The 57671-nt window shown below is 64.6% G+C and carries 51 protein-coding genes and 2 pseudogenes; 16 read left to right on the top strand and 37 right to left on the bottom strand.

Annotation, left to right across the window (positions count from 1 at the left end; genetic code table 11):
- The first annotated feature begins 148 nt into the window (after positions 1 to 148).
- Entirely contained in the window at positions 149 to 940 is a 792-nt protein-coding gene (locus GQ57_RS29260; protein ID WP_031400944.1) for a DODA-type extradiol aromatic ring-opening family dioxygenase, read from the top strand.
- Between the two features lie 119 nt (positions 941 to 1059).
- Here the strand turns inward: GQ57_RS29260 and GQ57_RS29255 are convergent, their stop codons facing one another.
- Positions 1060 to 2658 carry an APC family permease gene (locus tag GQ57_RS29255; protein WP_031400945.1) on the bottom strand — a complete coding sequence of 533 codons (1599 nt, stop codon included), beginning with the start codon at positions 2656 to 2658 and terminating at the stop codon, positions 1060 to 1062.
- 420 nt (positions 2659 to 3078) lie between these two features.
- Here GQ57_RS29255 and GQ57_RS29250 point away from each other — a divergent pair, with 420 nt between their 5' ends.
- Positions 3079 to 3282, top strand: a complete 204-nt coding sequence (locus GQ57_RS29250; RefSeq protein WP_006477070.1) for a cold-shock protein — start codon at positions 3079 to 3081, stop codon at positions 3280 to 3282.
- Between the two features lie 100 nt (positions 3283 to 3382).
- On the opposite strand, the gene GQ57_RS29245 is transcribed toward GQ57_RS29250, so the two are convergent.
- The 3 genes from GQ57_RS29245 to GQ57_RS29235 all read right to left on the bottom strand — a co-directional run bounded on the left by GQ57_RS29245 (position 3383) and on the right by GQ57_RS29235 (position 6869).
- A complete protein-coding gene (locus tag GQ57_RS29245) occupies positions 3383 to 4633 on the bottom strand; it encodes an Hsp70 family protein (RefSeq protein WP_031400946.1) in 1251 nt (416 codons plus the stop codon).
- Positions 4634 to 4821: 188 nt separating this feature from the next.
- On the bottom strand, positions 4822 to 5427 hold the full coding sequence (locus GQ57_RS29240) for a nitroreductase family protein (RefSeq protein WP_031400947.1): 606 nt from the start codon (positions 5425 to 5427) through the stop codon (positions 4822 to 4824).
- 158 nt (positions 5428 to 5585) lie between these two features.
- Positions 5586 to 6869, bottom strand: coding sequence for an MFS transporter (locus GQ57_RS29235; protein WP_034199696.1), 1284 nt, complete (start codon positions 6867 to 6869; stop codon positions 5586 to 5588).
- A 222-nt stretch (positions 6870 to 7091) separates the two neighbouring features.
- On the opposite strand from GQ57_RS29235, the gene GQ57_RS29230 reads away from it, so the two are divergent.
- Both GQ57_RS29230 and GQ57_RS29225 read left to right on the top strand, forming a co-directional pair.
- Complete coding sequence (locus GQ57_RS29230) at positions 7092 to 7712, top strand: TetR/AcrR family transcriptional regulator (protein WP_031400949.1); 621 nt, start codon at positions 7092 to 7094, stop codon at positions 7710 to 7712.
- A 75-nt stretch (positions 7713 to 7787) separates the two neighbouring features.
- A complete protein-coding gene (locus GQ57_RS29225; protein ID WP_034199695.1) occupies positions 7788 to 8360 on the top strand; it encodes a DUF1415 domain-containing protein in 573 nt (190 codons plus the stop codon).
- A gap of 52 nt (positions 8361 to 8412) precedes the next feature.
- On the opposite strand, the gene GQ57_RS29220 is transcribed toward GQ57_RS29225, so the two are convergent.
- From GQ57_RS29220 to GQ57_RS29210, 3 genes are all read right to left on the bottom strand, one after another.
- Positions 8413 to 9303, bottom strand: a complete 891-nt coding sequence (locus tag GQ57_RS29220; RefSeq protein WP_034199707.1) for a class I SAM-dependent methyltransferase — start codon at positions 9301 to 9303, stop codon at positions 8413 to 8415.
- Positions 9304 to 9392: 89 nt separating this feature from the next.
- Positions 9393 to 10526, bottom strand: coding sequence for a methyltransferase (locus GQ57_RS29215; protein WP_034199694.1), 1134 nt, complete (start codon positions 10524 to 10526; stop codon positions 9393 to 9395).
- A gap of 118 nt (positions 10527 to 10644) precedes the next feature.
- Positions 10645 to 11139: an LEA type 2 family protein gene (locus GQ57_RS29210; RefSeq protein ID WP_031400953.1), complete on the bottom strand. Its 495-nt coding sequence runs from the start codon at positions 11137 to 11139 to the stop codon at positions 10645 to 10647.
- Positions 11140 to 11784: 645 nt separating this feature from the next.
- Between GQ57_RS29210 and GQ57_RS29205 the strand changes: the two genes are divergently transcribed.
- Positions 11785 to 13953 (top strand): M1 family metallopeptidase, encoded by a 2169-nt coding sequence (locus tag GQ57_RS29205; protein ID WP_034199693.1) that lies wholly within the window; start codon positions 11785 to 11787, stop codon positions 13951 to 13953.
- Positions 13954 to 14084: 131 nt separating this feature from the next.
- Here the strand turns inward: GQ57_RS29205 and GQ57_RS29200 are convergent, their stop codons facing one another.
- Positions 14085 to 15005, bottom strand: coding sequence for a LysR family transcriptional regulator (locus tag GQ57_RS29200; RefSeq protein ID WP_034199692.1), 921 nt, complete (start codon positions 15003 to 15005; stop codon positions 14085 to 14087).
- Positions 15006 to 15165: 160 nt separating this feature from the next.
- On the opposite strand from GQ57_RS29200, the gene GQ57_RS29195 reads away from it, so the two are divergent.
- Positions 15166 to 16143, top strand: coding sequence for a quinone oxidoreductase family protein (locus tag GQ57_RS29195; protein WP_034199691.1), 978 nt, complete (start codon positions 15166 to 15168; stop codon positions 16141 to 16143).
- A 24-nt stretch (positions 16144 to 16167) separates the two neighbouring features.
- A complete protein-coding gene (locus GQ57_RS40390) occupies positions 16168 to 16320 on the top strand; it encodes a DUF1427 family protein (protein ID WP_075122995.1) in 153 nt (50 codons plus the stop codon).
- Positions 16321 to 16341: 21 nt separating this feature from the next.
- Here the strand turns inward: GQ57_RS40390 and GQ57_RS29190 are convergent, their stop codons facing one another.
- Both GQ57_RS29190 and GQ57_RS29185 read right to left on the bottom strand, forming a co-directional pair.
- Complete coding sequence (locus GQ57_RS29190; RefSeq protein ID WP_031400957.1) at positions 16342 to 17370, bottom strand: transporter; 1029 nt, start codon at positions 17368 to 17370, stop codon at positions 16342 to 16344.
- A gap of 205 nt (positions 17371 to 17575) precedes the next feature.
- The gene (locus tag GQ57_RS29185) at positions 17576 to 18505 is read right to left on the bottom strand and encodes a hypothetical protein (RefSeq protein ID WP_031400958.1); all 930 of its coding nucleotides are present in this window, start codon (positions 18503 to 18505) and stop codon (positions 17576 to 17578) included.
- A 121-nt stretch (positions 18506 to 18626) separates the two neighbouring features.
- On the opposite strand from GQ57_RS29185, the gene GQ57_RS29180 reads away from it, so the two are divergent.
- From GQ57_RS29180 to GQ57_RS29165, 4 genes are all read left to right on the top strand, one after another.
- Positions 18627 to 19472: a M15 family metallopeptidase gene (locus GQ57_RS29180; protein WP_034199690.1), complete on the top strand. Its 846-nt coding sequence runs from the start codon at positions 18627 to 18629 to the stop codon at positions 19470 to 19472.
- 301 nt (positions 19473 to 19773) lie between these two features.
- A complete protein-coding gene (tssM, locus tag GQ57_RS29175) occupies positions 19774 to 23718 on the top strand; it encodes a type VI secretion system membrane subunit TssM (protein WP_034199689.1) in 3945 nt (1314 codons plus the stop codon).
- Positions 23715 to 24704, top strand: coding sequence for a type VI secretion system-associated protein TagF (gene tagF / locus GQ57_RS29170; RefSeq protein ID WP_031400961.1), 990 nt, complete (start codon positions 23715 to 23717; stop codon positions 24702 to 24704). Before tssM ends, tagF begins: the two co-directional genes overlap by 4 nt.
- Before the next feature lie 4 nt (positions 24705 to 24708).
- Positions 24709 to 25638: an OmpA family protein gene (locus GQ57_RS29165; protein WP_031400962.1), complete on the top strand. Its 930-nt coding sequence runs from the start codon at positions 24709 to 24711 to the stop codon at positions 25636 to 25638.
- An 84-nt stretch (positions 25639 to 25722) separates the two neighbouring features.
- On the opposite strand, the gene tssA is transcribed toward GQ57_RS29165, so the two are convergent.
- The 9 genes from tssA to GQ57_RS29120 all read right to left on the bottom strand — a co-directional run bounded on the left by tssA (position 25723) and on the right by GQ57_RS29120 (position 36702).
- Entirely contained in the window at positions 25723 to 26844 is a 1122-nt protein-coding gene (gene tssA / locus GQ57_RS29160) for a type VI secretion system protein TssA (RefSeq protein ID WP_034199688.1), read from the bottom strand.
- A 42-nt stretch (positions 26845 to 26886) separates the two neighbouring features.
- On the bottom strand, positions 26887 to 29556 hold the full coding sequence (gene tssH / locus GQ57_RS29155) for a type VI secretion system ATPase TssH (RefSeq protein WP_031400964.1): 2670 nt from the start codon (positions 29554 to 29556) through the stop codon (positions 26887 to 26889).
- 44 nt (positions 29557 to 29600) lie between these two features.
- Complete coding sequence (gene tssG / locus GQ57_RS29150) at positions 29601 to 30701, bottom strand: type VI secretion system baseplate subunit TssG (RefSeq protein ID WP_031400965.1); 1101 nt, start codon at positions 30699 to 30701, stop codon at positions 29601 to 29603.
- Entirely contained in the window at positions 30665 to 32500 is a 1836-nt protein-coding gene (tssF, locus tag GQ57_RS29145) for a type VI secretion system baseplate subunit TssF (RefSeq protein WP_031400966.1), read from the bottom strand. The genes tssG and tssF overlap by 37 nt, the downstream gene beginning before the upstream one ends.
- 77 nt (positions 32501 to 32577) lie before the next feature.
- A complete protein-coding gene (gene tssE, locus GQ57_RS29140) occupies positions 32578 to 33063 on the bottom strand; it encodes a type VI secretion system baseplate subunit TssE (RefSeq protein ID WP_031400967.1) in 486 nt (161 codons plus the stop codon).
- A 372-nt stretch (positions 33064 to 33435) separates the two neighbouring features.
- A complete protein-coding gene (locus GQ57_RS29135; protein WP_006477093.1) occupies positions 33436 to 33939 on the bottom strand; it encodes an Hcp family type VI secretion system effector in 504 nt (167 codons plus the stop codon).
- A 70-nt stretch (positions 33940 to 34009) separates the two neighbouring features.
- Positions 34010 to 35500 carry a type VI secretion system contractile sheath large subunit gene (gene tssC, locus GQ57_RS29130; protein WP_006477094.1) on the bottom strand — a complete coding sequence of 497 codons (1491 nt, stop codon included), beginning with the start codon at positions 35498 to 35500 and terminating at the stop codon, positions 34010 to 34012.
- 15 nt (positions 35501 to 35515) lie between these two features.
- Positions 35516 to 36031, bottom strand: a complete 516-nt coding sequence (gene tssB / locus GQ57_RS29125; protein WP_006484395.1) for a type VI secretion system contractile sheath small subunit — start codon at positions 36029 to 36031, stop codon at positions 35516 to 35518.
- 44 nt (positions 36032 to 36075) lie between these two features.
- Positions 36076 to 36702, bottom strand: a complete 627-nt coding sequence (locus GQ57_RS29120) for a tetratricopeptide repeat protein (protein WP_031400968.1) — start codon at positions 36700 to 36702, stop codon at positions 36076 to 36078.
- A gap of 373 nt (positions 36703 to 37075) precedes the next feature.
- On the opposite strand from GQ57_RS29120, the gene tssJ reads away from it, so the two are divergent.
- From tssJ to icmH, 3 genes are all read left to right on the top strand, one after another.
- Positions 37076 to 37687, top strand: coding sequence for a type VI secretion system lipoprotein TssJ (gene tssJ, locus GQ57_RS29115; RefSeq protein WP_031400969.1), 612 nt, complete (start codon positions 37076 to 37078; stop codon positions 37685 to 37687).
- A 102-nt stretch (positions 37688 to 37789) separates the two neighbouring features.
- Positions 37790 to 39136 carry a type VI secretion system baseplate subunit TssK gene (gene tssK, locus GQ57_RS29110; RefSeq protein WP_031400970.1) on the top strand — a complete coding sequence of 449 codons (1347 nt, stop codon included), beginning with the start codon at positions 37790 to 37792 and terminating at the stop codon, positions 39134 to 39136.
- The gene (gene icmH, locus GQ57_RS29105) at positions 39133 to 39915 is read left to right on the top strand and encodes a type IVB secretion system protein IcmH/DotU (RefSeq protein ID WP_031400971.1); all 783 of its coding nucleotides are present in this window, start codon (positions 39133 to 39135) and stop codon (positions 39913 to 39915) included. The genes tssK and icmH overlap by 4 nt, the downstream gene beginning before the upstream one ends.
- 94 nt (positions 39916 to 40009) lie before the next feature.
- Here icmH and GQ57_RS40385 read toward each other — a convergent pair whose 3' ends face one another.
- From GQ57_RS40385 to GQ57_RS43445, 11 genes are all read right to left on the bottom strand, one after another.
- Complete coding sequence (locus GQ57_RS40385; RefSeq protein ID WP_052007320.1) at positions 40010 to 40672, bottom strand: DUF7716 domain-containing protein; 663 nt, start codon at positions 40670 to 40672, stop codon at positions 40010 to 40012.
- Positions 40673 to 40739: 67 nt separating this feature from the next.
- Positions 40740 to 41309, bottom strand: coding sequence for an SMI1/KNR4 family protein (locus tag GQ57_RS29095; protein ID WP_265183119.1), 570 nt, complete (start codon positions 41307 to 41309; stop codon positions 40740 to 40742).
- Positions 41310 to 41432: 123 nt separating this feature from the next.
- Complete coding sequence (locus GQ57_RS29090) at positions 41433 to 41921, bottom strand: DUF4265 domain-containing protein (RefSeq protein ID WP_031400974.1); 489 nt, start codon at positions 41919 to 41921, stop codon at positions 41433 to 41435.
- Positions 41922 to 41938: 17 nt separating this feature from the next.
- Positions 41939 to 42523 (bottom strand): hypothetical protein, encoded by a 585-nt coding sequence (locus GQ57_RS29085; protein WP_031400975.1) that lies wholly within the window; start codon positions 42521 to 42523, stop codon positions 41939 to 41941.
- Between the two features lie 120 nt (positions 42524 to 42643).
- Complete coding sequence (locus GQ57_RS29080; RefSeq protein WP_034199687.1) at positions 42644 to 43081, bottom strand: hypothetical protein; 438 nt, start codon at positions 43079 to 43081, stop codon at positions 42644 to 42646.
- A gap of 104 nt (positions 43082 to 43185) precedes the next feature.
- Positions 43186 to 43509: a DUF7716 domain-containing protein gene (locus GQ57_RS29075; protein WP_031400977.1), complete on the bottom strand. Its 324-nt coding sequence runs from the start codon at positions 43507 to 43509 to the stop codon at positions 43186 to 43188.
- A 159-nt stretch (positions 43510 to 43668) separates the two neighbouring features.
- On the bottom strand, positions 43669 to 44010 hold the full coding sequence (locus tag GQ57_RS42215; RefSeq protein ID WP_152601833.1) for a hypothetical protein: 342 nt from the start codon (positions 44008 to 44010) through the stop codon (positions 43669 to 43671).
- A 301-nt stretch (positions 44011 to 44311) separates the two neighbouring features.
- Positions 44312 to 44668, bottom strand: coding sequence for a hypothetical protein (locus GQ57_RS42210; protein WP_152603376.1), 357 nt, complete (start codon positions 44666 to 44668; stop codon positions 44312 to 44314).
- Positions 44669 to 44847: 179 nt separating this feature from the next.
- Positions 44848 to 45267 (bottom strand): hypothetical protein, encoded by a 420-nt coding sequence (locus GQ57_RS43905; RefSeq protein WP_075122996.1) that lies wholly within the window; start codon positions 45265 to 45267, stop codon positions 44848 to 44850.
- 548 nt (positions 45268 to 45815) lie between these two features.
- A complete protein-coding gene (locus GQ57_RS40375) occupies positions 45816 to 46106 on the bottom strand; it encodes an immunity 53 family protein (protein ID WP_075122998.1) in 291 nt (96 codons plus the stop codon).
- A gap of 599 nt (positions 46107 to 46705) precedes the next feature.
- The gene (locus GQ57_RS43445) at positions 46706 to 46933 is read right to left on the bottom strand and encodes a hypothetical protein (RefSeq protein ID WP_175190447.1); all 228 of its coding nucleotides are present in this window, start codon (positions 46931 to 46933) and stop codon (positions 46706 to 46708) included.
- Positions 46934 to 47195: 262 nt separating this feature from the next.
- Here GQ57_RS43445 and GQ57_RS43140 point away from each other — a divergent pair, with 262 nt between their 5' ends.
- Positions 47196 to 47357: a hypothetical protein gene (locus GQ57_RS43140; RefSeq protein ID WP_160257560.1), complete on the top strand. Its 162-nt coding sequence runs from the start codon at positions 47196 to 47198 to the stop codon at positions 47355 to 47357.
- 182 nt (positions 47358 to 47539) lie between these two features.
- On the opposite strand, the gene GQ57_RS40365 is transcribed toward GQ57_RS43140, so the two are convergent.
- Together GQ57_RS40365 and GQ57_RS44295 are read right to left on the bottom strand one after the other, a co-directional pair.
- Complete coding sequence (locus GQ57_RS40365; RefSeq protein WP_235215145.1) at positions 47540 to 47836, bottom strand: hypothetical protein; 297 nt, start codon at positions 47834 to 47836, stop codon at positions 47540 to 47542.
- A 385-nt stretch (positions 47837 to 48221) separates the two neighbouring features.
- Positions 48222 to 49057: pseudogene (locus GQ57_RS44295) on the bottom strand (RHS repeat-associated core domain-containing protein); the annotation flags it as partial.
- Between GQ57_RS44295 and GQ57_RS42190 the strand changes: the two are divergent.
- Positions 49050 to 49262, top strand: coding sequence for a hypothetical protein (locus GQ57_RS42190; protein ID WP_034199685.1), 213 nt, complete (start codon positions 49050 to 49052; stop codon positions 49260 to 49262). The pseudogene GQ57_RS44295 and the gene GQ57_RS42190 sit on opposite strands and share 8 nt — an antisense overlap.
- A gap of 142 nt (positions 49263 to 49404) precedes the next feature.
- Here GQ57_RS42190 and GQ57_RS29060 read toward each other — a convergent pair whose 3' ends face one another.
- The 5 genes and pseudogenes from GQ57_RS29060 to GQ57_RS29040 all read right to left on the bottom strand — a co-directional run.
- Entirely contained in the window at positions 49405 to 49707 is a 303-nt protein-coding gene (locus tag GQ57_RS29060; protein WP_031403271.1) for a hypothetical protein, read from the bottom strand.
- Positions 49704 to 51521, bottom strand: a pseudogene (locus GQ57_RS38550) (RHS repeat-associated core domain-containing protein); the annotation flags it as partial. The pseudogene GQ57_RS38550 and the gene GQ57_RS29060, both read right to left, overlap by 4 nt.
- Before the next feature lie 34 nt (positions 51522 to 51555).
- Positions 51556 to 52059 (bottom strand): DUF4265 domain-containing protein, encoded by a 504-nt coding sequence (locus tag GQ57_RS29050; RefSeq protein ID WP_034199705.1) that lies wholly within the window; start codon positions 52057 to 52059, stop codon positions 51556 to 51558.
- 7 nt (positions 52060 to 52066) lie between these two features.
- Positions 52067 to 56650 carry an RHS repeat-associated core domain-containing protein gene (locus tag GQ57_RS29045; protein WP_160257559.1) on the bottom strand — a complete coding sequence of 1528 codons (4584 nt, stop codon included), beginning with the start codon at positions 56648 to 56650 and terminating at the stop codon, positions 52067 to 52069.
- 37 nt (positions 56651 to 56687) lie between these two features.
- On the bottom strand, positions 56688 to 57671 hold a 984-nt coding region (locus GQ57_RS29040), incomplete at its 5' end, for a DUF2345 domain-containing protein (protein WP_034199684.1).

Raw genomic sequence — 57671 nt, 5'->3', positions numbered from 1 at the left:
TTCGATCATGCGCCCCCATTTCCAGCGGGATGCGCAGCGCCGCCTTCATTATCAATAAACAGGAGTTAATCAAATTCCATAACGCCAATTTATCAATAAACGGTGCGCGCCTATAGTCACAGGCAAATCCCTTTCGCAGGCCACGACCATGAACCGCTTGCCTTCGCTCTACCTGTCCCACGGCGCGCCGACGCTGCCGATCGACCCGTCGCTGCCGTCCGGCGCTTTCACCCATCTCGGCGCCGAACTGCCACGCCCGCGCGCGGTACTGATGCTGTCCGCCCACTGGGGCACGCAGCGGCCCGTCGCCAGCATCGCCGCGCATCCGGAAACGATCCACGATTTCTACGGCTTTCCGCAGGCGCTGTACGACATTCGCTATCCGGCGCCCGGCGCGCCCGACGTCGCCGAGCGCGCGGCCGGATTGCTGAACGCAGCCGGCATCGCGACCGCCACGACCGAGCACGGCCTCGACCACGGTGCGTGGGTGCCGATGCTGCTGATGTTCCCGGAAGCCGACGTGCCCGTCGCGCAGTTGTCGATCCAGCCGCGTGCCGACGCAGCCCATCACTTCGCGCTCGGTCGTGCGCTGCGCCCGTTGCGCGACGACGGCGTGATGGTGATCGGCTCGGGCCAGATCACGCACAACCTGCGCGCCGCCGATTTCGGCGCGGCGCCGGAGGATGCGGACCCGCGCGTCGCGGCCTTCACCGACTGGTTCGAGGCGAAGCTGGCCGCGCGCGACGTCGACGCGCTGCTCGACTACCGCCGCCAGGCGCCGCACGCGGCGCTGATGCATCCGACCGACGAGCACCTGCTGCCGGTGTTCGCGGCGCTCGGCGCGGCGGACGACGACTACCAGCTCGGCATCCAGTCGCTCGGCACCTACCAGCGCGTGCTCGCGATGACGAACTACGTGTTCGCGAGCGCGGCCGCCTGAGCGTCGCGCGACAACCGCCGGCGCCGGCGAGAAGCCAGCAAAAAGCCCGCCCGAGCGATGCTCGGGCGGGCTTTTTTCACTGCTTGCTGCCACCGCCGAATCCGGCGACAGGTCACGCGTCAGGCACCGATCCCTTCGAGGATCTCGTCGTGCGATTCACGCTCGTCGAGATACTTGGTCCGGTAGCCGGTATTCACGCCCCAGAAGTAGAACACCAGCGCGATCCCCGCGACGACCAGCATGTCCCAGCCGTACGGCAGCACGCCGTGACCGCCGAACTCCTTGCTGCCGATCAGCGACAGCACGGCCATCGTCGGGAGATACGCGACCAGCCACCAGGCGGCCTTCAGGTCGGCGCCCCAGCCCGTCCAGCCCGACTTGGCCTGGAAGTAGAAGTACACCGGCAGCGCGACGATCATCAGCAGGATGATCTCGCCCGTCAGCGGCCACTTCGCCCAGTACAGGATCAGCGACGCGCAGACGAACGCGAACGGAGCGATCAGCTTCATCAGCGGAATCGACAGCGGACGCTCGATGTCGGTCGCGGCGCGACGCAGCGCCATCAGGCTGATCGGGCCCGTCAGGTACGAGATCACCGTCGCGACCGAGATCACCGCCGCGAGCGAACTCCAGCCGCGGAAGAAGAACAGGAAGACGAACGAGACCAGCAGGTTGAACCACATCGCCTGACGCGGCACGCCGTAGAGCGGGTGCACGTTGCCGAACATCTTCGGCATCGTGTTGTTGCGCTCCATCGCGTAGATCATGCGGGTGGTCGTCGCCATGTAGGTCGTGCCGGTGCCGCTCGGGCTGACGAACGCGTCGACGTACAGCAGGATCGCGAGCCAGTTCAGGTTCAGCGCGATCGCCAGTTCGGCGAACGGCGACTTGAAGTTGAAGTGCGACCAGCCCTGTGCGACGTCGGCCGGATTCACCGAGCCGATATACGCCATCTGCAGCAGCACGTAGATCACGAGCGCGATCAGGATCGACGTGATCACCGCGAACGGAACGCTGCGCGACGGATTGCGCGCCTCACCCGCGAGGTTCACCGGGCTCTGGAAGCCGTTGAACGCGAACACGATGCCGCTCGTCGCAACCGCGGTCAGCACTGCCGACCAGCCGTACGGCGCAAAGGTTGCGTTCGACGTCGTGCCGAGGTTTTCCGGATGGTAGCTCGTCAGCATCAGGCCGAGGATCGTCAGGCCGGGAATCAGGAACTTGAAGATCGTGATCGTCGTGTTCGCCCGTGCGAATGCCTTCACGCCCCAGTAGTTCAGCAAGAAGTAGATGACGACCAGCACGGCGGACAGCAGCAGGCCGGGTGTCGTCAGCTCGCCGTTCACGAACAGCGCATGCGCCCATGGATAGGGCCACGTGCTCATGTACTGGATCGACGCTTCGGCCTCGATCGGAATCACGGATACGATCGCGATCCAGTTTGCCCAGGCGCTGATGAAGCCGACCAGCGAACCGTGCGAGTAACGCGCGTAGCGCACCATGCCGCCCGACTCCGGGAACATCGCCCCCAGTTCCGCGTAAGTCAGGGCAATCGCGAGAATCACGACGGCGCCGATGATCCATGCGCAGATCGCCGCCGGACCGGCAATCTTCGCGGCCTTCCAGGCGCCGAACAGCCAGCCCGAGCCGATAATCGAACCCAGCCCCGTCAGCATCAATGCAAACGGACCGATGTTCCGTTGAATAGAACTCTTCACATCCTCTCCTGTGTCTCAAAAAGCATGGTCGGCCTGCGATCCGGGATCGGCTCGGACTGCATCGCGCATGCAATTTTGGGGGGATGGGCCACCCGATCAGGGCAACCCGTCCGCGCGGCGCGTAGTTTAACGGTTGCACCTGAAACGTGGCGCCAAAATTGTTCGGCCCCTACAAAAAATTCGCTTCGTTTGCAAGCTTTGTAAACCTGATATACGCAATAACCCTGAGAGCACGGAAATACGGTTGACCATACGCCCGATAAGCCGTATAAAGGACTTCGCAGGATTTCAAGCGGCGAGTGAATTGGTTCTTTCGTAGTTCGCCCATCAACGGTACTCCGGTTGGTCCTATTACCCCTTCCTTGATTTTCCGCACCCCATGGGCTTCGGCCCCGTTTTATCTTTTTAGGAACAAGTAACATGGCAACCGGTACCGTCAAGTGGTTCAATGACGCAAAGGGCTTCGGCTTCATCACCCCGGAAGGCGGCGGCGACGATCTGTTCGCGCACTTCTCGGAAATCCGCGTCGAAGGCTTCAAGACGCTGCAAGAAAACCAGAAGGTTGAATTCGAAGTGAAGACGGGCCCGAAGGGTCTGCAAGCTGCGAACATCCGTCCGGTCTAAGCTTGGCGCGATAATTCGTGTAAAAAAGCCCCGCTTCGGCGGGGCTTTTTGTTTTTCGGCGCCGGACGCCCGTCATGGCAGCCGATCGGCCGCCCTTCGTTCAACCGAACAACCGCTGCGCGTGAATGCCGAGCCCCGTCGCGACACTCGCGAGGCGGTCGCCGAACACAGGTTGTGCATCCGGGAACGCACCGGCCAGCGCCCCCGACAGGAACGCGAGCCCCGTCGAGCCGCCGGTGAAATACAGTGCGCCGACGTCGCGCGGCGCGACGCCCGCGAGCCGCACCGTCTCGCGCGCGGCGTCGACGATGCGCGCGGTGTCGTCGCGACTCGCGTCGACCAGGCGATCGGCGTCGAACGCGATCTGCAGATCCTCTTCGACGTCGTTCAGGTCGATCATCGTTTCCCCGCCCGCCGCGACGCCGATCTTCGCTTCTTCCGCGCGCGCCATCAGCGCATGCCCGAGCCGCAGCTCGACCACGCTGGTGAGCCGGTCGTACTGGCGGCCGTCCTGGTACAGGTGCTTCATCAGCTTCAGCTCGCCGAGCCGCTTCGGCGTGTAGACCGTGTTGATCAGGTGCCAGGTCGCAAGATCGAAGTAGATCCGGTTCGGCAGCTCGCGCCCTTCGGGGTCGAGCGCGCGGTAGCCGAAGGCGGGCAGGATCGCCGCCAGCTCGACGCGCCGGTCGTAATCGGTGCCGGCGACGTGCACGCCGTGGTGGGCCAGCACGTCGTCCTTGCGCTCGAGCCGCGCCATCCGCTCGGGCCCGACGCGCACCAGCGAGAAGTCGGACGTACCGCCGCCGATGTCGGCGACGAGCACGAGACGCTCGGCCTGCTGGCGCGATTCGTAGTCGAACGCGGCGGCGATCGGTTCGTACTGGAATTGCACGTCCGCGAAACCGACCGACCGCGCGGCCGCTTCGAGCTGATCCTGCGCGAGGCGGTCGGCGCGCGGATCGTCGTCGACGAAGAACACCGGCCGGCCGAGCACCGCACGGCCGATCGGCGCGCCCGCGCGGGCCTCGGCCTTGCGCTTCAGGTGCGTCAGGAAGCGCGCGATGATGTCGGTGTACGCGATCGCGCTGCCGTCGCCGAGATCGGTCGTCGTTTCCGCGAGCGGCGAGCCGAGGATGCTCTTCATCGAGCGCATCAACCGGCCATCGAAACCGTCGATGTAGGAAGCCAGCGCCGCTCGGCCGTATTCGACCGTCTCTTCGTCGTTGTTGAAGAAGATCGCGGTGGGCAGCGTCAGGTGGTCGCCCTCGACGGGCGCGAGGCGCATGCCGTCGCCGTCGGGCAGCGCCACGGCGGAATTGGACGTGCCGAAATCGATCGCGCAGTAAGTCATGGGAAGTTGCCGCAGCAGGGCCGGCGCGAAAACGGAAAGGACGGGCTTTTTAACATGAAGCCCGCGGGATCACAACCGGGGCCGGCCATCGGTGCCGGGCCGCGGATCGCGGTGGCGCCGGCGCGCAGCCTGGCGCGCCGGGGGCAAGCGCGGGCGGAATGCGCGACGCAACCCGCCCGCCCGGCAGGTCAGGCTGCCGTGTCGAAACCCTTCTTCCACGCGCCGGCGTACACGACCTCGCCGATCGCATGACGCGTACGCGGCGCTTTCTCGCGATCGCGCAGCACCGGATCCAGCTTGTCGACGTTGCCATAGTGGCCGAGCGAAATGAGGGCCGGAATCGCGACGTCGGCCGGAATCTCGAACGCGTCGCGGAACGCCTTCGCATCGAAACCGCTCATCTGGTGAGCGGCAAGGCCCAGCGCGTGCGCCTGCAGCACCAGCGACATCGCAGCGGCGCCCGCGTCGTACAGCGCGGTCGGCGCCGGTTCGCCCTTCGCCGTGAGCGTGTGCGCGGTCACCGCGATCAGCACGGGCGCCGGCGCATTCCAGCCCTGGTTGAACGGCACCAGCGTTGCAAACGCGCGCTTGAATGCGTCGTCGTCCTGGGTGCGGTCGAATACGATGAAGCGCCACGGCTGCGCGTTGTAGGCCGACGGCGCCCAGCGCGCGGCCTCGAGCACCGCATGCAGATCGCCGGTGCTGACGGGCTCGTCCGAATACGCGCGCGGGCTCCAGCGGCCCGCGATCAGGTCGTGAATCGAAACAGTGGTGGGTGCAGGTTTGACGGACATGCGGTTCCTCGCTGACATCGATGAAGGGGCGCGAACGCCCGGCGAACCGCAAGCATACTCGCTTGAGCGGATGCACGCCCGATCGTCCCGCGCTATGCAAATCTCCCCGGCTGCATTAGGGCCTGCTCGCGCACGTCACGGGCTGCGGCGCGCCGCGTTCAGGCCGGCTGCGCCGCCGCGCGCGACGGGCCGCGGTTGATCCGCAGCACGATCAGCGCGCCGACGATGCACAGCCCGCCCGAGATCATCGACGCGATCGTGTAGGTGCCGAGGCTCGCGCGCAACAACCCTGCGCCGAGCGCCGCGAACGCCGCGCCGAGCTGGTGGCCGGCCACGATCCAGCCGAACACGACCGGCGCCGCGGCCTTGCCGAACACGTCGGTCGCGAGCCGCACGGTCGGCGGCACGGTCGCGATCCAGTCGAGCCCGTAGAACATCGCGAACAGCGGCAGCCCGAAGAAATCGATCCCGAACGCGTGCGGCAGGTAGATCAGCGACAGCCCGCGCAACCCGTAGTACCAGAACAGCAGCACGCGGTTGTCGTAGCGGTCGGACAGCCAGCCCGACAGCGTCGTGCCGAACAGGTCGAACACGCCCATCGCCGCGAGCAGCGACGCGCCCTGCACTTCGCTCATCCCGTAATCGCTGCACATCGCGATCAGGTGCGTGCCGACGTAGCCGTTGGTGCTCGCGCCGCAGATGAAGAAACTGAAGAACAGCAACCAGAAATCGCGCGAACGGCTCGCCGTCAGCAGCGTGCGGAACGCGACCGCGAGCGGGTTCTCCTTCGTCGCGACAGGCGCGGGCGGTGCATCGGCCGGCTCGCCGTACGGGCGCAACCGGACGTCGGCCGGACGCTCGGGCAGCAGGAACGCGACGAGCGGGATCACGATCGCGGCCGCCACCGCGACCACCAGCACGACCGGCCGCCAGCCGTGGCGCTGCGCGATCGCCGCGAGCATCGGCAGGAAGACGAGCTGGCCGGTGGCCGTGCTCGCGGTCAGGATCCCCATCACGAGGCCGCGCCGCGCATGGAACCAGCGCGTGACGAAAGTCGCGGACAGCGTCAGCGCGACGACGCCCGTCGAGCAGCCGACCATCAGGCCCCAGATCGCAACCATCTGCCAGCTCTGCGTCATCATCGACGACAGCGCGACACCCGCGCTCATCGTCACGAGCGCGACCAGGATCGTCGGGCGCAACCCGAAGCGCTGCATCGCGGCGGCCGCGAACGGGCCCGTCAGCCCGTACAGCGCGATGTTCACCGAGATCGCCAGTGAAATCGCCGCGCGGCTCCAGCCGAGCTCGCGTTCGAGCGGCACCATCAGCACGCTCGGCGTCGCGCGCGTGCCGGCTGCCGCCAGCAGGATCAGGAATACCACCGCCGCCGCGAGCCATCCGTAGTGGAAGCGCCCGCCGATTCGTGTCACCGCCCAGTTCATCTTCGCGTTCTCCAGTCGGCGGCGCCGGCGCTGTCGCACCCGCTCCGCCCTACACCCAGCCAGGCCACCTCCGCCGCACGCTGCATCGGCTGACCCGGGCCGATGCGTGGCATTCGTCTGTCGATCCGCCGGCATTGTTACCGGTCGGTCACAACTGTGTTGCGATCGTAGTGACCAGTCGGTAACATGTCAAGCCATTCCATCACGCAGCCGAGGGGCATCATGTCGGGCATCGAGATCGCCAAGCCGCAGGCGCGCCGCACGCGCCGGCCGATCGACGGCGCCACCGCGCAGGAGCACCTGCTGCGCGCCGCCGAGGAGCTGTTTTACCGGGAGGGCGTGCGCACGGTCGGCGTCGAGGCGGTCGTGGAGCGCGCGGGCGTCAACAAGATGAGCCTGTATCGGCAGTTCTCGTCGAAGGACGAGCTGATCCTCGCGTATCTGGAGCGCATGGACGCGTGCTTCTTCGAGCGCTTCGACACGAGCGTCGCCAAGCATCCGGGCCAGCCGAAGGCGCAGTTGATCCAGTATTTCGTCGACCTGGCCGAACGTGCGACGCAGAAGGACTATCGCGGCTGCCCGTTCGTCAACGTCGCCGCCGAATTCCCGGATGCGTCGCACCCGGCGCGCGAGCGCGTCGCGCAAAACAAGGAACAGTTGATGAAGCGGCTCGTCGCGCTGGGCGAAGACGCCGGCGCGCGGCAGCCGCAGGCGCTCGCCGACTCGCTCGCGCTGGTGATCGAAGGCATCTACGCGGCCAGCCAGACCTATCGGCACGGCGCCACGCCGATCGGCACCGCGCCCGCGCTCGTCACGCAGCTGATCGAAGCCGCGTGCGCTTGACGGCGCGCACGCCCTGACCCGGCGCGCCCGCTACAATGCGGCCCTCGCCGCTCTCCCGCCCGACGGGTTTCCCCGATGACCGACTCCCGCCCCGAATCGCACGACGACATTCTCGCCGCCACGCGGCACTGGCTCGCGCGCGCGGTGATCGGGCTCAATCTGTGCCCGTTCGCGAAAAGCGTGTATGTGAAGGACCAGGTGCGCTACGCGATCAGCGAAGCGACGAACCTGGAAGACGCGCTCGCCGAACTCGAAACCGAGCTGCGCGCGCTCGAGGCGGCGGACCCGCAGCAGGTCGACACGACGCTGCTGATCTTCCCGCACGCGTTCGCCGATTTCGTCGACTACAACGACGCGCTGTTCTTTGCCGACCGGCTGGTGCGGCAACTGCGGCTCGACGGCGTGCTGCAGATCGCGAGCTTCCATCCGCACTACCGGTTCGAAGGCAGCGAACCCGACGATATCGAGAACTACACGAACCGCGCGCCGTATCCGATCCTGCACCTGCTGCGCGAGGACAGCATCGCGCGCGCGGTCGACGCGTTCCCGGACGCATCCGCGATCTACGAAAGGAATCAGGAAACGCTGCGCCGCCTCGGCCACGACGGCTGGCGCGAATGGATGCGCAGGCCGGGCGACGACGTCTGACACTCCGCACGGCGGCGCAACACGGCGCGGTGCGGCGCGGCGCGCCCGCGCGTCAGCCGGCGGCCGGCTCGACGGCGTCACCGCCCTCGGTCGCGGCTTGCGGCACGAAGAAGCGCTCGTTCAGTTCGGCAAGCCCGAACATGCCGAGGATCTCGTTGAGTCGCTCGCCGGGCCGCCGGCGCGGCAGGTTCTTGTACTGCGCGACGATCAGCTCGTTCTTCATCGAATGCTCCCAGCCCACCAGCTCGGTCACGCTGACCTGGTAGCCGTGCGCCTCGAGCTGCAGGCAGCGCAGCACGTTGGTGATCTGGCTGCCGAATTCGCGCGTATGCAGCGGATGCCGCCACACTTCGGTCAACGCGCTCGCGAGCGACTTGCCCTTGTTCCTGCGCAGCACGCCCGCGACTTCCGCCTGGCAGCACGGCACCAGCACGATGTGCTGCGCCCGCTTCGCGAGCGCGAAGCGGATCGCGTCGTCGGTGGCCGTGTCGCACGCGTGCAGCGCGGTGACGACGTCGACCGTTCCAGGCAGCGCCGGCGACGTGATCGAATCGGCGACCGACAGGTTCAGGAACGACATGCCGCCGAACCCCAGCCGCGCGGCGAGCGCGGCCGAACGCGCGACGAGTTCCTCGCGCGTCTCGATGCCGTACACGTGCGACGTGAACGCCGGCGTACCGTGCCCCGGCTGCTGCTTGAAGAACAGGTCGTACAGGATGAAGCCGAGATACGACTTGCCGGCGCCGTGATCGACGAGCGTCACGCTGCCCCGGTCGGCCTGCACGCCGGCGAGCAGCGGCTCGATGAACTGGAACAGGTGATAGACCTGCTTCAGCTTGCGGCGGCTGTCCTGGTTCAGCTTGCCGTCGCGGGTAAGGATGTGCAGTTCCTTCAGGAGCTCGACGGACTGCTCGGGGCGGATTTCGTGGGTCTTGTTCGACATCGTGATGCGGCGCCGGGCCACGGTCGGTCGACCACGGCCCGGCGGCGGGAATTCGTGAGGAATGGCGACAGTTTACCGAAAATACGCGGTCAGGCTCGCGCGCCGAGCCGCCAGAGCGACGTCAGTTCGGCGCGGCGCGCCGCGTGCAGCGGATCGTCGGCGTCGGCCGACTTCGGGTGTGCAGGACGGATGTCGTCGCGGCCGAGCACGACGAGGCCCGCTTCGTCGATCCATTGCAGCAGCGTGTCGCGCGGCCGCAGGCCGAGATGCTCGGCGAAATCGGACAGGATCAGCCAGCCCTCGCCGCCCGGCTCGAGGTGCGCGGCGAGCCCCGCGAGGAAACCGCGCAGCATGCGGCTGTCGGGATCGTAGACCGCATATTCGATCGGCGCGCTCGGCCGGGCCGGCACCCAGGGCGGGTTGCAGACCACGAGCGGCGCGCGGCCGGCCGGAAACAGGTCGGCCTCGACGATCTCGACGCGAGCCGCGTGGCCGAGCCGTTCGACGTTCTCGCGCGCGCAGGCCAGTGCGCGCGCGTCCTGGTCGGTCGCGACGATGCGCTCGACGCCGCGCGACGCGAGCACGGCCGCCAGCACGCCGGTGCCGGTGCCGATATCGAACGCGAGCGACGTCGCGGGCAGCGGCGCGCGGGCGACGAGATCGACATATTCGCCGCGCACCGGCGAGAACACGCCGTAGTGCGGATGGATCGGCGCGCCACCGAGCGCCGGGATCGGCACGCCCTTCTTGCGCCACTCGTGCGCGCCGACGAGGCCGAGCAGTTCGCGCAGCGACACGACCGACGGCTCGCCGCCGGGCCCGTACGCCTCCTCGCACGCCGCGCGCACGTCGGGCGCGCGGCGCAGCGGGATCGTGTAATCGGCGTCGAGCGGGATCAGCAGCATCCCGAGCGTGCGGGCGCGCTGCGACTGCGCGAGACGGTGCAGGTTGAACGCGTCGGCGCCGGCCGCGGCTTTCGCCTTCCTCGGCTTGCGCTCGACGCGGCGCGCCATCGCCTGCACGAGCTGGCGCGCATTCTGGAAGTCGCCCTGCCAGACGAGCGCGGTGCCCTCGCACGCGAGGCGGTAGGCCGCGTCGGCGGTGAGGCGATCGTCGGCGGGCACCGCGCGCTTCGGCGGTGGCACACCGGCTTCGGAACGCCAGCGGACGGCATGATCGGCGCCGTCGGCGCCGGTCCAGTGGAAAACGGGGAAATCGGTCACGCGAACTCGGTTACGGTTGGCTTCAACGGGCGGCGCCATCGCGCCGCGCGGCTCACACCTTACCGCGCTTTGCCCGCGCGGCAAAGCGCGGGGGCCCGCCGCGCCGCGGGTGTGGCGCTCAGCCGCCCCACCCCGGCATCGCGGGCAGGCGCAGCGTACCCGCGTCGCGGAAGTGCACGGTGCCGAGCGCGCCGCCCGCGAGCCGGCCGCGTAGCGCGTACGGCAGCTCGCCGTTCGCGGCCGCGCCGGGCAGGTTCCACACCTGCCGCGCGGCGGCAAAGGCCGACACGGAAACCGGCACCTCGAGCACGGCCTCGCCGAAGCGCGGCACCGTGCCCGAGCGATCGCTGACGCCGCTCGCGAACGGCGTGCCGTTCAGGTCGAGCGCGACCGAGATGCCGTCGTATTCGATCGGCGCGTCGTTCGGGTTCTGCACACGCAGCTTCAGGCTGAAGCGCATCTCGAGGCCCTGCCCGACCAGCGGGTCGAGCCCGGCCACCGACACGCGCACGGGATCGCGTGTCAGCCCGGCACACCCGCCGAGCAGGAGCGCGGCGACACACAGCAGCAGTACCGCACGCAGCGGTGCGGAACGAAACAGGGCGCGTGGCATCGGCAGGCCTCCTCTGGCAATCGATAAACGGTGAACGGGTCCTCGCCGCATTGTACCGAGCGCACCCCGTACACCGAGTTTCGTAGTTTTCCCGGCCATTCGAGATCGTTAATAGATTAAAACTACGAAATCACAAACCAGATGGAATGGCGATTAACGCTTTGCATCATTCAATGAAGCGCAACGAATTCAATAGATGCACTTTCTTAATTTTTCGTTTCCTTTACCCAAACCCATCAAGTATATTTACGCATCCTTCGAGCAAGCCGACAAAGCTTGATGTTGCATGACGGCGATTTTACGGAACGGCGACACGCCTTCCTGCCGCCCTGCGCCTGGCCCGGCCGGCTCCATAGGTCGTCGTTTCAAAGGGATTGCGCGCCCCCGCCGGGCGTGCCGCCCCGTGTCGCGCGCGCGAAATCAATTCAGTACAACACGCGCCGGCCATTTTGAACCGGCAAGTCAACCGATATCCGGAAATTCAGAGGGGGCAGTAAACCATGATTACCTTCACGTAGTCGGCCGCCGTCTTTTCGAATAATCCGTCATTGGCATTTTCATCGCCGTCGATTAACGGCGAGGGGATTGCTTTTGCCGGCGTTTTCGCAGCACTGAACGATTCTTTCAACAATCGAGGTTTCAGTCATGTCGATCAACATTCGCAAGATGCGTTATCTGCCGCTCGTCGCCGCACTCGCGCTCGCCGGCTGCGGCGGCGACGACGGCGGCGTGGGCTCGGCGTCCGCGCTCAGCTCGGCCGGCGCGCCGCAACCGGGCTCGGCGCCCGCCGTCACCACGCCGCCGAGCGCCTCCAACGTCGACAAGAGCGTATCGCCTGTCGAGCTGCCGGACACCGTGGTACCCGTGAACTACCGGCTGTGGTTCCGCCCGAACGACGCGCTGAACGCGTTCGACGGCCGCGCCGACGTCGAGATCAAGGTACTGAAGCCGGTCAACAACATCGTGATCGCCGGCCACCGGATCAAGTTCACCAACGGCCGCATCACGCTGCAGCCGGGCAACATCCAGCTGATCGCGACGCCGCAGGACAAGGGCGACTATTACCAGCTGCGCCCCGTGAGCGGCTCGATCTCGCCGGGCAACTATTCGCTGCACATGGAGTGGTCGGGCATCATCAACTTCAAGTCGTACGACGATCCGGTCGCGAAGACGGGCGGCAGTTGCGGCAACGATCCGTATCCGGGCTGCTCGGCCGCCGAAGGCATCTTCCGCGTCGACCTGAAGGGCACCGACGGCAAGACGAGCGGCGCGATCCTCACGCAGGGCGAAACCAACTTGTCGCGCCAGTGGTTCCCCGGCTGGGACGAGCCGGCGTTCCGCCCGACCTATGAAGTGACGGCCGAAGTGCCGCAAAACTGGCGCGTGGTATCGAACGCGGCCGAGAAGCCGTCGACCGGCATCGGCGGCGGCTACAAACTCGTGCAGTTCGAGAAGACCCCGCCGATGCCGTCGTACCTGCTGTTCTTCGGCGGCGGCCTGTTCGACACCTACGAGGACGACTTCACGAGCCCGCTGGCAGGCGGCAAGGGCGGCCTGCACCTGCGCGTGTTCACGCCGCCGGGCATGAGCGACTGGGCGAAGCCGGCAATGGATCGCACCAAGCAGGCCCTCGACTTCTACTACCGCTACACGGGCATCCCGCTGCCGCTCACGAAGTTCGACACGGTGGCCGCGAACGACGCGTTCAAGGAGCAGAAGGACCTGAACTTCGGCGGGATGGAGAACTGGGGGTCGATCCTCGAGTTCGCCGACGACATCCTGCCGCAGCCGGGCCAGCCGATGTCGCACTACGGCAACGAGGTGCTGACGCACGAAGTCGCGCACCAGTGGTTCGGCGATCTCGTCACGACCGACTGGTGGGACAACGTGTGGCTCAACGAGTCGTTCGCGACGTTCTTCGAGACCAAGACGACGATCCAGTTCTTCCCGAACGAGTTCAGCTGGCTCGACCAGGTCAAGAACAAGTACCGCGTGATCAATCGCGATATCGGCCCGAACGCCTTCCCGGTCGCGCCGAACTTCAACGGCTGGGCGTCGAACGACTTCGTGCTGAGCGCCAGCGCGTTCACGTACGACAAGGGCGGCCACGTGCTGAAGACGCTCGAGAACTATCTCGGCGAACAGACGCTGCGCCGTGGCCTGCAGCAATACCTGGTCGACTACTCGTTCGGCAACGGCACGCCGAAGCGCCTGTGGGATGCGCTGTCGAAGGAAAGCGGCCAGGCGATCGGCCCGATCGGCGACAGCTACGTGCGCCAGACCGGCGTGCCGCTGATCTCGCTCGACACGCAGTGCGACCTGACGAAGAACCAGACGATCGTCACGCTGAAGCAGCAGCCGTTCCCGAACAAGAACGCGTATCCGGGCCTGCAGTGGACGGTGCCGATCACGCTCGCGTACGGGCAAGGTCTCGCGAAACGCACGACGCTCGCGCTGAAGGATACGCAGACGCAAACGCGGATCGACGGCTGCACGGGCGTGGTGGCGGACCCGAGCGGGCTCGACTACTACGTCGTGAACTACAGCGACGCGGCCTGGAGCGGCTTGCTCACGCAGGTGAACCGCTCGACCGACCCGGTGCTGCTGTCGAACCTGCAGAGCGAAGCCGCCCTGCTCGTCGCGAACAACCTTGCGCCGGCTTCGCGTTCGACGTCGATCGGTTCGGTCGCTTCGCCGGCCGCTCTGAAGCTGCGGCAGACGCCGACCTTCGACGGCATCGCGCAGACGACGAAGGAACGCCCGGCACTGCAATACCAGGGCATCTTCAAGCCGCGCAAGGTAGTGACGCAGTAACGGCGCGCCCCGGCCGGCGCCGTGCAGCCCGCGGCTGCCGGCCGGCGCACCGGCTTCTCCGACCTTTGAAGGGCCTCGCGAGCGAGGCCTTTTTTACTGGCGGCGCGCCCCGCCGCCTGCCACCGCCACCATCACGCCCACGCGGCATCCCACGCCGGCTGCTCGAACCACGTCGCCAGGAACGCGACGAGCCGCGACGCGCGTGCACTGCCGCGCGCCTGCTGGCGCAACACGTGGATCGTCGCCGGCTCGGGCGCTGCCGCGTACTGCGGCAGCACCGCGCGCAACCGTCCGTCGCGCAACGCGTCGCCCGCGAGCCAGGTCGGCAGGTGCGCGAGACCGAGCCCGCCGATCGCGGCTTCGAGCAACGCCTCCGAATGATTGCTGCGAAACCGCGGCTGCACGGGCACGTGGCGGCGCTCGCCGAAGCGCCACGCACCCGGCGGCGGCGCGCCGTGCCAGGCCAGGCAATCGTGTCCGGCGAGCGCGTCGGGCGATTCGGGCTCACCGCGCCGCGCGAGGTAGGCCGCGCTCGCGCACAGCACGCGCCGCTGCGGCGCCAGCACGGTCGCGACGAAGCGCGTGTCCTCGAGCGGACCGATCCGCACCGCGAGATCGACGTCGGCGCCGAGGCGTGCGCCCTGCAGGTCCACCATGCTGTCGGTCAGCAGCAGATCGACCTGCAGGGCCGGATGACGCTGCATGAACGCGGCGAGCGCGGCCATCAGGTGCCGCCGGCCGAACGGCGCCGGACAGTCGACGCGCAGCAACCCGCTCGGCTCGTCGTGCTGGCTGTGCAGGTCTTCCTGCAGGCCGCGCAGCTCGGCCAGCATCCGCGTTGCCCGCCCGTACAGCAACTGCCCGGCCTCGGTCGGCCGCAGCGCATGCGTGGTGCGATGCAGAAGGCGGATGCCGAGCTGCGTCTCGAGCCGGTCGATGCGTCGCGTGACCGACGACGCGGCGACCCCCAGCCGGCGCGCGGCCGCCGAAAAGCTCTGCTGGTCGACCACGTCGACGAACAGCGCCAGATGCGGGGAAAGGAAGTCGTCCATGCCGTGCTCTCGGATTTGGCTGTGCGTTATTCGCAAAACAATCATCCGCCTTTGCACGTTTCCGCGTCAACCCGGGCCGACTAGACTGCATTCATCCTTTCACCCGCTGCACGCGCCGGCCCGCCGGGCCGCACGGCAGCCAACCGCCCCGGAGATCATCATGCGCAGCATCCACTTCGACGCCCCCGCAGCCGATATCGAATCACTCGACGCGCGCGTCAGGGAAATCGCCACACCCGTGCCGGCCGACGGCCAGATGCTGATCGAGGTGCGCGCGGCCGGCGTGAACCCGAGCGACGTCAAGGCCGCGCTCGGCCGCATGCCGCATGCGGTGTGGCCGCGTACGCCCGGGCGCGACTGGGCCGGCATCGTGCGCAACGGCCCGGACGGCTGGATCGGTGCGCCGGTGTGGGGTTCGGGTGGCGATCTCGGCGTCGGGCGCAACGGCTCGCACGCGGAGTGGCTCGTACTCGCCGCGGACCAGGTCCGCCGCAAGCCCGCCGTGCTGACGCTCGACGAAGCGGCAGGCGTCGGCGTGCCGTTCGTCACCGCGTACGAGGGCTTGCGCCGCGCCGGCATGCCGACGGCCGGCGAAGTCGTGCTCGTGTTCGGCGCGAACGGCAAGGTCGGCCAGGCCGCGATCCAGCTCGCGACCGCGCACGGCGCGACCGTGATCGGCGTCGAGCGCAGCCCCGGCGGCTATCGCGGCCATGCGTCGGGCGACGTGCACATGATCGACGCATCGAGCCAGTCGGTGGCCGACGCGGTGCGCGCGGCGACCGGCGGCCGCGGCGCGGACGTCGTCTACAACACGGTCGGCAGCCCCTACTTCGAAGCCGCGAACGCGTCGATGGCGATCGGGGCGCGGCAGATCTTCATCTCGACGATCGACCGCAGCGTGCCGTTCGACATCTTCTCGTTCTATCGCGGCCAGCACACCTACGTCGGGGTCGATTCGCTGCAGCTCGACGGCGCCGCGGTCGCGCAGATCCTCGACACGCTCGCGCCCGGCTTCGGCAACGGCACGCTGCGTCCGTTCCCGATCGGCGACGATTACGTGTACCCGCTCGACCGCGCGCACGACGCGTATCGCGCGGTGCTGGCCGGGGCGCGCGAGCGCGTCATCCTCAAGCCCTGAAGTCCGACCGCCCGGGAGACCATCATGATGGACTACGTGACCTCGCTCGCCGTCGGCCTCGGCGTCGGCGTACTGTACGCACTGCTGCACGTGCGCTCGCCGGCGCCGCCGCTCATCGCGCTGGTGGGCCTGCTCGGGATGGTGATCGGCGAGCGAGCGATCGTGCTGCTGCGCTGACGGGTCGCCGCGGCGCGGGCGCTAACGGTCGCCGCGGCGGCGAAACGCCCACCACGCGGCGAGCGCGGTGAAACCCGCGACGAGCATTACCATCAGCCAGAAGCCGTGCTTGTTCTCCGAGAACGGCACGCCGCCGACGTTCATCCCGAAGAAGCCGGCGACGATGTTGATCGGCAGCGCGATCACGGTCACGAGCGTCAGCGTGAACAGCGTGCGGTTGTTCTGCTCGTCGAGGCGCGAACCGATCTCTTCCTGCAGCAGCTTGATCCGTTCGTTGAGCCCCGCCAGATCGGCCAGCACCAGCGAGAACTCCTCGGTCGATTCACGCAGCTCCTGCACGTCTTCCATATGCAGCCACGCAGGCGGCTTCGCGAGCAGCCGGAAGATCGACCCGGGCTCGGGCGCCAGCATGCGCTGCAGGCGCGTGAGCGTACGGCGCATCGCGCCGAGCTCGATACGGCTCGACGTGAGCCGCTGCGACAGGAAGCGATCCTCGATACGGTCGACGTCGACGCTCGTGCGCCGCATGATCTGGATCAGCAGGTCGGCCTGGTCGCGCAGCAGATGCACGAGCAGTTCCGCGGGCGACCTGAACGACTCGCCGTCGCGGACGCACGCGCGCAGCGTGTCGACCGAGCGCAGCGGCTTGAGCCGCGCCGTGACCATGATGCGCCGCTCGACGTGGACGAACAGCGTCGCGATTTCCGACGGCGTCAGTTCGAGGTTGAACATCACGTCGTTGACGATCGCGCGCAACGCGCCGTCTTCCTGCTCGATGCGCGTGGAACGCGACCCTTCGTGAAGGAACGCGAAGAAACTGTCGGGCAGCCCGAGATGGGTGCGCATCCAGCGCTCGCTCGCGCCGTGCGCGAGATTGAAGTGCAGCCAGACGAAATCGCCCGACGCGGCCGCATCGGGTGCGCGGCACGTCCGCAGCCACGCGGCGGCCGAGTCCGCGTCGAGCGCCGCGCCGGCGCCGCCCGGAACGAAGCTGAATCCGCACACCATGCCGGACGTATCGGCGCCGTAAGTCTGTACGATCAGATCCATCGTGTCGAAAGTCGTGCGTCGCGCGCCGCGCCGCACATGGCGGGTCGCGAGCCCGCGCGGGGAAAGGAAAGGAGACGTATGCCCGATGGGCGTGACGCGCCGGTGACAGCGTCACGCGGCATCATACCGGCTGCCGCCCCGCGCCCAAAGCAGCGCGCCGCCCGATGGGCGGCGCGGCAGGGCACGGCGGCGTGTGCGCGACGCGTTACTGGCGCGTCTCCGACTGCGCGGCGCTCGGGCACGCGGGGTCCTTGCCCCAGTGGCCGTCGCAGACGCGCCAGCGGCACAACTGATCCTGGAAGAAACCGCGCTCCGAGCACTCCTTCACGCGCGACGCCAGCGAACCGGTCGTCGCCGCCGTCTTGGTCGGCACGGCCGGCGACTTCTGCGCGGCGAGTTTCTTGTCGGCCGGCTTCGTGCGCGCAACCAGCGCCGCGAGCAGATCCGCATCCGGATCGTCCTTCCCGGCCGCCTTCCCGCTCGCCGTGCGCGTCGACGTCGCGTCGCGATGCTTCTTCGCCTGCGCGAGTTCGGCCTCCTGTTCCTTGCGATGCTTGCGCGCCTCCGCCTTCGACTCGGCCTTCGTGTCGGCCTTGCCATGCGCCGCGACCCTCGCCCCCTTCGCGGCGGCAACGCCGGCCGCGGCCGTGGCTGCGGTGTCGTCGGCGCCGTTGGCGAGCGCGCGCGACAGACGGCTGTTGTCCGCCGTGGACGCGGTCGATGCGGACGCAACGGTTCGGGAAGCCGCGTCGTCGTTGACGATCGTGGCCGGTTGCGCGGCGGACGCGGCATTCTGCGCGACCTGCGCGGCGGCTTCGCTGGACGGTGCGGCCTTGGCCGGCGCGGTTGCGGCAGATGCCGTCGCCGCGGGCGCGGCCGCTGCCATGACGGCGGCCGGCTCGTCCGAATGCTTCTGCATGCGCCATGCGCCCCAGCCGCCGACGGCCACCACCAGTGCGACGACGGCCGCGATCGGCGCCTTCAGCGAACGGCGCGGCGGTTCGGCGGACGACGTGACACGGCCTTCCAGATTCGCGAGAATGCGCGACTGCTGAGCCTCTCCGTTGCCTGCCGGTTTCGTGTCGGACAGCAGGCTCGGCGGAGTTTTCGAATTTGAATTTCCCGGCGCACTCATTCAGCGTCTCATTGAATCCTGGTTTAATTCACCGCGATAATATAGCCCGGCCTCTCGGAGCAGCCTGATTCTAAGAGCAAGCATTGCAAAACACAATCAATTCCAAATTCCGGGGATTTCGTTGATTGCCGTCGCACTCGTCGCCTATTTCGCCCTTGCCGTAGCGGTTGCGGCACTGTTGCTTTTACCGGGTATCCGCGCAACGGTTTTCGAATCCGTCGCCCGGTTTCACGGCCGTCTTACGCGCCGCGCGAACGATCGCGCCGTGCGCACGCGAAGTCAGATTGTTAAATCGGCAAGCGTTACGCGCGGCGCTTTAAACGACGTGCAAAATTTACTGATTCGGCGGCGCTTGATGATTATGGTGTCGGCAGGTATTCTTGCGACGCCGCCATTGGTTGCCATTGCGTTACGCGGCCGGCAATTGTTCCAGTACGACGACACGGCGCGCGTGCCCGACGAGAAGATCGCCGCGCTGCTGCAGGGCGAACAACTCGTGCCGCCCCCGCCGCTGCCGCCGGAAGTCTTCGCCACCAAGGAAGTCGAACAGCTGCGTCCGGCGCTGAAGGACGCGAGCCGCGACTGGAACCTGCTGGATCCGGATTTCCGTACGCGTTTGCTGCTGGTCTACAAGATCATGCACGAACAATATGGTTATGAAATGGCGTTGCTGGAAGGTTACCGGAGCCCGGAACGGCAGAACCGGCTGGCGCAGATGGGCGGCAACGTGACCAATGCGGCAGCCTTCCAGAGTTATCACCAATTCGGGCTGGCGGCCGATAACGCATTCCTGCGCGACGGCAAGCTGGTCATTTCCGAGAAAGATCCATGGGCGATGCGCGGCTACCAGTTGTACGGCCAGGTCGCCGAGCAGGTCGGCCTGACCTGGGGGGGCCGCTGGAAAATGATGGATCTCGGGCACGTGGAATACCATAAACCCGGTTTTAAACTGGGACGCGGCAGCTAGCCAGGGCTGCCGGACAGGAAATAATGAGGGCGGCATGGGGCTTTTTAATATCCCGGCAGGAAACGATATGGGCGACGCAAAAAATCGGGCATTCCGGTGCGCGATTTTTTGCGGGCGCCGCTTCCGTTTTAAATCTCACAGCGTCCTTTCGTTAATGCGCGCGCCTTCTCCGATGCCGCGGGCGCATTGATGCCAGCCCCCTTCATCCCGTTTGACAGCATGGCGACACACCGCGGCGCCACTCTTGCCGCTCGGCGCGCCTGCGTCGCCTCACCGAATCGCACCGGAACCTGAACGTCCTATGCAACGCATCCTCAACGTGCTGACTCATCCGCGTACGCTCTCGATCGTCGGGATCGTCGCGTTAGCGGCCATTCTCTTCATCGTCGCCGACATGCTGCAGCTGCCGTTCCTGTGGGCGGCGATCGCGTTCGCGGCGATCCTCGCCCTGTGGCTCGTCGTCGCGCTGTGGCGCCGCTGGCGCGTGAAGCGCGCGAACCGGCAGCTCGGCCAGGTGCTGGAGGAACAGGCGGAAACCGGCAAGATCGCCGCGCCCGCCGCCGCCGCGCTCGCCCCCGATGCGAAGACGGCCGACCTCGACGTGCTGCGCACGCGCCTGTCGGACGCGGTGAAGACGATCAAGACGTCGAAGATCGGCCAGGTCGCGGGCGGCTCCGCGCTGTACGAACTGCCGTGGTACATCGTGATCGGCAACCCGGCCGCGGGCAAGAGCAGCGCCGTGCTCAACTCCGGCCTGCAGTTCCCGTTCGCGGACAAGAACAGCGCCGTGATCCACGGCATCGGCGGGACGCGTAACTGCGACTGGTTCTTCACGACCGAAGGGATCCTGCTCGACACGGCCGGCCGCTACTCGGTGCACGAGGAAGACCGCAGCGAGTGGCTCGGCTTCCTCGGCCTGCTCAAGCGCTACCGCCCGAAGGCGCCGATCAACGGCATCATCGTCACCGCGAGCATCGCCGAACTCACCGGCAACCGCCCCGAATTCGCGATCAACCTCGCGAAAAACCTCCGCCAGCGCGTTCAGGAACTGACGGAAAAGCTCGAGGTGTTCGCGCCGGTCTACGTGATGTTCACGAAGGCCGACCTGATCACCGGCTTCACCGAATTCTTCAGCAGCAGCGACAAGCACGAGTACGACCGCGTGTGGGGCGCGACGCTGCCCTACGAGCCTGACGACAAGCGCGACGTGGTCGCCCAGTTCGACACGCACTTCGAGGAGCTCTACGAAGGGCTGAAGGAGATCAGCGTCGCACAGCTGTCGCTGTCGCGCGGCAACCAGCTGTCGCCGGGGCAGTTGAGCTTCCCGCTCGAATTCTCGACGATCAAGCCGTCGCTGCGCGCGTTCCTCGCGACGCTGTTCGAGAACAACCCGTTCCAGTACAAGCCGATCTTCCGCGGCTTCTACTTCACCAGCGCGCTGCAGGAAGGCGAAACCAACAGCACGGCCGCGCAGCGCATCGCGAGCCGCTTCGGCCTCGACGCGAACGCGCTGCCGAAGCCGCACAGCGCGTTCTCGAAGAACGGCTTCTTCCTGCGCGACCTGTTCTCGAAGGTGATCTTCGCCGACCGCCAGACGGTGCGCCAGTTCGCGAGCCCGACCAAGACGCGGCTGCGCTACGCGACCTTCTTCGGCTTCGTCGCGGCGCTCGCGCTCGCGCTGGGCGGCTGGACCTGGTCGACGATCGGCAACCAGCAGCTCGTCGCGAACGTGCAGGCCGACCTCGACAACGTCACGCGCCTGCAGCAGGGCCGCAACGACCTGCAGTCGCGCCTGCAGGCGATGGACATTCTCGAGGACCGGATCGAGCAGCTCGAACAGTTCCGCCGCGACAAGCCGCTGTCGGTGTCGCTCGGCCTGTACCAGGGCGACCGTCTCGAGCAGCACCTGCTGACCGAGTACTACAACGGCGTGCGTCAGATCCTGCTGGCCCCCGTGTCGCAGAACCTCGCGTCGTTCATGAAGGACGTGAACGCGCACCCCGAACAGCTCGTGCCGATGACGCGCCCGCCCGAATCGGGCGCCGTGCAGGGCGGCCCGATACCGGTCTCGACGAATGCGGCAGGCGCCGCGCCGCAGGCCGGCGCCGCCCAGGCCGCATCCGGCGCCGTGCCGGCTGCCGCCGCGCAGCAGCCGGCCGCACCGCAGGGCGGCCTCTACAGCGATGCGTCGCCGACCAACGTGCAGGACGCGTACAACGCGCTCAAGACCTACCTGATGCTGTCCGACAAGCGCCACGTCGAGCAGGCGCACCTGACCGACCAGCTCGCCCGTTTCTGGCGCGGCTGGCTCGAGACGAATCGCGGCAACATGCCGCGTGACGAGATGATCAAGAGCGCGGAGCGCATGATCTCGTTCTACCTGTCCCGCGTGAACGACGACGACTGGCCGATGATCGACGCGAACCTCGCGCTCGTCGACCAGACCCGCGAGAACCTGCGCCGCGTCGTGCGCGGCATGCCGGCCCGCCAGCGCGTCTACGAGGAAATCAAGGCCCGCGCATCGACCCGCTTCGCGCCGATGACCATCGCGCGCATCGTCGGCGACGGCAACCAGTCGCTCGTGGCCGGCAGCTACGCGATTCCGGGCACGTTCACCCGCGAAGCGTGGTTCGACTACGTGCAACCGGCGATCCGCGACGCGGCGACCAAGGAGCTGCAGGCGAAGGACTGGGTGCTGAACACGTCGACGCAGGACGACCTGACGCTCGAGGGCAGCCCCGAGCAGATCCAGAAGACGCTCGTCGGCATGTACAAGACCGAGTACGCGCAGCACTGGCAGAAGTTCATGCAGGGCATCGCGGTACAGGGCTTCAGCAGCTTCGGCCAGGCCGTCGACGGGATGAACCGCCTCGGCGACCCGCAGGATTCGCCGATCCGCAAGATCCTCGAGACCGCCTACGACCAGACGTCGTGGGACAACCCGTCGCTCGCGAACGTGACGATCAAGAAGGCGCAGACGGGCGTCGTGAACTGGGTCAAGCAGCTGTTCTCGCGCTCGCAGGCCGGCCAGATGGCGGCCGCGAACATCGACATCAACGGCAATCCCGCCGAGGTGCCGATGGGTCCGATCGGCCAGGAGTTCGTCGGGCTCGCGCGGATCGTCGCGACGCATGACGGCACGTCGATGCTCAAGAGCTACATGGATTCGCTGTCGAAGGTCCGCACGCGCTTCAACGTGATCAAGAACCAGGGCGACCCGGGCCCCGGCGCGCGCCAGCTGATGCAGCAGACGCTCGACGGCAACGGCTCGGAACTCGCCGATTCGCTGAAGCTCGTCGACGAGCAGATGCTGACGGGCCTCACCGATTCGCAACGCAAGTCGCTGCGTCCGCTGCTCGTGCGGCCGCTGATGCAGGCGTTCGCGGTCGTGATCCAGCCGGCCAGTGCCGAAGTCAACAAGGTGTGGAACGCGCAGGTCTACCAGCCGTTCCAGAACTCGCTCGCGACGAAGTACCCGTTCGCGGCGAACGCGAAGGTCGAGGCCGGCGCCGGCGAGATCGCGCAGGTGTTCGGCCCGGACGGCTCCATCGCGAAGTTCGTCGGCACGACGCTCGGGCCGCTCGCGGTGCGCCGCGGCGACACGCTCGCCGCCCGCACGTGGGGCGACATGGGCATCGGGCTCACGCCGGACTTCACGAACGGCTTCGCACGCTGGGTCGCGCCGCTCGCGGGCGGCGCCGCAGGCAGCGCGGCGGCGGCGTCCGAGCCGCAGACCGTGTTCCAGATCCTGCCGCAGCCGAGCACGGGCACGACGGAGTACACGATCGCGATCGACGGCCAGCAACTGCGCTACCGCAACACGCCGCCGCAGTGGACCAACTTCGTGTGGCCGAACCCGCAAGGCTCGCCGGGCGCGACGCTGGCCGCGACGACCTTCGACGGCCGCACGGTGCAGCTCGTCAACGAGCCGGGCCGCTACGGTCTCGAGAAACTGATCAACTCGGCGCAACGCAAGCGCCGTCCGGACGGCACCTTCGACCTGACGTGGACGCAGGGCAGCGTGAACGTGTCGGTGACGATGCGCATCATCAGCACATCGCAGCCGACCGGCGGCGGCGGCGACCAGCCGCAGCAGCAGAGCCTGCGCGGCCTCACGCTGCCGTCGTCGGTCGCCGACGCGAGCGCGGGCGCCGCACTGAACGCGACCCAGTCCGGCACGGGCACGCCGGGCGCAGCGCCGGCCGTCGCGGCGGCCAACGCAACGAACGCACAGGGGGCGCAATGACGCAAACGGTACAGGCGCAGATCGCCTACTTCGGCAAGATTCCGTCGCGCGGCGACTTCGTGAAGAGCGCGCACAATCCGCAATTGCTGCAGACACTCGACCGCTGGATCGCGCAGGCGCTCGAGCTGCTCGCGGAAGATCCGCGCTGGAAGATCGTCTACGAGGAAGCGAAGCCGATGCATTTCGCGTTCCTCGGCTCGCGCAGCAAGCTCGCGATCGCGGGCCACATGGTCGCGAGCCACGACGTGTCGATGCGCCGCTTCCCGTTCCTCGGCGCGACGGCGCTCGAGGTCGACCGGCCGCTCGCGTTCCTCGCGCGCAGCCCGCTCGCGTTCGCGCGACTGTGGTCGCGCGTCGCCTCGCAGATCCCGCCGCTGCTCGGCAAGGACGAACCGCCCGGCGCGCTGCAGGCGCTCGGCGACACGCAGGTGCCGATCGACGTCAGCGGCCCCGGCACGTCGCATGACGGCACCTTCAACGACTTCGTCGAACACCAGTCGCTGTACGGCCTGCAGGAGATGCTGCTCGAAAGCGGCCATCCGGTGCGGCTGCGCGGCGCGATGCTCGCGCTCGGTTCGCTGCTGCGGCCGGTGATGCAGAGCGGCTCGTCGCACATCGAGCGCGGCCTCACGCTGCCGCTGCCGGTCGATCCGTTCTACCGCAGCCTCGTCGCCGCGTTCTGGCTCGAACTGATCGCGCCGTTCGTCGCGCAGGCCGATTTCGAGCTCGCGATCTTCATCGGCTCGATCGCCGAGCGCGAACGGCTCATCATCGGCTTCAACGGCGCGTCGGCAAAGACGCTGCTGAGCGTGGTCGACCCGCAAACCTACGCCGCCCACAACATCGACATCGACGATCCCGAGTGGATCGACGCCCATGCGCAAAACGATCACCGGATCAGCAAGCTCGTCAGCTACCTCGATCAACCTCAACTCTCGCTGCGGGTCGCCATCGACGCGTTCCGCGAAGCGTTCATCGGAGGCTGACGGGATGCATCGCATGAATCACCTCCTCGCCGCCCTCCTCGTCTCGGGCCTGTTCATCGGCAGCGGCGCGGCCCTCGCTCAGAACACCGGCGCGACCGTCACGCCGGTCGGCAACGGCACGGTTGCGACGACCGCGCTGCCCGCGAACCCCGGCGTCGCACCGGGGACGGCCTCCGGCGCCGTCGTGCACGGCACGGCCGGCACCGCGAGCACCCTCACGCCGCCGCCCGCGACGACGACGCCCGGCCAGGTGGTCGTCGGCGGCAAGGTGCCCGACGAGGCGACCAAGGCCGCCGTGCTGCAGAAGCTGCGCGATACCTACGGTGCGACGAACGTCGTCGACCAGATCGAGGTCGGCGATGTTGCAACGCCGCCGAACTGGAGCGCGAACGTGCAGAAGCTCCTCGGCACCCAGCTCAAGCAGATCAGCAAGGGGCAACTGAAGATCACCGGCACGCAGATCGAGATGAAGGGCGAAGTGCACAACGAGGCGCAGCGCCAGCAGCTCGCGAGCGACATGGCGAATACGCTGAACCCGACGTATACGATCAGGAACGGGTTGCGCGTGTCGGCATCCGAACAGGGCGTGCTCGACCAGACGCTCGCGAACCGCACGATCGAGTTCGAGACCGGCAGCGCGACGCTCACGCCGCAGGGCAAGCTGATCCTCGACCAGATGGCGGCCGCGCTCGCGAAGATGCAGAACCGCACGGTCGACATCATCGGCCACACCGACAACTCGGGGAACCGCACTTCCAACATCGCACTGAGCCAGGCGCGTGCGGATGCGGTGAAGGGTTATCTGATCACGAAGAGCATTCCGCCGCAGCAGATGACGACGACGGGCGTCGGGCCGGATCAGCCGATCGCGCCGAACGACAGCGCGGATGGGCGGGCGCGGAATCGCCGGATCGAGTTCCGGGTGGGGCAGTAACGGACGACCCGGCTGCTCCACGCGGAGCAGCCACGACGGCCACGGGCAACGGGCGGCGGCAGCAATGCGCCGCCCGTCTTGCGTTTACGACTGCTCGTCGGGCCGCACGCCCAGCAGCTCGCGAATATGCGACAACGAGCCGTCGTCCTTCACGACGCTCTCGAGCCACTTGTGCAGCGGCATGTCGGCCCATTCGGCGGCCTTGTCGGCGAGGTAAGCGACCGGGCTGTGCGGCTCGGTCTGGCGGAAGTAGCGCGCGACCGCGCGCAACTGGTCGACGGCCTGCGCGCGGTTCTGGATGCCGGCGATCATCTGCGTCACCGGGGCGCGCGGAACGGATTGTGGCTGCACGTGGGTCTCCTCGGTCTGGATCGGATTGCCGAACACCGGCTCGATGCGCTCGGGTTGCGCCTGCGGTGCCGACTGCGTGTGCGGCGCGCTGCCCGTATAACCCTGCTCGCGCGCAAAGCGCTCGGCGAGCCGGTACACGGTCTCGAACGCATCACGCGCCTGCCGGAAGCTCGGCGCCGAATCGCCCGCGCGCTCGACGAGCCGCTCCTCGAACGCATCGAGCGCGAATTCGAACGCCTTCAGGTTCGCAAGCAACGCCGTATAGAACGCGATCGACGTCACGCGCCGCGACGAATCGATCTGCTCGATCGACGGCTTGCCGCGCGCGATCTCGTCCGCATGTTCGGGGTCGCGCTTGATGGCCTGCGCGACGTGCTGCGCCACCTCCCAGTCGAGCGTGCTGAATGCATTCGACGCGCCGTCCGTCATCGGCACCGCGCGCAGCAGCTCGGCCGTGCGGCCGGACAGCCACGCGACGTTGCCGAGCCGGTGCTCGATGTCGTCGTCTTCCGGCAGCGGGTGCACGGTCTCCCAGAATTCGCGGCACAGGCCCTCGAGCAGCACATAGCCGTCGGTGAGACCCGTGATGCCGTCCTCGAGCGCGAGCGCCTCGGTCAGCCACACGGCGAGCCGCAGGTCCTTCGTGCGCGTGCGCAGCAGTTCGCCCGCATGGTCGACGACAAAGCCCCAGTCGGCCTCCTTGATCTCGGTCACCCATTCGCCCTGGTCGAGCGTCGGATCGTCGTAGCGCCGCGCGTCCTGGATCGCGTCGAATTCGTTCGAAAACAGCAGGTCGTCGCCGCTGGGCGACGCATCGCTGATCGGCGTCAGCAGCTCGGGGAGATTGATCGGCATGGTTCGGTCAGTTCATCAATGCGGGGTGATACGCGGCCGCGCTCATTCGACGGTGTACGTGAATTCGCCGGCCTCGTCCGCGCGCACCGCGATGCGCGCGATGGCCGCGCCGTCGGCGATCCGGCCGAGCACGTGGCCCGCGATCTCCGGCAGCAGCGTGCCGTTCAGGATATGGTCGACGTTGCGGGCGCCCGAGTCGACCTCGGTGCAGCGCGCCAGCACCGCATCGACGAGCGACTCGTCCCATTCGAACGCGGCCTTGTGGTTCGCCTCGATCCGGCGGCGGATCCGCTCGAGCTTCAGCTCGATGATCTCGGCCAGCACGTCGTCGGAAATCGGATAGTACGGCACGACCTTCATCCGCCCGAGGAACGCGGGCTTGAAGGTCTTGTACAGCTGCGGCCGCAGCGTCTCGGCAAGCGCGTCCGGGTCGGGCAGTTCCTCGGCCGGCTTGTTCAGGCACGCCTGCATCACCGCGGCGGAACCGACGTTCGACGTCAGGATGATCAGCGTGTTGCGGAAGTCGATCTCGCGGCCTTCGGCATCGTCCATCGCGCCCTTGTCGAACACCTGGAAGAACATCTCCAGCACGTCGGGGTGCGCCTTCTCGACCTCGTCGAGCAGCACGACCGAATACGGGTTGCGACGCACGGCCTCGGTCAGCACGCCGCCTTCGCCATAACCGACGTAGCCCGGCGGCGAACCCTTCAGGCCCGACACGCTGTGCGCTTCCTGGTACTCGCTCATGTTGATCGTGACCATCTTGCGCTCGCCGCCGTACAGGATGTCGGCCAGCGCCAGCGCCGTCTCGGTCTTGCCGACGCCCGACGGCCCGACGAACATGAACACGCCGCGCGGCTTGTTCGGATCCTCGAGGTTCGCGGTCGCGGTGCGCACGCGCTGCGCGATCGCGTCGAGCGCGTGGTCCTGGCCGATCACGCGCGCGGCGAGCAGCGGCTGCAGGTTCAGCACGGTGTCGATCTCGTCCTTCACCATCCGGCCGAGCGGAATGCCCGTCCATGCGGCGACGATCTCGGCGACGACGTGGCCGTCCACCTGCAGCGGCACCATCGGCTCGCCGCCCTGCAGCGCGTGCAACGCGCCCACGCGTTCGGCAAGCTTGTCGCGGGTTGCCTGCACGTCGACCGGCTGGCCGTCTTCCGACGGGCCGCGCGCCTTGTCGAGCGCTTCGCGCAGCTCGGTGATCTCGGCGACGATCGCACGCTCCGCTTCGTAGCGCGCGTCATCCTTCGCAAGCTGTTCGAGCGCCGCGTCGCGCGTGCCGCGCAGTTCGCCGAGCCGCTCGTCGTGCGCCGCGCCGCCGGCCGCCTCGCGCTCCAGCGACGCGATTTCCGCGTCGATCCGCTCGATGCGCTTCTTCGTATCGTCGATCGCCGCCGGCGTCGCGCTGTGCGCGAGCGCGACCTTCGCGCACGCGGTATCGAGCACGCTGATCGCCTTGTCGGGCAGCTGGCGGCCGCTGATGTAGCGGTGCGACAAACGCACGGCCTCGGTGATCGCGTCGTCGAGGATCCGCACGTTGAAGTGCTTCTCCATCAGGCCGGACATGCCGCGCAGCATCGCGGCCGCGAGCGGCTCGCCCGGCTCCTCGACCTTCACGACCTGGAAGCGCCGCGCGAGCGCCGCATCCTTCTCGAAGTACTTCTTGTATTCGCTCCACGTCGTCGCGGCGATCGTGCGCAGTTCGCCGCGCGCGAGCGCCGGCTTCAGCAGGTTCGCCGCATCGTTCTGGCCGGCCTGGCCGCCCGCGCCGATGATCGTGTGCGCCTCGTCGATGAACAGGATGATCGGGTGCGCGCTCTTCTTCACCTCGTCGATCACGCTCTTCAGGCGATTCTCGAATTCGCCCTTCACGCTCGCGCCGGCCTGCAGCAGCCCCATGTCGAGCACGTGCAGCGCGACGCCGCGCAACGGCGGCGGCACGTCGTCGGCCGCGATGCGCAGCGCGAGCCCCTCGACGACCGCCGTTTTGCCGACCCCGGCCTCGCCGGTCATGATCGGGTTGTTCTGGCGGCGGCGCATCAGGATGTCGATCGCCTGGCGGATCTCGGCTTCGCGGCCGATCACCGGGTCGATCTTGCCGTCGCGCGCACGCTGCGTGAGGTTGGTCGTGTACGTGTCGAGCGCGGGCGTCTTCGACGGGCCAGCCGCGGGGACCGCGCCGTCGGCCGCCGACGCCGCGTCGCCGTCATCCGCGTCGCCCCGGCGCGGCTCGGCCTCGCTCGAGCCGGCCATGATCTCGTCGAACTTGTGCTTCAGGTCCGTCACGTTCACTTCCGCGAATTGCGACGACATCCGTTGCGCGAACTGCGCCAGATCCGGCGCCGTCAGCAGCGCCAGCAACAGGTGCCCGGAACGGATGCGGCCGAGCTGCGAATCGAGCGACGCGATCAGCCAGGCCTGCTCGAACAGCGCGATCAGGTGCACGGAAAACACCGGCGTGCGCGTGTTGCCGGTCTTCAGGCGCGTCAGCTCGCGCTCCAGATCGGCGCGCAGCGCATGCGGATCGACGCGGCTCGCGCGCAGCGCGAGCGGCAGGTCGCCCGCCGGCTCCTCGAGCAACGCGAGGAACAGGTGCTCCAGATCGACCTCGTAGTGGCCGCGCGCCAGGCACGCGCTCGCCGCACGCTCGGTCGCGTGCCGGCTCAGCGGGTTCAGTTTCGTGATCAGGGTCTTCAGAGGCGTGCTCATGGCGTCGATCTCAGGTTCGATTGCGTGTTTGTTGTCGTTGGGAATCAGTGAATCACGTGCAGTTCGTAGCGGGCGTCGGCGCGATCCTCGACCGCGTCGCGCGTGCACAGGAACGCGTCCCAGCCGAGCCGCGACCCCGCGCCGAGCACGCTCGCGCCGACCTCGGTGCGCTTCAGCACCAATTTCACCTCGTATTCCAGCGTGAGGCCCGCGAGCAGCGTCAGCATCCGCTCCAGCGCGACGGCCTTGGTGCCGCCGGGCAGGAACGCCTCGTAGTCGCGCTTGGACAGCGGGCCGACGACGATTCGCGCGCGCATGTCGCGCTGCCAGACGCGCTCGCCGACGAGCGCCGTCGCGCCAAGCACCGCGTTGACCTCGCCGAGCACGCTCAGCTGGTCGGGCGGCACGTCGTACCACTTGCCGACGAACTGGTCGATCTTCACCGGCACGCGGAAATAGTCCGACAGCGTGCGCTGCAGGTACGCGGCCGACATCGGCCGGTGCCGCGCGGCCAGCGCATAGCCGGCCACGGCTTCGTCGAGCACGCCGCCCACCCCGGCCGCGAGGCTGTCGCGCACCTCGTCGCTCGGCACGCCCGCGATCGCGAGCAGCAGCGGCAGATAACGTTCGTCGCGGTCGAGTTCGTAATGGAACGGCAGCCGGTATTTCTTCCACGCAGCGTAGAACAGCGCGGTCGCGCGGTTCGAGAACACGTCGAAGAACGCGCGGGCCGCGTGGTCGCGCTTCAGGTGCTCGCGTGCGACGATCTGCTCGGTGTAATGCAGCGGCAGCGCCCCCTGCCCGCCGAGCAGCCCGAAGAACGCGGGCGTCAGCTCGACGTGGCCGAGCTCGCCGGCCGCGAGCGCGGCGCCGCGCTGCTCGGCCGTCTTGAGCGGCGCGCCGTCGTCGTCGAACGAGCGCGCCCCCTCGATCTCGCTCGGTGGAAAACCGAGCGACAGCGTGTTGCGGAATTCGATGCGCTGCGCGACCACGTCGCCCTGCCGCCATGCGCCGGGCGCGTCCGACGCCTGCCGCGCGAACAGCCCTTCGAGCACGCGCACGGCCTGGAAGAACTCGAAGCGGTGCGGTTCGTCGAGCAGCGCGTCGACTACGCCAGGATCGATTCGCCGGTCCGGGGCTTGCATCGGATGATCTCCTCGCCGGTGCGCTTCGACACGACGACTAGTTGAATGAAACTGTTGAGGTGGACGTAGAGCCCGAAGAAGCTGTCGAGCACGCGCACGAACGACGCAAGGCTCGCGCCGACGAAATGCTCCTCGTCGATCGTCAGCCGGATCTCGATGCCGCGCACGAAGGTCGCGAACGGCTTGCCGGGCAGCCACTGCACGGCGCCGCGCTGCTCGACGCCGACGAGGCCGTCGATCTGGCGCATCGACACGGCGGTGCGCCGCAGGTCGTACAGCGTCAGCATTTCCTTGAGCGGCGCGAGGCCGTGCGCAACCAGCGACACGTGATTGAGCGCGAGGTGCGACACGAGCCGCCAGTGCGCGGCGCGGCCGCGCTCGAACCGCACGCTCTGCGTCGGACGACGCAGCAGCGAGATGCCGCTCGTCTGCGCGCCGCCTTCCTGGAACAGGTCGCCGCCCTCGAGGCCGAATGCGAGCATCGCCGGCAGGTCGCGGTTCGTGCAGGTGAGGTCGAGGCTCAGCGTGTCGGTCTGCGGCGACGTCGGCTCGAAGTCGATGTCGACGATCGAGATCTCGGTTTCGTAGCCGGGGCTCTTCTGCGCGACCCAGTCGTTGCGGCGCGCGAACCAGTAATGGCCGATCCGCGCCGATTCGCCGTGATGCAGCGAATAGAACGGCCGGAATTCGATCACCGACTCCTCGTGCGCCTGCTGCCTGACGAGCTTCACCGAGTCGATCGCGTACACCTCGTACGCGAACGCCCGCCGTGCCTCGGCGATCACCGGATACGACACCGCGCGGTGCGTGATGCGGATCGGTTCGCCGTGCTGGCGGAACAGGTTGACGATCGGCGTGCAGAACAGCCGGAAATGGCTCGCCGCAAGCAGTTCGAGCAGCCGTGCGACATGCGAGTCGCTGCGCACGTCCTGCAGCACGAGATGCAGCGTCACGCGCTGGCAGCGGCCCGACGCACGCGCGATCGCCGCGAGGTCGAAATCGACGAAATCGAACTTGTCGGGGAACGCGAAGTACTCGGTGAGCAGGCGATACGCGGGATGCGATTTCGCCGGGTAGTCGATCAGCGCATCGTCCTCGTCGAACCCGGCGTGCGCGATCGGCAGCTTGCGCAGCGCGGTCCAGCGGCCGTTGCGCTCGGGCTCGACGTACGCGCCGAGCACGTTGACGAACAGGCAGTCGGTCAGCGCGGCGACGAACGACTGCTCGCCGTGCAGGTGCGCGCGCAGCGTCGACAGCTTCAGCGCGCCGAGATCGAGCTGCGCGGCGAGCGATTCGAACGTGATCGAGATCACGCCCGTCGCGTTGGACGGCAGCACCGTCGCGCTCGGCGCGAGCGCGACCGGCGTGTAGCGCGCTTCCGAGATGCGGATCGGCGCGAGCGTGACGTCATAGGCGGTGCGGAACCGGCACTGCACGCCGCGGATCGGGCGACTCTTCAGCTCGGTGCCGCGCTGGATCACGACGGGCTCGGTCTGCTGGCCGGGCGACGCCGGCGTGAACTGCGCGATCGAGCACGACGGAAACGGCCGCAGGTAGTGCGGATACAGCACTTCCAGCAGCGCTTCGGTGAATTCGGGGTAGTCGTCGTCGAGCTTCTTGTTGATGCGCGCGCCGAGCAGCGCGAACGACTCGATCATCCGCTCGACGTGCGGATCCTCGCAATGCTCGCCGGACAGCGCGAGCCGTGCGGCGATCTTCGGATAGCGTTCGGCGAAATCCCGCGAATAGCGCCGCAAAAACGATAATTCGCGCTCGTAATACGGCAGCAATTCTTCCATCGACGACCCCGAACCTCAATGTTTCCTGCCGGACCCTGATCCACCACCGGGCGGTCCGGCCCGCTCGGCAGCTTGATTCATTGCATTCTTGCGGCGCGTGCGCGCGTGACCGAATACTGCAGCGTGGACGGCTGGAGCATCGCGTCGAAACTCACCGGCTCCTCGGCCGGGTGCACGACGAGCAGCGCCTGGATCGCGAAGTAAAGCGCGTTGGTGGCCTGCTCGTTCAGCTCGAACGTCACCTGCACCTGCTGCAGGCGCGGCTCGTGGCGCGCGATGGCCTGCTGGATCGACTTGCAGATGAACGCGCGGTCGTAGTGACTCGCGAGGCTCAGCCCCGCAAAATCGTTCAGCCCGTAGGTCAGCACCGACTTCTGGCATTCCGGCAGCGCTTCCAGCTCGGTCTCGGTGTGTGCGATACGGGTGTTGAGGATCGCCTCGACGTCGCGGGCGACCGTGTTCTTGAGCTCGTCCAGCGACAACTGCCGCATCGCGGCCGAGGCCGGCAGGTGCGGTTCGTCGTCGAACAGCTTGTCGAGAAAACTCGGTTCGAATCGTTTCATAAGGGCCTGCTTCCGCTAATAACGGGCTTGCGAACGTGTGTTGCCGGTCGTGGTGCAAGGAGTGACGAGCGCCGTTTGGCCTTGCCAAACGCCCCGAAGGAAGTCCCCTTGGGGGACAAGCGACGAACGACGCCGCAATACGGCCGGCACCGCACGTTCCCCTGTTCGGAAAAAGTCATTCGTGGGGCCGGCCCCCAGAAGGGCCGATCGCCGCGTCACACTCCTCGCGAATACGTCGGGCATTCGCTTCGTCGCAATCCTTGCGCTCGGCCCTTCCGGGGGCCAGCGCAAGCCCGTTATTAGCGGAAACAGGCCCTGATTCACAGCGAAAACGGCAACGGGACGCTGCGCGTCCCGTTGCCGCAACCGACCTTAGACCGCGTAGGTCTTGTCGTTCTTCGTCAGGCTCCAGGCGCCTTGCGTGTTGCCGCCCTGGTTGCCGCCGATCTTCTGCTGGGTTTGCTTCCACTGCACGGCTGCGTACTTCAGCGAGAACGTCTCGAGCGGCAGACCTTCTTCGCGAACGCTCGGAGCGATGCTCGAGATGATCACGTACTTGAGCTTGACTTCCAGATACTGCACGCGCTTGCCTTCACCGTCCGCGCGCGAGAAATGAACCGTCACCTCGTCGAACGTGGTGCCGCCCGAAGCGTGCTGGTACAGCAGCGGGCTCGACGAATCGATTTCCTTCGTGAAAATCATGTCGCCGTGCTCGCAACGCGTCATCGTGTGACCGCCAGCGGTCGATGCGGTTGCCGAACGCGGCTGAACGATCGAGTGATCCCACGATTTCAGTTCGATCCAGCCCTGGTGGTCCTTGTCCGCGGACTCGCCCTTCACCGCGGGACTACCAAACTGCAAGTGCATATGTAACATGGCCCTTCGACTCCCCAAAGAGGTGGTTTTAACGTCCTACCCAGGCGGCCCGCCCGGGCGATTTACTCGCTTATGAATTTGCCGGTTTGGGCAGATCAGCGACAAGTCGCAGAGAAATCGAGAGCTCGTCGAGCTGAAAGTGCGGGCGCAGAAATGCGACCGAACGATACGAGCCCGGCTTGCCCGGAATCTCCGACACTTGTATGGATGCCTCGCGCAGCGGAAATTGCGCTTTCTGTTCCTGCGAGGCGTTATCGTCGAGCAGGACGTACTGCGAAATCCACCGGTTGAGGAAAGTCTCCACGTTCTGCGCCGATGCGAAGCTGCCGATCTTGTCCCGCATCATCGCCTTCAGGTAGTGCGCGACGCGCGATACCGAGAAGATGTACTGAAGCTGGGCGGACAGGACAGCGTTCGCATTCGCGCTGTCGGTGCTGTATTTCTTGGGTTTCTGCACCGACTGCGCAGCGAAGAACGCGGCGTAATCTGAGTTCTTGCAATGGACGAGCGGAATGAAGCCGAGATCGCTCAGCTCCTTCTCCCGGCGATCGGTGATCGCGATTTCGGTCGGGCACTTCAGCGCGACTTCGCCGTCGTCCGTCTTGAACGTATGGGTCGGCAGGTCCTCGACGAGGCCGCCGCCTTCGACGCCGCGAATCGCCGCGCACCAGCCGAAATCGTCGAACGCGGCCGTCAGGCGCGCCGCGAACGCCCACGCGGCGTTGCACCACAGGTACTTGTCGTGGTCGGTGCCGTCGACGTCCTCGACGAAGTTGAAGTTCTCGGCGGTCTGGCCGTCCTTCGGATTGAACGGCAGGCGGCCGAGGAAGCGCGGCAGCGTCAGGCCGACGTAGCGCGAATCTTCGGCGTCGCGGAACGACTTCCACTTCGCATATTCGACCGTATCGAACACCTTGCCGAGATCGCGCGGCTTGCCGAGGTCGGAGAACGACTCGAGGCCGAGCAGCTCGGGCGACGCCGACGCGATGAACGGCGCGTGCGCGGCCGCCGCGACGTGCGACATCTGCTCGATGAAGTACATGTCTTCGGGCTGGCGCGAGATCTCGTAATCGCCGATCAGCGCACCGAACGGCGAGCCGCCGAACGTGCCGAATTCCTCTTCGTAGACCTTCTTGAACAACGCGCTCTGGTCGAACTCGCTCGCGCCCTTGAAATCGCGCACGAGGTCGCGCTTCGGGGCGTGCAGTGCCTTGATCTTGATCGTCTGGCCCGTGTTGCTTTCCTTGACCAGATAGTCCATCCCGCGCCACGTGCTTTCGAGGCGCTGGAATTCCGGCGCATGCATCACCGCGGAAAGCTGCGTGGAAATCAGGCGATCGAGTTCCGCGACGCGCGCGTCGATCGTGGCCGACAGGTTGTCCGACACGATCACCGTGCCGTCGAGCACCTGGTGCACGAGTTCGCCGATCAGATCCTTCGCACGCGCATGTTCGGAATCGGATTTCGCGACCTTGCTCTTCTCGACGATGTCGTCGAGCAGCGAAGTCCCGGCGGCGTATTCCGCACCGCTTGCCTGGGCCGCAGCCGTTTGCTGGTTCATCTCAACACTCCGTCGTCATTCGCCGTCTTTGTCGCCGCCCGTGCCCTTCGCGAGCTCCTGCAGCTGCTGCGTATTCTTCAGCACCTCGGACAGCAGATCCTCGAGCTTGTCGTTGCCGGCGAGCTTGTTGCGCAGGTCGGCAAGCTTCGAGCGCGCCTCGAGCAGGCGGCGCAGCGGCTCGACCTGTTCGACGACTTCGTCCGGGCTGAAGTCCGACAGCGAACGGAACTTCAGGTCGACCGCGAACTTGCCGCCTTCCGGGCTCAGGCGGTTTTCCACCTGGAACGCGGCACGCGGCTCGATCGCCTTCATCACGTCGTCGAAATTGTCGCGATCGATGTTGACGAACTTGCGGTCGCGCAGCTTCGGCTGCTCGATCTCGGACTGGCCCGCCAGATCGCCGACGACCCCGACGACGAACGGCAGTTCCTTCACCTCGATCGCGTCGCCCTTCTCGACCTCGTAGGTCAGCTGGACGCGCGGCGGCCGTATTTTCTGCAAGCTTTTCTGAATGCTTTCTTTCTTGGCCATCTCGACGGCTCCCAGGTTAGTTGTGGTTATCGCGTCAGTTGCGGTCAGTTGCGCAGTGCGCCGAACGGATCCGCGCTGCCCTTTTGCGCCGCGGCGGGCGGCGTCGGCGCGGTGGCGGCCGCCTCGGCGGTCGCTGCCGGCGCGGCCTTCGGACGGTGAACGACCCGGCGCGGCGGACGCGGCTTCACGGGCTTCGGCTCCTGCGGGAACAACGCCGACTCGCCCAGCGTGTCGCGCAGCTGCTTCGCGAGCGCCTGCGCGTCGGACTTCGCGTCACCCGCGAGCGACGAATCCTGGCGCAGCTCGCCGAGCGACTGCGTCGCGATACGCAGGCCGGCCACGGCCAGCACGCTCTTCGCCTGACGGTCGGTCGCATCGCGCTGCAGCGCTTCCTGCGCGGCGACGATGGCCTGGCCGTAGTGGTTCTGCGCGAACTGGATCTGCGCAATGCGCGACCACGGCTCCTCACGCGTCGGATCCGACTTCGCGAGTTGCTGATACAGGCCGAGGGCCTTGTCCTGGTCACCGGCCTTCGCAACTGCGTCCGCATCGGCCAGCGACTTGTTGAACACATCGGCAGTCGGCGGCGCGGGGGGCTGGCTCGCACAGCCGGCGATCACGCCGCAAGCCACTACTACCCCGGACAGTTTTGCGAAGAGACGGTCTTTCATCGTTATTTCCACCAGCGCGTGAGTTTTAAATCGTAGAGAATCTGGTTCTTTTGCTTTGCAAGAAGCGCGCGGGTATAGTACCGATCAATTTTTCATAATTCAATCGTCGCGTGAAGAGTAATTCCTTTTAAAACCGGGCGCTACCCCCTTGAATGGCCGCTCGCAGCGGGCTCGCAGCGATTTTTCTTTCGGCCGGAATGGGCAAGTTTTACTGACTTCGCGACACGCCGCCCGGGCGGCGGAAAAAATTTCCGGACGCTCGCGATGACGCGGGCAAGCTTAATAGTTGAACGGTGCAATGCCGGGGATACACCGCAAACGCGCAAATACCCGGCAGTTTTGACAGGGATAAAGGCGGCACGCCGGAAACACGATGAGATCGTTCATGATTCGCTACGCGCTGCCGCTACTTGCCTGCGCCCTTCTGGCCGGGTGTGCGGCCGCGCCGCTGCTCGGTTCCGCCGCGAGCGCCGTGATGTCCGCGGCCGGTGTCGGCAAGCCCGAGGTGCCCGATGCGCAAAAGCCGCCGCGCAACATCGGCATCACGCTCGCCGCGGCGCCGAACCTGAATGCCGCAACCGACAACAAACCGCTCGCACTTGTCGTCCGGCTCTATACGCTGAAGGACGCGACCTCGTTCCAGCAGGCACCGTTCGACGCCTTTACCGATCCGACCAAGGAAAAGGCCGCACTGGGTACCGACTTGCTGAACGTGCGTGAAATCACGCTGATTCCTGGCCAGCGCTATACGGCCACCGAAAAGGTTTCGCGCGAAGCGCAGGCGTTCGGCATCGTCGCGCTGTTCCGCGATCCCGCACTACAACGATGGAAACTGACGTTCGATCCGGTGAAATCGGAGAAATCCGGCATAATCATCGGCCTGCACAATTGCGCGATGACGGTCACCGACGGCACCGTCATCGCCCCGCAACAGGGTGCGCCGTCACAACCGCTGAATATGCTGTCTTCGGTCTCCTGCGGTTAAACATGGCGCACGAATGTCAATTAACAAGAGTTAACAATTGGCGATCTAATTCGGGCACGAACGAATCGATTCCATCGCAACCCGACATTAACCGGATTTGACATGAGTTATTCGGCCAAGGTGCTGTGGGGGGAAGGGCTGTTCCTCCGGCCCCAACACTTTCAGCGACAGGACGCGTACCACGAGGCGCGCCTGTTCGAATCGATCCAGGCGATCCAGCCGTACAACTGGGGCGTGCGCTCGGTGCGCATCGACCGCGACGCGCTCGGCAGCAACGTGCTGCGGATCGCCGAACTCGCGCTCGTGTTCCCGGACGGTGCGCTGTATGCCGCGCCGCAGGCCGACGACCTGCCGCCGCCGATCGCGCTGGACACGCTGCCCGAGGGCATCAACGATTTCGTGTTCTATCTCGCGCTGCACCCGCTGCGCGAGAACGGCACCAACTACAGCGACGACCCCGCCGCCGGCTTCATGACGCGTTTCGTCAGCGACCAGACGAGCGTCGCCGACAATTTCACCGACGCGGCCGAGGCCGACATCACGTTCCTCAAGACGCAGGTCAAGCTGATCGCGCACAGCGAACCGCGCGACCAGCTCCTGTCGGTGCCGCTCGTGCGGGTGCGCCGCACCGCGACGTCCGGTTTCGAGATCGACGACAGCTTCGTGCCGCCGTGCCTCGCGATCGACGCCTCGCCGATCCTGCACCAGCGGCTGCGCCAGCTGGTCGACGCACTGCAGGCGAAGGTGAACGCGCTGTACGGCTTCCATCGCGAGCCGTCGAAGAACATCATCGAGTTCCGCTCGGGCGACATCGCGTCGTTCTGGCTGCTGCATACCGCGAACGCGGCGTTCGCGACACTCGCGCACCTGCACCAGCACGCGGCGCTGCATCCCGAGCGGCTGTTCCAGGAACTGCTGCGGCTCGCGGGCCAGCTGATGACGTTCTCGAAGGGCTATACGCTCGCCGACCTGCCCGTCTATCGCCACGACGATCCGGGCCCGAGCTTCGCGCGTCTCGACCTGATGCTGCGCGAACTGCTCGACACCGTGATCTCGACGCGCTACTTCGCGATCACGCTCGACGAGGTGCGTCCGTCGTTCCATCTTGGCCGTCTCGATTCGGGCAAGATCGACGACAAGACCGAGTTCTACCTGGCGGTATCCGCCGACATGCCGAGCGTCGAGCTCGTCGACGCGGTGCCGGCCCGCTTCAAGGTCGGCGCGCCCGACGACGTCGACAAGCTCGTGCTGTCGGCGATGCCGGGCGTACGGCTGTCGTACACGCCGCAGGTGCCGCCCGCGATCCCGGTGCGGCCCGGCGCCTGCTACTTCGCGCTCGATTCGCGCAGCGCGCTGTACGAGCGCATGCTGCAGGCCCAGTCCGCGATGATCTACGCGCCGACTGGCATCAATGACCTGAAGTTCGAACTGATCGCGGTCACATCATGAGCTACGCGCCCTCCCTGTTCGGCGACAATGCGCCGCCTACCCTGCATAGCCCGGCGTCGACGGACTCCGCGTTCCAGGCCCGTTCGCTGCTCGACCTGCTGTACGACGGGTTCTTCATGCTGTTCCTGCTCAAGAACGGGCGGGAGCCGGAAAGCGCGAGCGAGTTCGGCACGCGAATCCAGGAGTTCCTGTCCGACTTCGAGCGCGGCGCGAAGAAGCTGAATATCGCGGCCGAAGACGTGTACGGCGCGAAGTTCGCATTCTGCGCGGCCATCGACGAGATGGTGCTGTCGTCGCAGTTCAAGATCCGCGCCGACTGGGAGCGCCGGCCGCTGCAGCTCGTGCTGTTCGGCGAGCAACTCGCGGGCGAGAAATTCTTCCAGTATCTCGAGGATTGCCGTGCGCAGGGTGCGGTGCGGCTGCAGTCGCTCGAGGTGTTTCATATGTGCCTGCTGCTCGGGTTCCAGGGGAAGTACCTGCTCGAGGGGCCGGAGAAGCTCGCGTATCTGACGGCGCGACTGGGCGACGAGATCGCGCACATGAAGGGCAAGCGCGCACCGTTTGCGCCGCATTGGCCGCTGCCGGATCAGATCGCGCACCGGTTGAAGCGCGAGGTGCCGGTGTGGGCGATCGGGGCGGTGTTCGCGCTGGTGGCGCTGCTCGGGTACATCGGGCTCAACACGTATCTGAAGGACAAGACGCTGCAGGCGCTCGCGCCTTATTCGCAGGTGATCAAGGTCGGGCCGGAGTCGGCGAATCTGACGATTTCGCTGCCTTGACGGGCGGCGGTTTCTCGAACCTCGCTTCACGATGAAAAGGACCGCCCCGGCGGTCCTTTTTGGTTGCGGCGTACGGTTTTCGTCGTGCGCGCGGCTACTCGCCGTTCGAATCCAGATCGAGGAAGTCGTCGTGGCGATCGTAGTGATCGAGACAGCGGACGAGGTCGTCGATCGACGCGCCCGGTTTCTGACGAAAGGCCAGATCGACGACGTCCTGGAAGTGCTCGCACGAGCAGCGGAATACGTAACCAAGCTCCGCGACCCGCTCGGGGTAGCTCTCGCGATCCTCGTCGTCGACCTGTACCTTGTCGCCGATATGGATCGTCTGCTGCGGATACCAGCCGGCGTCGCCGTCATCTCCATACACGTCGTATCGCCACGCCGGATCGTAGCCCTCCGGCCGTTCGGCCTTCGCTCGCACAACCGCGATGAAGTCGGCAAGCGTGAACGTCCTGTTCTTGAAATCTGCCGGGCCGCGAATCTGCAATCCGATGCGCTCGCATTCGATACGCGCCAGCAATCGCTCGACCCTGTCACGCTCGCACGCCAGCACGCCGGCATCGGTGTCGCGTGCCGCCGCAAGCGCCCGCTCCAGGAACAGACGCGCCGATCCGCCGCGTGACGTCTCACACATCAGATCGCCCAGTGCGACGAGCGACTGGGCGAGCGCAACGCGATCGCCCTCCTGCCCGGCCTCGGTCAGCGCAAGATGGAGAGCGGCTTCGCCGCGATCCGTCATGCCACGATCGAGCAACATCAGCGCCTTGCGAAAGGTCTGCCGCGCACTCACCGCGACGCCCCGTTGCCGGACAGATCCGTCAGGCTCATTTCCCGCGCCCCTCCGTGCAGCCCCGCATCGACAGAAAAGCCGAGAAACCGTCGGCTACCGGCGTCGTCTCGCCCGTCTCGTGCGACCAAAGGACGACGACCGGCTCGCACATTGCCCCGGTTCGGTCGTAGTCGAAGCAGTAGTAGTCCCCAGTCCCGAACTCGGCAAACGGCAACAAGTGCGAGAAATCGGCATCCGTATGGTCGAAATTGTCTCGCCACGCGCGCCAGCCTTCGTCGTAGCGCCGCACGATCGAATTCCACGTCCTGCGCGGATTGCGTGCATCGAAGACGGGGAACACGGGCAGTCCGCCGAGCGACCGGCCATTGTTGAGCCGCAGCCATTCCTTGAACGAGCGCGGCAACGCGCGGCCGAGTGCGGCTTCGGCCGCCTCGATTTCTGCCAAAGTCGTACCGATGGTTGGCGTCCCGGTCATCGAGCGGTTTTCCTCCAGGTTCGCGGCGGATGTATCGGCGTATCGGCCGGGGCGGCCGGGGCGGCCGGGGCGGCGACATCGCGTGGAATCGACGACGCCGCGGCACTGGCTTGCGTGATGTTGTCGCATTGCGCTTGCGTCATGCGGGCTATCCTCGGTTCGGCCTGGCCGCCCCGGGAATCGACAATCGACAACCTTCTCATCCCGGGCTCCGCAGACTGCTCCGATATACCCGCGTTCGGCTTCGCACCGTCACGGCTCGATCCACCAGTCGAGCAGCGTATCGTCGTCCGGATCCTCGAAATTCCGGTAGATGTTCGCGTAATACCATGCGAGGCCGGTTCTCGCCGTGAAGCTGTCGAACACCTCGCGGATGCGCTCCCCGCCGATCCGGTACGGTACCGAAAGCGCGAGCGAGCCGCCGTAACGGCCGTCGAGTGTGCCGTTCAGTCCGGACTCGACGTCGCTCGCGAGCCGATCGATCTCGTGATCGGGGATCGCATCACCGTATATCTGGATACAGTAGTTGCCGCCCCGCTTCAATACCGTGGCCGGACGCACGGGGTCGTCTATGCGAACAAGATCGCCTTTCGCCAGATTCAGCGCGAGGCCGGGCGATGCCAACAGTTCGTAGATGCCCGGCTCGACCTGACGCGCGGGAAGTTCTTCGTGAACGGGCGCGCTTCCGGAGCTGCCGGCATAGACGTAGATCAGTTCGACATCCTGGTCGCGGCCGTTCATTTCATGCTCGCCTTTATTCACCCGTCGATCATCTCCATGAAAACCGGTACATCCGCATCCGGTAGTGCCTCACCCATCCGCGACCGGATCTCGGCAAGGAATGCCGGCCGGATTTCATACGTGTCGTCGAAGATATCGCGTGAGTACTTCCCGACGAACAGCTCACACCAGATACATAGCGCGTGAGCGAAATGCACAAGGGATGGCGCGACGCGCAACGGCGCCCAGCTGCCCGCGCCGTGGCGATCGAACAGCACTTCGCCTTCCGGCACGACGATAACCGGATCGCCGCCCATCTGACCCAGCGCGATCCAGTCGTCGCACCATCCGGACAGACGCCGCCCCGATGCGTCGACGCGATAGCCGGTCTGGCCAATCGTGAGATTCGCCTCGTTGCCGTACAACACGAGATCGTCGGCAAGCCACGGAATCGACAGATCGACGCCGTCGAGCGCGGCGAACCATGCGGTCATTGCCGGGCCGACAGCGTGGCGCCCGGTGAGTGTCGCGTGATCGGGCTCACGCGCGCCGATGCCTGCGTGCGCGTCCACCATGTCGCGAATTTCGACGACGCATTGCTTCAGGTCCCGAATCGGCATCATGTCTCCTGTTGACGTAACGTGTCGTCGAATCGACTGCGAACGATAGCGGCCCCGCATCGATCATGCAGGCGCGCCGTGAAATTCCGCCAGACGTTGGCGGCGAATAATAATGTTGCCGGCTTAACCTTCGACTGCCTCGTCGAAATACCACGCCAGGAACGCCGAGAACGTAGCCCAACGCGCATCGATTTCGCCGGCCATGAAGCTCGCATGTGTGCCCAAATCGTAGTCATGCACGGCACCGGACAGCGTGTCGTACAGGTACATGCCCTCGCTTTCATCCGACGTCAGCGGCAGCAGATGATCGGCAAACGCATAGCGATCCCGCACGTAATCGAGCGATTCGACGATACCCGAGTAATCGAGCAGATCCCACAACTCGGCGACTGGACGCGGGCTGGTGAAAGGCCCTTGGTACGCGAGATAAAACACGGCGAAATCGGTGTCGCGCGCGATGCCGAGACGATCGAGCGCGCCGAGGACGGCCTGCGGGTCGTCGCGTTCAACGTTGCCGGTCTGTTTCGCCAAATGGGCGTACACGTTGTCGGTGATGGTCATTGCGGCTCCGCCCGATGTCCGGTCGTCGCGGGTTCTATCGGACGTCAGCGTGGCTGGTGAAGTACGGGAGCACAATGCCCTGCCGTCGGCCTGCTCACGCGTCGTCAGAACAGGATGAATTCGTCGTTCTCGACGTAGAAGACGAACGCGTCGAGCAACTGCGCAACGCTCGGTTCGTCGACCTGATCGTGAGCGTTGATCACAATTTCCTCGATCATCGTGTTGCTCAGCGTGACGCGCCAGCCGGGTTGGAGTGTCACGGTCGATGCCGCGATTTCATCCGCGTCTGCGGCTTTCAGGTCTTCGGTGAATTTGCCCTCGGTGTCGGGCGTCCACGGCATCGGCGGCAGGCAAAGCCATCCGGCGAAGTCGCCCGGGTGTTCGAGAATGTGCTTCAGCGACGCTTCGGTCGTGATCGTTGTCGACATGGGAATTGCAGTGATAACTGGGGTAGTCGGTCGGAACAGCCAAGCGGCGGTTGCAAAAATACGTCACTCGCAACGCTCAAGTGATCGACGTCGCGATTATGCCCGTTCCTGCAGTGTGAACAACACGTCAGACTGCATGCTCGACCGATGGCAAGCAGATCATGCCGGATACCCGAAATATACGATGTCGAATGCGTCGATCCAGTGCGCGAACTCGTCCGGCAGCACGTCACGCAAACATTCGACAGCTTCGATCCGCTTGTCGGATGCGAACGTCACCACGTCTTGTGTCGAGGCACCGTGAATGGTCAAGACGATCAGGCTGCCGCATTTCCCGGCAAACGCAGCACGCCGACAGGCGCCTGGATCCTCAACGTCATCGAAAAACACGACTCCCGACGTCGTCAGATCTTCCTCCCGACAACGAACATAGCCCCAGTCCGCGATCCTGACCGGGTGTGCGTGAAACGCGGCTTCAAGCGAGGAATAATGGACCGTCATCTTTGTCGCGGCCGCGTCCAGATGCCTGCGTTGAGCAGCCGGTCAGCGTTGATAGCGAATCGTTTATTCATACTCAATCTTTGAACCACGCGATCGAATCCGAAATAATCACCTCTTTCAAACCGAGCAAGGCATCTCACTCAACCACCCGAATAAACTGGAATTTCCCCTTCTGGAAACCCTCCTTTCCACCCGCAAGGAATACCATCCCTTCTATAAATATCATACACTTTATCACTCACCGGAAGCCGATCATCAAAAAATGTCACATTCACGAGCAATACGTAAAAATCCCCACAAATCACATCGATAATTTATTCCAAAATACCAATCCCCTCCCCCTTGAAATAATATCCGGCATTACCTCACCATCAAACACATCAGATCCAATTTGATAAAATTTGCCACCCAGACCCAAATCATCTTCCAAATTCACTCCCTCAACCGTTCGAGCGTTACCCTCCAAGATATGAATCCAATACCGATACCCACCACCCTTAATTACATCCACATCTTGATCGCAAGCGAATATCTCGGCATTCTCTGCATTATTTACAACAATTTCACTTTCTCGAGATACGAATCCGCCCCACAAAAAATCGGCCCATTTATCAGAGAAAGAAGCATTCTCACAGACGCCCAAAGCTTCGACACGCACAAATCTTGATTACCCACAAATCGCCTTGAATTTCAAATTTACCCAAAATATCGCCGCACGTCGGTTGCCCCTCGCCAGTTAACTATCGAATTATTGCTTCTCGCAAGCGTCGCCCCGCACTTCTTGCAATCCCTCATCAACATTACCACCTTAAATCTACCGACGGCATTCATCAATCGTCACGCACTCACAGCCAAATCCGGAAGAGAGATACTGCTTCCTTCCAATATACACATCGCTTCATCCAAAAATCTCAAAGGAAGATCCGTCCTTTCTCCATAGAGATCGACAATTCCGACCTCCACCACATTATCTACCAAAATTAAAAAATCGCACAAATCCTCGCCGTGCAGCATGTCTTTAAGACTATCTGGCATTGGGTCCCCTCGCCCGTTTAGATCAAGCAATGTCCCTCGTGAATCCCATTCCGCCATGCTTCGACTCGAAGCCATCGAATCCAGATGACTCAGCAAGGCGTCAATAGCCGGGTGAGAAATATCCTTATATTCACAGTATCGCCTCAAGCACAAAGATGCATAGAGTTGCCTTCCCTCAGAAGAACAACTCGACAATCTTTTAAGCAACTCAATTCTATTCATGATGACCACATCGTCGAATCAAGTTCATATTAAACTTCTTGAGCAACGAATTACACCAAGCATTGCCCCTTGTCCATATCACGAACTCTACTCATACTATTTTTACTACGTACGCTGGCAACAGATGCCGTTGTGCCATCTAAACCTTGGAAACAATCATCGCAATGCTATTCGGTCGCAGCGATACCGGAAAACTTTGCGCTTTATCTGCAAGCCTGCCTGCGAGTTTGCCGCTCAAGCCCAGAGGACGGTCGTCTCTCGTTCAACGGAATTGCCCATACTAATTGAGCCGCAATGGTACCGTCGCCAGTGACGCACACTCATCCATTCGCATGCTGTCTATTCCCGCGTGCTGCAGGCATGCATCCTCATAGGCAACGTGCTCACCATCGCATTGCGAAGCCAAGAAAGCATCGATTCTCTGAAATTCGACATCCGAAGCAATATCAACTGCATAGAGCGATAACCCGTTGGTTCCTCTGGCTCAAGATCTCAGGCCGCTGGCTGACACACGACGTAGGTTTCCACGCAGGGCAGAAGCTCCGCGTTCACGTCGAACACGGCAAGCTCAACCAATCGACAACGAGCGCCAGTAGTTCATTCAGATTACCAGGACCACCGTACCCGACGAATTCCGTTTCGGTTGCCTTCACCGTGATCCAATTTTCTTCATCGCGCTCTGCATTCATATCGACAGGCTTCCTCCCTGACGCACCGCTTACCTTGACCCTCCAGCCCGGGTTGTCAATATTGGTAATCTCGACGCCATAAGAGTGCTCCCAAACATCGTCGCATTGGGAGGTATACCAGTTTTGCAAAGCATCAATCAGATCACTCATTTGCACAGCCCCTTTCGTCTCGCCAGTTCCCTTGCAACACGAACGTCTTGTTTAGTCGCAGCCCTTGTAACCTCTGTCTTTTTCGACGTCGTCACTTGGCCGTTTGGCCCAACGTTAATTGTACGAGTCTGAACATGAGGTGTCGGAATATCTGTTCCCGTGGCCTTATCGAAATGCGATGCCCCTTGCAGATCAATGTGGCCTTGTGCTGTGGGCGTAGAGAACGTTACCGAATTTTGGTTGATCTGCTTTGAAAGTTCTTGGGCCATCTCAGTTGAATCTTTCGGCCCCTGAGACGCGTAATCGTTGCAGCTAGGCAAGCATTTAGGACATTGCTTCGAAAGCCCCAGTGGATCGACCCATTGCACCGGGTTTGGCGCGTATTGATAGACTTTTTACACCGACACGCTCGCCCCTCGTATACGCCGCAATCCCTTATCCAGCAAGGCTTCCAGCCCTTCACCTACGCCACGTCAGTAATTTTTTCCTAGACACGATTTTCCCGATGCGCGCACCCGGGCGCAAGCGCGGCCCACGCATCTTGCAATGCATGACACTTGCCCCGCCAAGCCTATTCGCGGCGGGCTGACGTGCCCGCCTTACTCGTCCTCGTCCTCGTCCTCGTCCGCTTCCGTTTCCGCTTCCGTTTCCGTTTCCGTTTCCGTTTCCGTTTCCGTTTCCGTTTCCGTTTCCAGTGCCGCCAGCAGCGTCCCTGCGGCCGCGACGTCGACGTCATCTTGGTACTCTGGCTCCCGCATCGCGCCGGGTGCGTCCGCGACGAAGTGCAGCCCGATGACGCTCGCGCCATCGCGCAACACGTTGCCCATTTCGGCCGCATTGTGCGCGAGCACGACGGCGAGCCAGCACGCGAGACGCACCCAGCATCGCGTCCTCGCTGAACACCACGTGGTGCAAACTGCACCATGCCGCCAAACATTGTCTGCTCTGGCTTTGTGCGATTCGCAGCCGCAGCGGCGACGCCTCGCCGCTCAAGAATGTGGTACGTCTCAAACGCTTGGCTGAGCGACCGGTTTGCACGCGTTTTGGCGCGTGCGTCATGTCTGTGCTATTTCAAGGGGGTGGCGCATTTTGGACCAACACGATATTTCCACTACAAACGACGCCGACCACAGCGCAACGGCCAGCGCCGGAATTCGGCAATTGTCGGGGGCGGCGCTGGCCGACACGAACGACGAACATCGTGCAATTGCCGATACCTGGCTGCGGCTGGCGATCGCCGGAATTCAGTAAATGCACCTCAGCGACGATGCGCGCCGGGTGGTTGCGGAACGACTGTTCTAGTCGCCTACAGACTGGCGACTGGCGGCCGCCGCTGCGTTTCTCCCCGATCGGGGGAGAAACGAGTAACCGCGCGTGGATCAATTTCAGGCTTCAGCGCCCAGAAACAGCAAGGGCCGCTCGCGGCCCTTCGTTCACCCGGAAAATCTTTTTCCGTAATCATCCATGTTCTCAACCGCAACACGCAACTGGCAACACCATTTATATGGTTTTGTCTCGTATGGATTTTTTATTACCGTCCCCTCTGAAAAAACATATTCGGGCAAAGCTTCATCTATCGGCATGAAAAGGTAAATGTAATCCCCTTCGCGCAAGACAACAACATTCCCGTCAAAATCCCTTGCATCATCCGTTTTCGAAAGACCAACTATATTCTCATCAAACGGCCGCTCATTATCAAAATCAGCATATATTCTGGAATTTATTTTCACATATTTAACATTTCCCACGAGCACCTCGCTGTCCCCTCGGAATTGGATTCTGCTTTGTAGGCTGAAATAACCGCTGAGCATCCTGCGCAGTTAGCCCATCAACCGTTGCATGATTCATCACCATGCTTCCGGTGGTTGAATTTAATTTCCCGTCCAGGGTAATTGTTCCTCCAGCCCTCTCAATATCGCCAACCGTGGCTACTCCGACTTGATTATGCTGAAACGGTTGAGACAGTGTTTCTAGCGTTGCGCCGGGAGCAGCTTGCGTAGAAATACCACTCAATTTCCCGTTTGCATCCGACATAACACCGCTTCCCGTTTGAAAACTTTCGGCAGTACATGCCCCACCGCGACAGACAAGATCGGTATCGGCCAGAATGCAGTGCAATCCCAATGGATCGATCCACGATATCGGATTGGGCGCGTACTGGAACGGATTCACGCCACCGACCAGCCCAATGGGATCCTTACTAATAAACCGGCCACTGTTCGGATCGTAGTATCTGTACCGGTTATAGTGCAGCCCCGTCTCCTCATCAACCTGCTGCCCCTGGAACCGCAACGGATTCCTCGGCACGACCCCCGCTGCCTTCGACGCCCGCGCGATCACCTCCCGCGCTTCTCCCCATGCCCGATACGACGCCTCCCACACCACCTCGCCATCATCGTCAGTCAGCAATTGCGGTGTGCCGATCTGGTCGCAGTGGTAATAAAACGCGTGCGCGTCACCAACCCGTTCCGGCATCCTTTGCAGCGGATCGTCTTCCGGCGCATAGCGATCGACATCCCCGCGTGACGGCGTCTCGACACCTCCTACCGCCGCACCGACATACTGCGCCAGCGGCACGAACGACCCCGCCTCGTACAGGTAATGCGCGCTGCCTTGCTCCCCGCTCTCATACGCCAGCGTTTCGCCATCCCAACCGAACACCGTGCGCTCGCCGTTCACCTCTTTCGCAATGCGACGACCCAACGCATCGTAGAAGTACCGCGACTCGCTCCGGCGGCCAACCTCCTCCACCGTCGCTGCCGTCGCTGCCGTCAGCCGATTGAACGCATTCCACTCACCGGGTCGACGATATTGCTCGCCGGATCGAACCCGAACCGTTCCTTGCCAGCCGCTCCGATCGACTCGAGCAACCGACCGACCGGATCGTAGCGATAGTCCGTCAGCCCCCTGCGATTGCCCTCAATCTGCACGAGCTGGCCAGTTTTGGACCAACACGATATTTCCACCGCAAACTACGTCGACGGCAGCGCGACGGCCAGCGCCGGAATTCGGCAATTGTCGTCGGCGGCGCTGGCCAACACGAACGACGAACATCGTGCAATTTCCGATACCTGGCTGCGTCGTGCGATCGCCGGAATTCAGCAAATGCACCTCAACGACGGCGCGCGCCGGGTGGTCGCGGAACGGCTTTTCTAGCCGCCGACAGACTGGCAGCCGCCGCTGCGTTTCTCCCCGATCAGGGGAGAAACGGGTAACCGCGCATTGGTCGATTTCCGGACCACGTTCGAACATCTTGCCCAGAAACGACAAGGGCCGCATAAGCGGCCCTTGTCGTTCATTACCTCAGTCGAAAGCTCACGTCATTTCCCATGATCTGCAAATCCTCGATTTCAAGTCGATCATCTTGAGGAAATGGGCCAACCAGATAAAAGCCTAGTGCGGCGATCTCGTGTTCCAACCGATCTATCTCTACAAAAAGCTGATCGTTCGCTGCTTGCTCGAACTCCCGGAATAGTTGTTCATACAGGCAGAAGCGCGGTACGGGCGTAAAGCCTCCTAGCATGAGCGCCTCCTTCGAGGAACTCACCGTGACCTCTCCCGCTAAATCTCCGCCGTGATCCATCAAGTAGAACTCCATCATCGTGGACACCGTGTAGTTGATCCAAGTGCTTCGAAAAGTCCCTTAAGCTTTTCATCATTAAAGCCGTCCGCACCATCAGGATGAACGATTCGAGCGTGATTTGGAAATTTGTTCGTCGGATCTTCAATTACATCAAACCCAGCACTTCGGACGGCATCTGCCGTGCCTGATGCTACGGTTTCAGTTGACTTCAGCAAGCCTGTTGCCTTCGGAAAGGCACTCCTCATCTGATGGGCTGCATCGTACGGACAACAGCTATGCAGGCCCGAAATCCCCGGAGGATTGAGCTTCTTTTCTGGCTCTTTCAAACGAAGATTATCGATTGCATTACCACCGATCCGATTGACACTTGATGACCCGGGAAGCGAGTTGCCTGATAGCCCCAGTGGATCAACCCAGCTTACCGGATTGGGCGCGTATTGATACCCGTTCAGCCCACCTGCCAGCCCGATCGGGTCCTTCGACACGAACCGCCCACTGCTCGGATCATAGTACCGATGCCGGTTGTAGTGCAGGCCCGTATCCTCATCAACCTGCTGCCCCTGGAACCGCAGCGAACTCCGCGGCACGATCCCCGCAACCTTCGACACCCGCGCAATCACCTCCCGCGCTTCGCCCCACGCCCGGTACGTCGCCTCCCACACCACATCGCCTTCATCATCCGTCAGCAACTGCGGCGTACCGATCTGGTCGCAGTGGTAATAGAACGCATGCGCATCACCAACCCGTTCCGGCAACCGCTGCAACGGATCGTCTTCCGGTACATAACGATCGGCCGCACTGCGTGACGGCGTTTCGAACCCTTCTACCTGCGCACTCACGTACTGCACCATCGGCACGAACGAGCCAGCTTCGTAGAGGTAGTGCGTGCTGCCTTGCCCCGCGCTCTCATACGCCAGCGTATCGCCATCCCACCCGAACACCGTGCGCTCGCCGTTCACCTCTTTCGCAATGCGACACCCCAGCGCATCGTAGTAGTACCGCGACTCGCTCCGGCGAGCGACCTCATCAACCGTCGCTGCAGTCAGCCGATTGAACGCGTTCCACTCGTAACGTTGCTCTCCAACCGGCGATCTGCGGTGGACGAGATTGCCCCGCGCGTCGTACGTGAAATGCTCTCCGGCATATTGCTTCAACAAATTGCCCAACATCTTGGGCACTTCCGCAGGCAACGTACTCTCCGCACGTACCGGACTCGGCCGGCTCTCCGTGCGAGGCGGTTCAACACGTGCCGGATCGATGATATTGCTCGCCGGATCGAATGCGAACCGCTCCTTGCCCGCCGGACCGATCGATTCGAGCAACCGACCGACCGGATCGTAGCGATAGTCGGTCAAGCCTCTGCGATTGTCTTCAATCTGCACGAGTTGGCCGGCTGCGTCGTAACGGTACCGGCGCTCCGCCAGCGGCGCAGGTGCATTCGCACGCTGTACCGTGCGTTGCGCCAACCTCCCGGCACGATCGTATGCAGTGCGTTGATCGATCTTGCTCGGCAGGGTACGCAATGTCTCCCGATGCAGATCGTCACGCTCGATCTGAACGAGTTCCTTGCCGTCCAGCATCATCCCGTGGACGTGCCCGGAGCCGTACGTGAGCCAGTCGACGGCATGGCCGTCAGGCCGGACTGTTCTGATGCGGTTGCCGATTTCGTCGTACTGGTGATGCCACACGAAACTCCGGCTCGCGCCGAACAGGTCGTAAGCGTGATGCTTGGGCGCGTATTGATACCCATTCAGTCCACCCACCAACCCGATCGGGTCTTTGCTGATGAACCGACCCGAGTTTGGATCGTAGTACCGATGCCGGTTATAGTGTAAGACCGTCTCTCAGCCAACGGAATTGCCCGCGCTAATTGAGCCGCAATGGTACCGTCGCCAGCGACGCACACTCATCCATTCGTATGCTGTCTATTCCCGTGTGCTGCAGGCACGCATCCTCATAGGCAACGTGCTCACCATCGCATTGCGAAGCCAAGAAGGCATCGATTCTCTGAAATTCGACATCAGAAGCGATGTCAACTGCAAAGAGCGATAACCCGTCAGTTACCGAGCATTGTGCTCCAAGTTGCGTGAGGCTCTGGACAATTGCCTTTCTGGTTGTATCATCCTCCGCAAATACCCGGAGGGTCGAGTGCCCCCCCCGAGCAACTACTCCAGCGGCAACAAGTTCGCCGTCAATCTCCTCGGTCACGACCGTGTCACCTTTGCTCACCCCACATATGTAGTAAGGCACGTTGTCGATCACGTAGGAATTCTCGCCAAGAGCCCCTCCCCACAGTGATTCGAAGCCAACGGGCGGATATCCGTCAGCATCAGTCTTCAGACGAAACACGATTTTTGCGAAGCCTGCCATGATGATCCTATTCATTTCCGCATGGGTTGCGCCCCAAACGGTTGAGTTGCTTAAAATTTTCCTTCAGCTTATTGGAGAAGCCGCGATTGCACTTACGGCATAGCAGTTGGGTGTTTTTTTCGTTGTTCGCCCCGCCCAGCGAGTCGGGTTCGACGTGATCGAACTGACGTTCGTTCGCCGGAGGTGTGACACCGCGTTGACTCTTTTGGCCAGGAATGACGTCGGTGCCACAGCACTCGCACTTTTCCGTTCCAAAGAAGTCTTTATTCTCCTGAGCAACCTTCTGTTTGACTGAGGCCGGGATGCGTGCCAGCCCAACCGGATCGATCCATCCGGTTGGCGCGGGTACATATTGATAGACGTTGATCCCACCCGCCAGCCCAATCGGGTCCTTGCTAACGAACCGCCCACTACCCGGATCGTAGTACCGATACCGGTTGTAGTGTAGCCCCGTCTCCTCATCAACCTGCTGCCCCTGGAACCGCAACGGATTCCTCGGCACGATCCCCGCTGCCTTCGACGCCCGCGCGATCACCTCCCGCGCTTCTCCCCACGCTTGATACGACGCCTCCCACACCACCTCGCCATCATCGTCAGTCAGCAATTGCGGTGTGCCGATCTGGTCGCAGTGGTAATAAAACGCGTGTGCGTCACCAACCCGTTCCGGCAACCTTTGCAGCGGATCGTCTTCCGGCGCATAGCGATCGACATCCCCGCGTGACGGCGTCTCGACACCTCCTACCGCCGCACCGACATACTGCGCCAGCGGCACGAACGACCCCGCCTCGTACAGGTAATGCGCGCTGCCTTGCTCCCCGCTCTCATACGCCAGCGTATCGCCATCCCAACCGAACACCGTGCGCTCGCCGTTCACCTCTTTCGCAATGCGACGACCCAACGCATCGTAGAAGTACCGCGACTCGCTCCGGCGGCCAACCTCCTCCACCGTCGCTGCCGTCAGCCGATTGAACGCATTCCACTCATAGCGCTGCTCGCCCGCCGGCGATCTGCGGTGGACGAGATTGCCCCGCGCGTCGTACACAAAATGCTGCCCCGCATATTGCTTCAGCAAATTGCCCAGCACCTTGGGCACTTCCGGGGGCAACGTACTCTCCGATCGCACCGGGCTCGGCCGGCTCTCCTTGCGGGGCACGTCAACGCGCACCGGGTCGATGATATTGCTCGCCGGATCGAACCCGAACCGTTCCTTGCCAGCCGCTCCGATCGACTCGAGCAACCGACCGACCGGATCGTAGCGATAGTCCGTCAGCCCCCTGCGATTGTCCTCAATCTGCACGAGCTGGCCAGCCGCATCGTAACGATAGCGGCGCTCCGCCAGCGGTGCAGGCGCGTTCGCACGCTGTACGGTGCGCCGTGCCAGCCGCCCCGCCTGATCGTACACCGTGCGCTGATCGATCCTGCTCGGCAACGTCCGCGACGTCTCGCGATGCAGATCGTCACGCTCGATCTGCACGAGTTCCTTGCCGTCCAGCATCATCCCGTGAACGTGTCCGGAGCCGTACGTGAGCCAGCCGACCGCATGACCGTCGGGCCTGACCGTTCCGATCCGGTTACCCGTTTCATCGTACTGGTGATGCCACACGAAACTCCGGCGCGTGCCGAACAGGTCGTACGCGTGATGCTCGCGCACCAGATTGCCGACCGGATCGAAGAAGCGCTGAACCCGGCTGTACCGGTTGCTCGCTTCGATCAATCGGCCCAACGGATCGTACGTGAAGCGCTCCGCGTCCTCACCGGCCGAGCGGCCTTGAAGCCGTCCGCCGCGGTCGTGGGACATCGTCATGACCTGCCCGGCCTCGTCGACCGACTCGAGACGGCTGCTCGCCTCGTCATACGCATAGCGCGTGACCTTCCCGTCGAAATCGATCTCCTCGATCAATCGGCCTGTTGCGTCGTAATGGAACGTGTAGTTCGCGTGATTCGGATCGGTCAACGCAACGAGCCGCCCGAGCCGGTCGTAGCGGTACGACAGCGATTGCCCCAACGCATCGGTCCGGCTGCTGACGCGACCGCTCGCGTCATAGCCGTAACGTGTGTTGCGGTTCAGCGGATCGATTTGTGTCAGCAGGCGCCCTTCCGCGTCGTAGCGCATTTGCTCGCGGCCGGCCGGCGACATGACCTCGATCAACTGGCCATTCTCGCCATAACGGTATGCGGTCACGCCGCCCGCTGCATCCTTCGTCTCCGAGAGGCGCCCCTGGGCGTCATACGTCCACTGCGACGTCTTCCCCGAGCAATCGGTATAGCTGATCAGCTGGCCGACGTCGTCGTACTTCAGCGCTTTCGTGCCGCCCTTCGCATCCTTGATCCGGGTAAGCAGCCCGCGCCCGTCATAGGCATACTCGGTCTTGTGCCCGAGCGGATCGACTTCCGCCACCGTGTTTCCCGCGTCGTCGTATTCGCGCAGCCACGGGTGGCCAAGCGGGTCGGTCACGCGAACGAGCTGGTCCTTCGGGTCGTACGCCATCTCGATCACGCTGCCGTCGGCACGTTGATGGCGCACGAGGTTGCCGCGCGCATCGTATCCCATATGCTCGACGGTGCCGTCGCGGTGAATGTACTGGACGAGCATGTCGTTCGCGTCCCGATACATCCACTCTTCGCTGCCGTCCGGGTGAATCACACGGAACGAATAGCCCTTGCTGTCGTAGTAGTGATGCGTGACATTGCCAAGCGCGTCGGTCACGCTGACCATCCGGAAATCCGGATGCCATGCGAGACGGACCTCGTCGCTACCGTCGTCGGCGTATTCGCGGAAGCACTTTGCCTTCGGCCCGTCGCCGTTCCACTCGAGGTTCACGCCTCGACCGGTGCGATCGGTGTATCGCGTCACGAGGTGGTGCCGATAGCGATACTCGCGACGATTGCCGTAGCGATCCGTCGCTCCGATCAGATCATTCCCGTCGTCGTACTCGTAGTGCGCGAGTGTGCCGACGTACTCGCCTTGCGCGCCATGATGCGCAGCGCCCACGATTCGCCCCCGCGAGTCGTGTCGGAACGCAACCTGCGCGTGCGGTGCAATCAGTCGACGCAACCGTCCCTCGGCATCGTAATCGAGCGTCAACTGATTGCCGGCGCGATCCTTGACGAATGCGAGACGAAACGCGTTGCCGTGACGCTCGTACGCTTCGAGCAGCGCATGCCCGCGCGTCACCGTCAGCCACTGCTCGTCCAGCCGCAATAGCGTTTGTCCCTCGGAAAGATCGTCGTGCGCACTTCCGACACCGAGCAACGGGTATTCGATGCTTCGTCCGACGGCATCGTGATAGACGAGTTTTTCCGCTGCGATATCGAAGCGGGTCGTATACGGCGTAATCCAGCGGGCGCCCAATTCGCCATGCGCATCGTTCGCGTCGAAGAACGATCGATAGGTACGCTGCCAGGCAATCGGCAACGGCCCCTCGATCGTGAAATCCTCATGGTTGACCTGTTCGTCGCCGAGCGCGAATCCGATCGAATGCCCGGTGGCGGCCGGCGGCGTCTTGACAGGAAAATGCTCGCGACAGCAATTCGGCCCCGGATGCTCCGCCTCGGCCGTCTTCTGCAAGCTATCGGTACGCTGCTCCGCCCGTTTTTCATGGACCTTCGCCGTCCCGTGCTCCTGAATCCCGGTCGTCTGCGGTTTCGGATTGCGCTTGCGCCAGCTCCGCATGCCGTCTTCGCCGATCGTGATGATCCAGCCGAGCTTGCCGGCATCGTTCCCGTCCAGCTCGCGAATGCACTTCTGGACCGTCGGAATCCGCTTGTAGATATCGTCCGCGAAAAGCTGCAGCTTCTTCGTCGAATTCGAGTCGATCAGGTCGGCAGCCGAGGTCGCCGCGTTGACGACGACCTTCGCCTCGACCTTGCGGACGTCCGAGAAGAAACCGCCGATGTTGTCGAGAACCTTCCTGCCGTCGTACGCGACGATCGCGGCGCCGACGCCCTTCAAATGCGTGCCGGCCGACGTCACGTTGTGCCCGACCTCATACTTCTTTCCCGCCGCGTGCGCGAATACGTCGGCGATCGCCTTCATCAGGTCGCCGATGAACCTGGCACAGTGGTCGAGCAGCTCCTTCAGCCCGTCGCGTATCACCTTCAGGAATTTCTCGATCTCGCCCGCGTAACGCTCCTGCACGTTCGCGACGATCGCCGAGATGATCGAATCGCGCAGCACCATCACCGCAGCCTCGCCGGCTGCCTTGCCGCTCTCGACGATCTTCTGCCGAATCAGCTTCAACACCGGGCGCGCGCCGAGCCGAAGCTCGGCCGTGGCCGGCGGCAACGGCACGACGCCGATCAGATCGAGGCCGAGGTTGACCCAATCGAACAGGTTGATCGATTGGCTGCCGCGCTCGATCATCTCCTTGATATCGAGCACCGCATCGACTGCCGCGAAGATATTCGCCAGGACCGGCACGTTCTCCGCGACGGTTTTCAGCCGATTGACGTTGACGACACCGCCGCTGACCTTGATCAGCCACTTGTCGAATACATCGATACCGGCCTGAACGTCGGCCTCCGTGATCTTCATGATCGGAGACACGAACACATCGGTAGGTTTGGGTTGAAGGACGCCCGCAGCGGTCATGATTTTTCTGTTCTCGAATATTTGAAAGGGGCGACGCTCAGCTCAATTTCAGTGCGGCCGCGGCGCTGCGCGCCGACTGCGCCAGACCGCCGACCTGCCGGGCGGCGGCACTCAATTGCCCCGCCTGCGACAGCGCCGCCTGCGCCCCCGCCGGCAGCACGTTGCCCGCTGCCTGCTGCGCGATACCCAGGCCCTGGCCGGCCACCGCCTTCGCCAGGGCGGCTCCGCCTTGCGACGCCGAGCCCGCCAGCCCCGCGACCGCCTGCGCCGCGCCCAGCGCATTCGACGCACCGGCCGGCAGCATGCCGCCCAGCGCCTGCCGGGCCATGCCCATGCCTTGGCCAACGGCAGCCTTCGCCAATGCCGCGCCGCCTTGCGTCGCCGCACCGGCCAGGCCCGTCAGCGCCCCCGCCGCACCGCCCGCCGCCGGCAGAAACGAGCCGAGCTGTGCCTGTGCGGTTTCCGCGGCGTCGGCCGCCGGCGCCGGATTGGCCGGCCACGGCGCCACATCGAACCGGCTCGACGTCTGGTCCTGCGAGCGCGAGTCCTCCCCGAACTTCACCTGCACCGCCCCGGGCGGCAGGCCGCTCACGATCATGTGCCCGTTGTTGTCGAGCGCGCCTTTCTTCAACAGTCCGCCGTTCGCATCGAACACCGAGAACAGACCGCCCTTCACCGGCTGGCCGTTCCCGTACTGGTGCAGCAACTCCAGTTGCCCCGGCTGATCCGGCCGCGGGCTCGGCAGCGGGTACCCCATGCTGGCCGGCCCGGCGAACGTGTGCGACGCACCCTTCACATCCACGGCGCCCGGCGTGTGAATCTCGATGTTGCCGCCCTGGATCCGGATATAGCCGCCGCCGCTCGTCAGCAGGATCCCCTGATCGGCCGCGATCTCGATCTGCCCCGTCGCCGACACCACCTTCACCGCCTTCTGCGCGGTCACCTCGATGTTGTCCGACTGCGCCTGGATCTCCACCTTGCCCTTGCCCGCGAACAGCTTCATCCCCGCGTTCTGCGCGAA

Origin of the sequence: Burkholderia sp. MSh2 (assembly GCF_000731655.1) — a bacterium.
Classification (GTDB): domain Bacteria; phylum Pseudomonadota; class Gammaproteobacteria; order Burkholderiales; family Burkholderiaceae; genus Burkholderia; species Burkholderia paludis.
This window is presented reverse-complemented; position numbering and strand designations above follow the sequence as displayed.

Coding starts and splice junctions, on each gene's coding strand:
- GQ57_RS29260 (WP_031400944.1), top strand. CDS start 149: ATGAACCGCTTGCCTTCGCTCTACCTGTCCCACGGCGCGCCGACGCTG.
- GQ57_RS29250 (WP_006477070.1), top strand. CDS start 3,079: ATGGCAACCGGTACCGTCAAGTGGTTCAATGACGCAAAGGGCTTCGGC.
- GQ57_RS29245 (WP_031400946.1), bottom strand. CDS start 4,633: ATGACTTACTGCGCGATCGATTTCGGCACGTCCAATTCCGCCGTGGCG.
- GQ57_RS29240 (WP_031400947.1), bottom strand. CDS start 5,427: ATGTCCGTCAAACCTGCACCCACCACTGTTTCGATTCACGACCTGATC.
- GQ57_RS29235 (WP_034199696.1), bottom strand. CDS start 6,869: ATGAACTGGGCGGTGACACGAATCGGCGGGCGCTTCCACTACGGATGG.
- GQ57_RS29230 (WP_031400949.1), top strand. CDS start 7,092: ATGTCGGGCATCGAGATCGCCAAGCCGCAGGCGCGCCGCACGCGCCGG.
- GQ57_RS29225 (WP_034199695.1), top strand. CDS start 7,788: ATGACCGACTCCCGCCCCGAATCGCACGACGACATTCTCGCCGCCACG.
- GQ57_RS29220 (WP_034199707.1), bottom strand. CDS start 9,303: ATGTCGAACAAGACCCACGAAATCCGCCCCGAGCAGTCCGTCGAGCTC.
- GQ57_RS29210 (WP_031400953.1), bottom strand. CDS start 11,139: ATGCCACGCGCCCTGTTTCGTTCCGCACCGCTGCGTGCGGTACTGCTG.
- GQ57_RS29205 (WP_034199693.1), top strand. CDS start 11,785: ATGTCGATCAACATTCGCAAGATGCGTTATCTGCCGCTCGTCGCCGCA.
- GQ57_RS29200 (WP_034199692.1), bottom strand. CDS start 15,005: ATGGACGACTTCCTTTCCCCGCATCTGGCGCTGTTCGTCGACGTGGTC.
- GQ57_RS29195 (WP_034199691.1), top strand. CDS start 15,166: ATGCGCAGCATCCACTTCGACGCCCCCGCAGCCGATATCGAATCACTC.
- GQ57_RS40390 (WP_075122995.1), top strand. CDS start 16,168: ATGATGGACTACGTGACCTCGCTCGCCGTCGGCCTCGGCGTCGGCGTA.
- GQ57_RS29190 (WP_031400957.1), bottom strand. CDS start 17,370: ATGGATCTGATCGTACAGACTTACGGCGCCGATACGTCCGGCATGGTG.
- GQ57_RS29185 (WP_031400958.1), bottom strand. CDS start 18,505: ATGAGTGCGCCGGGAAATTCAAATTCGAAAACTCCGCCGAGCCTGCTG.
- tssM (WP_034199689.1), top strand. CDS start 19,774: ATGCAACGCATCCTCAACGTGCTGACTCATCCGCGTACGCTCTCGATC.
- tagF (WP_031400961.1), top strand. CDS start 23,715: ATGACGCAAACGGTACAGGCGCAGATCGCCTACTTCGGCAAGATTCCG.
- GQ57_RS29165 (WP_031400962.1), top strand. CDS start 24,709: ATGCATCGCATGAATCACCTCCTCGCCGCCCTCCTCGTCTCGGGCCTG.
- tssA (WP_034199688.1), bottom strand. CDS start 26,844: ATGCCGATCAATCTCCCCGAGCTGCTGACGCCGATCAGCGATGCGTCG.
- tssH (WP_031400964.1), bottom strand. CDS start 29,556: ATGAGCACGCCTCTGAAGACCCTGATCACGAAACTGAACCCGCTGAGC.
- tssG (WP_031400965.1), bottom strand. CDS start 30,701: ATGCAAGCCCCGGACCGGCGAATCGATCCTGGCGTAGTCGACGCGCTG.
- tssF (WP_031400966.1), bottom strand. CDS start 32,500: ATGGAAGAATTGCTGCCGTATTACGAGCGCGAATTATCGTTTTTGCGG.
- tssE (WP_031400967.1), bottom strand. CDS start 33,063: ATGAAACGATTCGAACCGAGTTTTCTCGACAAGCTGTTCGACGACGAA.
- GQ57_RS29135 (WP_006477093.1), bottom strand. CDS start 33,939: ATGTTACATATGCACTTGCAGTTTGGTAGTCCCGCGGTGAAGGGCGAG.
- tssC (WP_006477094.1), bottom strand. CDS start 35,500: ATGAACCAGCAAACGGCTGCGGCCCAGGCAAGCGGTGCGGAATACGCC.
- tssB (WP_006484395.1), bottom strand. CDS start 36,031: ATGGCCAAGAAAGAAAGCATTCAGAAAAGCTTGCAGAAAATACGGCCG.
- GQ57_RS29120 (WP_031400968.1), bottom strand. CDS start 36,702: ATGAAAGACCGTCTCTTCGCAAAACTGTCCGGGGTAGTAGTGGCTTGC.
- tssJ (WP_031400969.1), top strand. CDS start 37,076: ATGAGATCGTTCATGATTCGCTACGCGCTGCCGCTACTTGCCTGCGCC.
- tssK (WP_031400970.1), top strand. CDS start 37,790: ATGAGTTATTCGGCCAAGGTGCTGTGGGGGGAAGGGCTGTTCCTCCGG.
- icmH (WP_031400971.1), top strand. CDS start 39,133: ATGAGCTACGCGCCCTCCCTGTTCGGCGACAATGCGCCGCCTACCCTG.
- GQ57_RS40385 (WP_052007320.1), bottom strand. CDS start 40,672: ATGTTGCTCGATCGTGGCATGACGGATCGCGGCGAAGCCGCTCTCCAT.
- GQ57_RS29095 (WP_265183119.1), bottom strand. CDS start 41,309: ATGCGACAACATCACGCAAGCCAGTGCCGCGGCGTCGTCGATTCCACG.
- GQ57_RS29090 (WP_031400974.1), bottom strand. CDS start 41,921: ATGAACGGCCGCGACCAGGATGTCGAACTGATCTACGTCTATGCCGGC.
- GQ57_RS29085 (WP_031400975.1), bottom strand. CDS start 42,523: ATGATGCCGATTCGGGACCTGAAGCAATGCGTCGTCGAAATTCGCGAC.
- GQ57_RS29080 (WP_034199687.1), bottom strand. CDS start 43,081: ATGACCATCACCGACAACGTGTACGCCCATTTGGCGAAACAGACCGGC.
- GQ57_RS29075 (WP_031400977.1), bottom strand. CDS start 43,509: ATGTCGACAACGATCACGACCGAAGCGTCGCTGAAGCACATTCTCGAA.
- GQ57_RS42215 (WP_152601833.1), bottom strand. CDS start 44,010: ATGACGGTCCATTATTCCTCGCTTGAAGCCGCGTTTCACGCACACCCG.
- GQ57_RS43905 (WP_075122996.1), bottom strand. CDS start 45,267: ATGAATAGAATTGAGTTGCTTAAAAGATTGTCGAGTTGTTCTTCTGAG.
- GQ57_RS40375 (WP_075122998.1), bottom strand. CDS start 46,106: ATGAGTGATCTGATTGATGCTTTGCAAAACTGGTATACCTCCCAATGC.
- GQ57_RS43445 (WP_175190447.1), bottom strand. CDS start 46,933: ATGGGCAACGTGTTGCGCGATGGCGCGAGCGTCATCGGGCTGCACTTC.
- GQ57_RS29060 (WP_031403271.1), bottom strand. CDS start 49,707: ATGATGGAGTTCTACTTGATGGATCACGGCGGAGATTTAGCGGGAGAG.
- GQ57_RS29050 (WP_034199705.1), bottom strand. CDS start 52,059: ATGGCAGGCTTCGCAAAAATCGTGTTTCGTCTGAAGACTGATGCTGAC.
- GQ57_RS29045 (WP_160257559.1), bottom strand. CDS start 56,650: ATGACCGCTGCGGGCGTCCTTCAACCCAAACCTACCGATGTGTTCGTG.